The 55,164-nt window shown below is 44.6% G+C and carries 46 protein-coding genes (1 of these 46 cut by a window edge); 17 read left to right on the plus strand and 29 right to left on the minus strand.

What is annotated here, in order from left to right:
• Positions 1–1,261 carry the start of a TonB-dependent receptor gene (locus F0261_RS08980; protein ID WP_171337777.1) on the minus strand. It extends 1,445 nt beyond the left edge of the window, so only the first 1,261 of its 2,706 coding nucleotides appear in the window; the start codon lies at positions 1,259–1,261; the stop codon falls past the left edge of the window.
• A 421-nt stretch (positions 1,262–1,682) separates the two neighbouring features.
• Between F0261_RS08980 and F0261_RS08985 the strand changes: the two genes are divergently transcribed.
• Positions 1,683–2,669 (plus strand): mechanosensitive ion channel family protein, encoded by a 987-nt coding sequence (locus F0261_RS08985; RefSeq protein WP_014979138.1) that lies wholly within the window; start codon positions 1,683–1,685, stop codon positions 2,667–2,669.
• 17 nt (positions 2,670–2,686) lie between these two features.
• The gene (locus F0261_RS08990) at positions 2,687–2,851 is read left to right on the plus strand and encodes an entericidin A/B family lipoprotein (RefSeq protein WP_171337778.1); all 165 of its coding nucleotides are present in this window, start codon (positions 2,687–2,689) and stop codon (positions 2,849–2,851) included.
• A gap of 274 nt (positions 2,852–3,125) precedes the next feature.
• Here F0261_RS08990 and F0261_RS08995 read toward each other — a convergent pair whose 3' ends face one another.
• Entirely contained in the window at positions 3,126–3,575 is a 450-nt protein-coding gene (locus F0261_RS08995; RefSeq protein ID WP_014979137.1) for a MaoC family dehydratase, read from the minus strand.
• Positions 3,576–3,806: 231 nt separating this feature from the next.
• On the opposite strand from F0261_RS08995, the gene F0261_RS09000 reads away from it, so the two are divergent.
• Positions 3,807–4,709, plus strand: a complete 903-nt coding sequence (locus F0261_RS09000) for a LysR family transcriptional regulator (protein ID WP_014949246.1) — start codon at positions 3,807–3,809, stop codon at positions 4,707–4,709.
• A gap of 60 nt (positions 4,710–4,769) precedes the next feature.
• Here F0261_RS09000 and F0261_RS09005 read toward each other — a convergent pair whose 3' ends face one another.
• Together F0261_RS09005 and F0261_RS09010 are read right to left on the minus strand one after the other, a co-directional pair.
• Positions 4,770–6,638: a CocE/NonD family hydrolase gene (locus tag F0261_RS09005; protein WP_171337779.1), complete on the minus strand. Its 1,869-nt coding sequence runs from the start codon at positions 6,636–6,638 to the stop codon at positions 4,770–4,772.
• Between the two features lie 16 nt (positions 6,639–6,654).
• Positions 6,655–9,699, minus strand: coding sequence for an FAD-linked oxidase C-terminal domain-containing protein (locus F0261_RS09010; protein ID WP_171337780.1), 3,045 nt, complete (start codon positions 9,697–9,699; stop codon positions 6,655–6,657).
• A 203-nt stretch (positions 9,700–9,902) separates the two neighbouring features.
• Here F0261_RS09010 and F0261_RS09015 point away from each other — a divergent pair, with 203 nt between their 5' ends.
• Positions 9,903–10,922 carry a GTP-binding protein gene (locus F0261_RS09015; protein WP_171337781.1) on the plus strand — a complete coding sequence of 340 codons (1,020 nt, stop codon included), beginning with the start codon at positions 9,903–9,905 and terminating at the stop codon, positions 10,920–10,922.
• Positions 10,923–11,051: 129 nt separating this feature from the next.
• On the opposite strand, the gene F0261_RS09020 is transcribed toward F0261_RS09015, so the two are convergent.
• Positions 11,052–12,365 carry a dihydroorotase gene (locus tag F0261_RS09020; RefSeq protein ID WP_171337782.1) on the minus strand — a complete coding sequence of 438 codons (1,314 nt, stop codon included), beginning with the start codon at positions 12,363–12,365 and terminating at the stop codon, positions 11,052–11,054.
• Between the two features lie 40 nt (positions 12,366–12,405).
• Positions 12,406–12,858: a Fur family transcriptional regulator gene (locus F0261_RS09025; RefSeq protein ID WP_075176444.1), complete on the minus strand. Its 453-nt coding sequence runs from the start codon at positions 12,856–12,858 to the stop codon at positions 12,406–12,408.
• A 337-nt stretch (positions 12,859–13,195) separates the two neighbouring features.
• Here F0261_RS09025 and F0261_RS09030 point away from each other — a divergent pair, with 337 nt between their 5' ends.
• The gene (locus F0261_RS09030; RefSeq protein ID WP_014949240.1) at positions 13,196–13,588 is read left to right on the plus strand and encodes a DUF3718 domain-containing protein; all 393 of its coding nucleotides are present in this window, start codon (positions 13,196–13,198) and stop codon (positions 13,586–13,588) included.
• A gap of 169 nt (positions 13,589–13,757) precedes the next feature.
• Here F0261_RS09030 and F0261_RS09035 read toward each other — a convergent pair whose 3' ends face one another.
• Both F0261_RS09035 and F0261_RS09040 read right to left on the minus strand, forming a co-directional pair.
• Positions 13,758–15,275 carry a mannitol dehydrogenase family protein gene (locus F0261_RS09035; protein WP_171337783.1) on the minus strand — a complete coding sequence of 506 codons (1,518 nt, stop codon included), beginning with the start codon at positions 15,273–15,275 and terminating at the stop codon, positions 13,758–13,760.
• Between the two features lie 10 nt (positions 15,276–15,285).
• Positions 15,286–17,001 (minus strand): cytosine permease, encoded by a 1,716-nt coding sequence (locus tag F0261_RS09040; protein WP_014979130.1) that lies wholly within the window; start codon positions 16,999–17,001, stop codon positions 15,286–15,288.
• A gap of 455 nt (positions 17,002–17,456) precedes the next feature.
• Between F0261_RS09040 and F0261_RS09045 the strand changes: the two genes are divergently transcribed.
• The 4 genes from F0261_RS09045 (at position 17,457) to F0261_RS09060 (ending at position 20,503) form a co-directional block, all read left to right on the plus strand.
• Positions 17,457–18,122: an HAD family phosphatase gene (locus tag F0261_RS09045; protein ID WP_014979129.1), complete on the plus strand. Its 666-nt coding sequence runs from the start codon at positions 17,457–17,459 to the stop codon at positions 18,120–18,122.
• A complete protein-coding gene (locus F0261_RS09050) occupies positions 18,119–19,075 on the plus strand; it encodes a sugar-binding transcriptional regulator (protein ID WP_014979128.1) in 957 nt (318 codons plus the stop codon). Before F0261_RS09045 ends, F0261_RS09050 begins: the two co-directional genes overlap by 4 nt.
• A 332-nt stretch (positions 19,076–19,407) precedes the next feature.
• Positions 19,408–19,806: a DUF3718 domain-containing protein gene (locus F0261_RS09055; protein WP_014949235.1), complete on the plus strand. Its 399-nt coding sequence runs from the start codon at positions 19,408–19,410 to the stop codon at positions 19,804–19,806.
• Between the two features lie 298 nt (positions 19,807–20,104).
• Positions 20,105–20,503, plus strand: coding sequence for a DUF3718 domain-containing protein (locus F0261_RS09060; RefSeq protein ID WP_014949234.1), 399 nt, complete (start codon positions 20,105–20,107; stop codon positions 20,501–20,503).
• A gap of 94 nt (positions 20,504–20,597) precedes the next feature.
• Here F0261_RS09060 and F0261_RS09065 read toward each other — a convergent pair whose 3' ends face one another.
• From F0261_RS09065 to F0261_RS09080, 4 genes are all read right to left on the minus strand, one after another.
• Positions 20,598–21,482 carry an alpha/beta fold hydrolase gene (locus tag F0261_RS09065; protein WP_014979127.1) on the minus strand — a complete coding sequence of 295 codons (885 nt, stop codon included), beginning with the start codon at positions 21,480–21,482 and terminating at the stop codon, positions 20,598–20,600.
• A 154-nt stretch (positions 21,483–21,636) separates the two neighbouring features.
• Positions 21,637–23,436, minus strand: coding sequence for an acyl-CoA dehydrogenase C-terminal domain-containing protein (locus F0261_RS09070; RefSeq protein ID WP_014949232.1), 1,800 nt, complete (start codon positions 23,434–23,436; stop codon positions 21,637–21,639).
• 9 nt (positions 23,437–23,445) lie between these two features.
• Positions 23,446–24,627 (minus strand): acetyl-CoA C-acyltransferase, encoded by a 1,182-nt coding sequence (locus tag F0261_RS09075; protein WP_014979126.1) that lies wholly within the window; start codon positions 24,625–24,627, stop codon positions 23,446–23,448.
• A gap of 160 nt (positions 24,628–24,787) precedes the next feature.
• The gene (locus tag F0261_RS09080) at positions 24,788–26,911 is read right to left on the minus strand and encodes a 3-hydroxyacyl-CoA dehydrogenase NAD-binding domain-containing protein (protein ID WP_014979125.1); all 2,124 of its coding nucleotides are present in this window, start codon (positions 26,909–26,911) and stop codon (positions 24,788–24,790) included.
• A 245-nt stretch (positions 26,912–27,156) separates the two neighbouring features.
• On the opposite strand from F0261_RS09080, the gene F0261_RS09085 reads away from it, so the two are divergent.
• The 3 genes from F0261_RS09085 (at position 27,157) to F0261_RS09095 (ending at position 29,375) form a co-directional block, all read left to right on the plus strand.
• Positions 27,157–28,071, plus strand: coding sequence for a haloalkane dehalogenase (locus F0261_RS09085; RefSeq protein ID WP_014979124.1), 915 nt, complete (start codon positions 27,157–27,159; stop codon positions 28,069–28,071).
• A 44-nt stretch (positions 28,072–28,115) separates the two neighbouring features.
• Positions 28,116–28,880 (plus strand): SDR family NAD(P)-dependent oxidoreductase, encoded by a 765-nt coding sequence (locus F0261_RS09090; RefSeq protein ID WP_014949228.1) that lies wholly within the window; start codon positions 28,116–28,118, stop codon positions 28,878–28,880.
• A 219-nt stretch (positions 28,881–29,099) separates the two neighbouring features.
• The gene (locus F0261_RS09095) at positions 29,100–29,375 is read left to right on the plus strand and encodes a hypothetical protein (RefSeq protein ID WP_014976331.1); all 276 of its coding nucleotides are present in this window, start codon (positions 29,100–29,102) and stop codon (positions 29,373–29,375) included.
• A gap of 440 nt (positions 29,376–29,815) precedes the next feature.
• Here the strand turns inward: F0261_RS09095 and F0261_RS09100 are convergent, their stop codons facing one another.
• Positions 29,816–30,181: a DUF4870 domain-containing protein gene (locus F0261_RS09100; protein ID WP_014949226.1), complete on the minus strand. Its 366-nt coding sequence runs from the start codon at positions 30,179–30,181 to the stop codon at positions 29,816–29,818.
• A 478-nt stretch (positions 30,182–30,659) separates the two neighbouring features.
• Here F0261_RS09100 and F0261_RS09105 point away from each other — a divergent pair, with 478 nt between their 5' ends.
• The 3 genes from F0261_RS09105 to F0261_RS09115 all read left to right on the plus strand — a co-directional run bounded on the left by F0261_RS09105 (position 30,660) and on the right by F0261_RS09115 (position 36,419).
• The gene (locus F0261_RS09105; RefSeq protein WP_014976329.1) at positions 30,660–32,480 is read left to right on the plus strand and encodes a M2 family metallopeptidase; all 1,821 of its coding nucleotides are present in this window, start codon (positions 30,660–30,662) and stop codon (positions 32,478–32,480) included.
• 264 nt (positions 32,481–32,744) lie between these two features.
• Positions 32,745–35,594, plus strand: a complete 2,850-nt coding sequence (locus tag F0261_RS09110) for a ligand-binding sensor domain-containing diguanylate cyclase (RefSeq protein WP_232306477.1) — start codon at positions 32,745–32,747, stop codon at positions 35,592–35,594.
• A 192-nt stretch (positions 35,595–35,786) separates the two neighbouring features.
• The gene (locus tag F0261_RS09115) at positions 35,787–36,419 is read left to right on the plus strand and encodes an SDR family oxidoreductase (protein ID WP_014979122.1); all 633 of its coding nucleotides are present in this window, start codon (positions 35,787–35,789) and stop codon (positions 36,417–36,419) included.
• Positions 36,420–36,587: 168 nt separating this feature from the next.
• Here the strand turns inward: F0261_RS09115 and F0261_RS09120 are convergent, their stop codons facing one another.
• The 14 genes from F0261_RS09120 to yceD form a co-directional block, all read right to left on the minus strand.
• The gene (locus F0261_RS09120; RefSeq protein ID WP_041449837.1) at positions 36,588–37,145 is read right to left on the minus strand and encodes a pyridoxamine 5'-phosphate oxidase family protein; all 558 of its coding nucleotides are present in this window, start codon (positions 37,143–37,145) and stop codon (positions 36,588–36,590) included.
• Between the two features lie 36 nt (positions 37,146–37,181).
• The gene (locus F0261_RS09125; protein ID WP_014979120.1) at positions 37,182–37,964 is read right to left on the minus strand and encodes a TatD family hydrolase; all 783 of its coding nucleotides are present in this window, start codon (positions 37,962–37,964) and stop codon (positions 37,182–37,184) included.
• Positions 37,965–38,027: 63 nt separating this feature from the next.
• Complete coding sequence (gene holB, locus F0261_RS09130) at positions 38,028–38,915, minus strand: DNA polymerase III subunit delta' (RefSeq protein ID WP_014979119.1); 888 nt, start codon at positions 38,913–38,915, stop codon at positions 38,028–38,030.
• Entirely contained in the window at positions 38,915–39,589 is a 675-nt protein-coding gene (tmk, locus tag F0261_RS09135) for a dTMP kinase (protein WP_014979118.1), read from the minus strand. The genes holB and tmk overlap by 1 nt, the downstream gene beginning before the upstream one ends.
• A 59-nt stretch (positions 39,590–39,648) precedes the next feature.
• The gene (gene mltG / locus F0261_RS09140) at positions 39,649–40,668 is read right to left on the minus strand and encodes an endolytic transglycosylase MltG (RefSeq protein WP_014979117.1); all 1,020 of its coding nucleotides are present in this window, start codon (positions 40,666–40,668) and stop codon (positions 39,649–39,651) included.
• Positions 40,669–40,781: 113 nt separating this feature from the next.
• Positions 40,782–41,633, minus strand: coding sequence for an aminodeoxychorismate lyase (gene pabC / locus F0261_RS09145; protein WP_014979116.1), 852 nt, complete (start codon positions 41,631–41,633; stop codon positions 40,782–40,784).
• 219 nt (positions 41,634–41,852) lie between these two features.
• On the minus strand, positions 41,853–43,091 hold the full coding sequence (gene fabF / locus F0261_RS09150) for a beta-ketoacyl-ACP synthase II (RefSeq protein WP_014949215.1): 1,239 nt from the start codon (positions 43,089–43,091) through the stop codon (positions 41,853–41,855).
• 80 nt (positions 43,092–43,171) lie between these two features.
• On the minus strand, positions 43,172–43,411 hold the full coding sequence (acpP, locus tag F0261_RS09155) for an acyl carrier protein (protein ID WP_012518211.1): 240 nt from the start codon (positions 43,409–43,411) through the stop codon (positions 43,172–43,174).
• Positions 43,412–43,610: 199 nt separating this feature from the next.
• On the minus strand, positions 43,611–44,351 hold the full coding sequence (gene fabG, locus F0261_RS09160) for a 3-oxoacyl-ACP reductase FabG (RefSeq protein WP_014976326.1): 741 nt from the start codon (positions 44,349–44,351) through the stop codon (positions 43,611–43,613).
• Positions 44,352–44,360: 9 nt separating this feature from the next.
• A complete protein-coding gene (gene fabD / locus F0261_RS09165) occupies positions 44,361–45,290 on the minus strand; it encodes an ACP S-malonyltransferase (RefSeq protein ID WP_014949213.1) in 930 nt (309 codons plus the stop codon).
• A 100-nt stretch (positions 45,291–45,390) separates the two neighbouring features.
• The gene (locus F0261_RS09170; RefSeq protein ID WP_014949212.1) at positions 45,391–46,356 is read right to left on the minus strand and encodes a beta-ketoacyl-ACP synthase III; all 966 of its coding nucleotides are present in this window, start codon (positions 46,354–46,356) and stop codon (positions 45,391–45,393) included.
• Positions 46,353–47,378, minus strand: a complete 1,026-nt coding sequence (plsX, locus tag F0261_RS09175; RefSeq protein ID WP_014979115.1) for a phosphate acyltransferase PlsX — start codon at positions 47,376–47,378, stop codon at positions 46,353–46,355. Before plsX ends, F0261_RS09170 begins: the two co-directional genes overlap by 4 nt.
• Before the next feature lie 15 nt (positions 47,379–47,393).
• The gene (gene rpmF, locus F0261_RS09180) at positions 47,394–47,564 is read right to left on the minus strand and encodes a 50S ribosomal protein L32 (protein WP_012518206.1); all 171 of its coding nucleotides are present in this window, start codon (positions 47,562–47,564) and stop codon (positions 47,394–47,396) included.
• A 3-nt stretch (positions 47,565–47,567) separates the two neighbouring features.
• Entirely contained in the window at positions 47,568–48,101 is a 534-nt protein-coding gene (gene yceD / locus F0261_RS09185; protein WP_014976324.1) for a 23S rRNA accumulation protein YceD, read from the minus strand.
• A 153-nt stretch (positions 48,102–48,254) separates the two neighbouring features.
• Here yceD and F0261_RS09190 point away from each other — a divergent pair, with 153 nt between their 5' ends.
• The gene (locus F0261_RS09190; RefSeq protein WP_171337784.1) at positions 48,255–48,875 is read left to right on the plus strand and encodes a Maf family nucleotide pyrophosphatase; all 621 of its coding nucleotides are present in this window, start codon (positions 48,255–48,257) and stop codon (positions 48,873–48,875) included.
• 51 nt (positions 48,876–48,926) lie between these two features.
• On the opposite strand, the gene F0261_RS09195 is transcribed toward F0261_RS09190, so the two are convergent.
• Together F0261_RS09195 and rluC are read right to left on the minus strand one after the other, a co-directional pair.
• Positions 48,927–49,634, minus strand: coding sequence for an HAD family hydrolase (locus F0261_RS09195; RefSeq protein WP_014979113.1), 708 nt, complete (start codon positions 49,632–49,634; stop codon positions 48,927–48,929).
• Between the two features lie 3 nt (positions 49,635–49,637).
• The gene (rluC, locus tag F0261_RS09200; protein WP_014979112.1) at positions 49,638–50,579 is read right to left on the minus strand and encodes a 23S rRNA pseudouridine(955/2504/2580) synthase RluC; all 942 of its coding nucleotides are present in this window, start codon (positions 50,577–50,579) and stop codon (positions 49,638–49,640) included.
• 842 nt (positions 50,580–51,421) lie between these two features.
• On the opposite strand from rluC, the gene rne reads away from it, so the two are divergent.
• The gene (gene rne, locus F0261_RS09205) at positions 51,422–54,835 is read left to right on the plus strand and encodes a ribonuclease E (RefSeq protein ID WP_171337785.1); all 3,414 of its coding nucleotides are present in this window, start codon (positions 51,422–51,424) and stop codon (positions 54,833–54,835) included.
• Positions 54,836–55,164: the final 329 nt, after the last annotated feature.

Here is a 55,164-nt window from a genome sequence, read left to right on the forward strand (position 1 = left end):
CAAAATCGTTAACCGCACGTGTATAGCTTACTTCCCAGAACCCAGTGTCTGTCACACCTTGTAAACTGGTGCTAAAGCGAAAGGTGTCTGATTCGGTATTAGCTGGGTCACCAGGGAAGCCGTTACCTTCAGCGCGGCCGAAGAAAGCGACAGGCTGACCAAATGGATTCTGTGGATGATAATCAGGAACAATTGGAGAGGTTAAAATTGGGAAGCTCGGTGCTCCACCACGTTCAGCACGGTTTCTCGCTAAACTGAATTCAGCCGACCATGTAATATCGTTATCGAACTCGTAGTCAGCACGTACATAAGCATTTGTTCGGCTCTCATCGGCAACATATGAATAGAATTTACCGAAATCAAAGCCACAAAAACCAATTTCTAAACCTGGCACTGTACCACTTGGCGCAAGTAAATTGGGTGCACCACCAAACTCCTCACACCCGTACGGGTCGATAATGGGCAGTGCCCCTGCACCTGGAATATTTAAGAAGAAAGAGCCTGGGTTACCCAGAGCACTTGTATCGTCTTGGGGACGACTTAGTCGTCTATCGCTGAGAAAAAGCGGCGAACGGTTGGTATAGCTTATCGCCGCTAGTACGCTTCCGTTATCTCCGGTTGCGCCCCATAAACCTTGTAAAATGTATTCTTTGTTGTCTCCATGCGCACCATCTTGATAGTCAAGGCTTACCATTGCTCCGTCATAATTGCGTTTGGTGATAAAGTTAACGACACCTGCAACGGCATCAGAACCATACAGAGCCGACGCACCATCTTTAACCACTTCCATACGATCAATGGCAATCATCGGCACGAGCGAACTGGTATCGACGAAGTTCAGGCCTTCGTTCGTTGGTTGCGCTGTAACGACCTGACGCTTGTTGTTAAGTAAAACCAGAGTAGACGCTACGCCTAAACCACGAAGGTTAATATTCGACGTACCCGCTGTTGCGTTTTGCGTAAATGCATCTGGGTTGTTTTCAGCCCCCGTGTTAATAGTGAGGGTTTGTGTTATATCCGCAATATTCTTTGCGCCAATCGCGTCGATAGCCACGCTATCTACCACGGCTAGTGGAGAAGGAGATTCAAAGTTTTCGCTACGGCGAACAAAACTACCGGTAACCAAAATGAGTTCTACGTCTTTCTTAGCTTCTTGCTCACTTTCAACGTCTGCTTCTTGGGCTGATGCGATATAAGGAGAGCAAAATAAAGCAGTACCGACCATTGCCGCCACTGCTGTCTTACGCGTTTTAAATTTCATAGTGTGATTCCAAATCTGGGCTTATCACTACCGGCATTACTACCCACACTTTCCGCTAGCAACAGGCTGTTCGATTTCGTGTTGTTATTGTCTGAGGCCATGAACAAATATTGACCTACGCAATTGATACTATGCTTGAATTTCACCTTTGTAAATTTATTGTGAATAATATGTTTACATTAATTTTACACATGGTCTGACCAGATATCCTTTGGGATAAATTGGAAGCTCTCCAACGAATTTAGCAACATCCCAATTGAGAATATGTTTCCCAATATGGGAAATTTGTTCATTACGCTTGATTGATCGCGCACCTCAATAATCAGGCATACCCTCGAATTTTCAACACGTTACATAATTATTTTGAAAGGAATGATTCTTGAAACATCAGGAACACTTTATATGAAGGTGTACGAGGTCTATGGAGTTTCCAAAAATAGATGAGGTTTATAAATTACTCAGCGAAAAACTAGAGTCTTGGGTAGAAGGTGGCATTACGCTTCTTCCTAACATTGTTGTCGCATTTTTTATTGCAATAGCCTTTGGCATTATCGCCAAAGTGATCGGCAACGTTGCTGGCAAGATTATGCGTAGAACGTTTGAGTCTCGACAAATTGCAAGCCTCCTCACCTCCATAATCAAATCTATCGTTTTAATAGCGGGAATTTTCATTGCGCTAGACTTTGTTGGCCTCAAAGGTACTGTTACCTCTTTACTTGCAGGCGCAGGTATCGTCGGGTTGGCCATTGGTTTTGCGTTTCAGGACATGACGGAAAACTTCATTGCCGGTGTGGCCATGGGAATTCGAAAACCTTTTGAAATTGGTGACGTCATTGAGGCAGAAGGTGTATTTGGTAACGTAAAGGAAATAAACCTTAGAAACACCTTAGTTGAAACCTTTTATGGTCAACTTGAAGTTATACCCAACAAGATTCTTTTCCGAAATATATTGACCAATTATTCATATCTTGGTTATCGAAGAATAGAGATCCCTGTCGGCATTTCTTATGCTGATGATATAGAAGAAGCCGCTAAAGTTATTACGGATGCTATGAATGAAAAAGATTATGTCATCAAAAAAGAAGAGACCGCGGTTTACGCAGAGTCTTTTGGCGATTCAAGTATCAACCTATTACTGTGGTTTTGGATTCGATATCCAGGAGAGCCTGGATTTATGGTCGTACGCCACGACGCGATCAGTACAGTAAAAACGGTATTAGAAGAAAACGATATTCTTATTCCTTTCCCTATCAGAACATTGGATTTCAATGCCAAAGGGGGAGATAAGCTTAATAGCATGCTTAAAAAGCAGGATGAGAGAAGTTCAAGTAAAGGTAATACAAATTCATCAACTGAGCAGTCTGATGTGAAAGCGGGTGATAACCCTGAGCTACCCGCAGAAGAATGAAACTAACGGAGATGCAAATGGAAATGTTAAATTCAAAAACACTTAAACATGCTTTTTTAGTACTTATACTCGCAGCCGGTTTTGGGAGTTTAGGCGGTTGTGCAACAGTTGAAGGGGCCGGTAAAGATATTCAAAGTGCTGGAGAAGCCATTGAAGAAGGTGCCGAGGAAGCGTCTAACTAACTCGTTTCTGTCGACATAGGTCTTGCCGATAAAGTTTGACTGTGTAGGTAAAAGCCTGACGATTGCTAAACAAGGCTCTGTTGATCTTTGCTATATATCAAAGGTCAACAAACGCCAGCATCTCAGGCTTTTTAATTTTGTGGCACGATGTTTTTGCAATACACGGTGCGACATATCAACTAGACAACGACGTAGCACACGCATCGTAATACGCATTCGGCAATATGCCGTAATAGTCTGTACGGCCACTTTTACTGCGTAAAACAGCAATCTATCAAGGCTTAAGCACCGCGAGCATGAGAAAGCCACCTATTAGCGCAGGGTTCCCATTCGATTTAAGCAGGCAACTTGCCTCTACTTTATAAAGCTTCCCTTGCGCCTTTTCAGTGATTTCGACAAGTTTGAATTGGTATTTAACGGCGTCATTACTTTTTACTGGTTCAAGAAAACGTAACTTATCAATGCCATAATTAATCATAGACGCGATACGTTCGCTTGGCTCGATCACTTCAGCGAATGCTTTAGGCATGAGACTGGCAGTCAAGAAGCCGTGAGCAATTGTTGTTTTAAAGGGGCTTTCTTTTTCACAGCGCGCAGCATCTAAATGTATCCATTGGTGATCGCCGGTGGCGTCTGCAAACTGATTGATCATGTCCTGCGTAACCGTCAGCCATTCAGGTTGTTCAAGGGTATCTCCCACTGCTAAGTCTAAAAGTGTTCTCATTTTTCAGTCCAATCTCCATTTATTGACGATAAAACTACTATTATTACCTTGAATGTTTCAATTAACTTTTAATAATAGGTATTTATAAATATTCTTGTTACACTAACGTAAATTATTCGTAGATGCTATGTAGCATTGGATCACAGTTTTCTATTAAACGTACCGTGATACAAACTAGCGCCTCTTCATCTATTGGCTTTTTTCAGGGCACTCGCTCTTAAAGGATTAGTTATGAATCTCAATAGAATCGATTTGAACCTTTTTGCAGTATTCGACGCCATTTACACGGCAGGAAGCTTAACCAAGGCAGCAGATGTCTTATGCATTACTCAACCAGCGGTAAGTAACTCTTTAGCAAGGCTAAGAGAAATGCTTAACGACCCGCTGTTCGTTCGTACTGGCCACAGTATGACGCCTACCCCCGTAGCGCAAAATATTATTGTTCCAGCTCGACAAGCCTTAGCCTTACTACGTAGAAGTGTGCAAGAAAGTCATACATTCGACCCTCTCACAGCCGAGAAATCCTTTAATTTTGCCAGTCGTGATTTGCTTGAAGTAAGCATTATGCCTCGACTCATTTCACGTTTGCAGAATCTGGCGCCAAATATCGGGTTAACCAACTACGAGATTCCTAGAAGCCAAGTTGTTTCGGCGATGGCATCGGGCACGTTGGACTTTTACTCAGATGCATCGACATTTACAGACCCTCATTTGTGTAAAGAAAAAATCGCCCAAGACAGACTTGTTGTGTTAGCGCGTAAAAATCACCCCGCGCTCAAAAACGGGCTTAACTTAGATACCTTTCTACGATTAGGTCATATTAATGTGTCACAGCGAAAATCTGGTGTGGGTCCAATAGATATTGCGTTAGATAAAATGGGCAAAAGACGCAAGGAAGTTATGCGAGGTCAACATTTTTTAACCGTACCAAGTACGATAGTAAAGACAGACCTAATCGCGTGCCTGCCGTATCACCTTGCTAAACATTACGATCTTGCGTTGTACGAGGTTCCTTTTGATTTACCGCCTGTAGAGTATTTCCTTTATTGGCATGTAAGCGCCGACCATGATCACGCTCATATGTGGATGCGTGAACAAATAATGGAAGTAGCGAGCAACTATAAACCTCACTAACATAGACAAAGCAAAAGCCCTGTTTAAACAGGGCTTTTTTTACTTTTGAGTAAATTAAACTTACAGCACGTTGAAGCTTATCGAACTCTGATGCTCATCATTGTGATAAATCGTGTGGAATGCTCTGGTGAAATCGCTCTCTTTAGCGTTGAAAATGTTTTCAACATAATTCTGCGGGTTTAAATCAAGGAACGGAAACATGCTACTTTGTATTTGAATTTGTAACTTATGTCCTCGTTTAAATGTATGTAATACATCGTAAAGTTCAAAGCCAATTTCCGTTGGCTGATTAGGAACAAACGCTTTGGGTTTACTCATATTTTCTCTAAAACGACCGCGTAACACGCCCCAACGCACCAACTCATGGCGATTACCTTTCTCCATATCCGCCTTATTGACATTGTCATCAACAGACGGAAAAACATCGACCAGTTTTACGACTACATCGGCAGCAGATTTGTTTGTTGAAAACCACAAATTTAGGTCTATGGCGCCAGCGATAGCGAGGTCGTTTTCTAGTATTTCTGTTTCGAATACCAGCACATCAGGTCTTCTCGCTGCAAACCTCTGATCTTCGACCATATAGGGTCTATCCCACCCGCGGCTAATTTTTGCAGAGTGTGGAACGGGTTTGTTCGGATCGCTCACATATTCGCTGCTTCCGGTGTTATTTGCATTTTCAACCAGCTTTTCCTTTCCTGCTAAGAACAACGTTTTTTGAGATGTATCTTTGGGTGGCCAGACATCAAAGTGACGCCAACGATTACTCCCCGTTTCAAACATAGTTGCAGTTGCAATGTTTGCATCATTGGCCCCTTTCAAGTGTTGCTTGAAGAACGGCAATAACACGTCTTTTTGAAACCAAGCGCTGGTGTCAAATCCGAAATGCGCTTCGCCGAGTTCGGTTCCACCTTTTTCACTCTGCCATTGACCGTGATACCAAGGACCCATCACCAGCTTTACGTGATCCTTTTTGTTGTTATGTGACATGGTTTGGTAGGTGTAAAGCGGGCCGTATAAATCTTCGGTGTCGTACCAACCGCCAACAACCAGCGTCGCAGGCTTGGTTTTAGATAAATGTTGCAATACATCTCGTGACTTCCAATAGTCGTCATAATTAGGGTGTTGAATAACTTCATTCCAAAATGGTCGTTCACCGTGAAAGTACTTGTCGTTAACATTGGAAAGCGGCCCTAAATTTTTAAAGAATTGGTAACCATCTGGCGTTTCTGATTGCATGCCCTCTGGCCAATATGTAAACGTGCCATCACGCTGCTTATCAAACGTGTCGAAAAATATAAACGCCATTGGGGTCACGAACGCCCCATTTCGATGGAAATCGTCAAAGAACCAATCTGCAATTGGAGCTTGTGGAGAAATAGCCTTTAGCGCAGGGTGACTATTTATAGAGGCGACTGAAGTGTAATAGCCAGGATACGATGTGCCCCACATCCCCACTTTACCGTTATTGCCTTCAACATTTTTTACAAGCCACTCAATAGTGTCATAGGTATCAGTAGCATCATCCGTAGCATCTTTACCGCGCTTATAAGCGTCTTGAGGACGCATATTGACAAACTCTCCTTCAGACATGAATTTGCCACGCACATCTTGGAAAACAAAAATAAAACCTTCCTTTTCGAAAGCTTCGCTCGGCCCCAAACGCTTTTTGTACTTACTTACACCATAAGGAGCAACGCGATAAGGCGTACGCTGCATCATAAAAGGGTAAGCGTTTTTTCTATCGTTTGGCACGTAGACCGATGTAAACAGTTTTACGCCATCACGCATTGGAATTTGGTATTCGTATTTCGTGTAGTTTGCCCTTATATAGGCTTCCCTAGCATCGGTTTCACTTTGTTCACTGAATGCATACGTTGTTGTTAACAAAAGTACCACCAGCATTATGCTGCGCATTACCACCTTCATTTTCTGTCCTTTTTTGTTATTGGATTAATTCATTTACCACCGCGATAGGGTGACGTGGCTTTTTACCTTCAAACCTTGCAACTTGGCTTCGGCATGAAAAGCCGCTTACAAGCACTTCATGCTGTGTGCTACATTGCTTGAACACACCTGACCAACTTAATTCGTAAAGCGCTTTTGAATTTTTATAATGTGAAGCTTCGTGACCATAGGTACCAGCCATACCGCAACATCCTGAAGGCTGCACTATTACGTTAGCACCAAGTTTCTCAAAAATGCTTTGCCAGCGGGTTGTCAGCGCCGGCATAGCCGTTTTTTCACTACAGTGTGCAAGCAAACTGAATCGCTTTTTAATCATCGCCTTTACTATGTGCTTTTCAGTTAAAACCAAATCTAGCCATTCATCGATGGTATGCACAAAGAAGTTACCTCTTTTCTCACGCAAATACTTCTTGTATTCATCTCTATAACACAACACTAGCGACGCATCAGTGCCTACCATAGTTATGTCTAGCGAATGGAGTTGATTGAGTAGGTTAGCGGTCTTTAACGCTTGTTTTTCGAACTTATCCAGAAAGCCTTTTACGTGAGCAGGTTTTCCATTGGGCGTATACGGCACTACCATGGGTTTAAAGCCAAGCTTATAGATCACACTTATCAGCTTCTCGACGCTAGCCGCATCGTAATAACTGGTAAAGGGATCTTGAACGACAGCGATATAATGTTTTCGCTCTTCTGTATTCATTTGGGAAAGGCGTTGTAAGTCAAATGGCACTGTTAGTGCTTTTACTCGGCTTGTTAACGTTGGATAAGAAAGCTGAGGAGCATCTTTATACCCTACTTGCTTCTCCAAGAAATGCTTCACCCATTTTAGTTCTATGATGGCATTATGAAGTTTGGGCGCTCGCGCGCTCAGTGGAGCAATCGTTTCTATATTGGCAACCAGTATATCTTTTAAAGGTCGCAAATACCGCCGATAGTAAATAGACAAAAATATTGACCTGAAGTGCGGCACGTCAATATTCACCGGGCATTGATGTGTACATGATTTGCACGCCAAACACCCATCCATGACCTCTTTGACTTCGTGTGAAAAGTCTGGCTTGTTACTTAAAATGGAGTTCTTAAACCGAGATAGAAAGTTGCTTTTGAACTGCTTATACGACAACCCTTCACTTTCTAATGTAGTGCCGAGTTTGGTACTAAGCGATAGTAGCCGCGTCCATTCCCTCAGCATACTTGCGCGCCCTTTCGGCGTGTGCCGCCTGTCTTGGGTAACTTTGCTAGACGGGCACATAGGCGATGTAGGCTCATAGTTGAAACACAATCCATTGCCGTTACATTCAAAAGCAGGAAACATATCTTGTTTTATGCTGATGGGAATAACCCGCTCACCCCCTGCTCTTTTGATATCTCTCACCGAGACTAATTTATCATCACTCTCTATAGGTGTGCAGATTTTGCCGGGGTTCATCTGATTATGGGGGTCAAATACGGATTTTATCTTGCGCATTTCATTAAACAGTGTTTCGCCGAAAAATGCGGGGCCGTATTCACTTCGAAATCCCTTGCCATGCTCTCCCCACATCAATCCACCGTGCTTAGCAACAAGTGCCACTACCTCATCTGAAAGCGTATGCATCAGTGCTTCTTGATGTGGATCTGATAAATCAAGCGCCGGCCTCACGTGCAAAACACCAGCATCAACGTGACCGAACATGCCATATTTTAAATTATGGCTGTCTAATAATGCTCGAAACTCGTGAATGAAGTCGGCTAAGTTTTCCGGCGGGACAGCGGTATCTTCGGCAAATGCAATGGGCTTTTGATTGCCCTTTACCTTACCAAGCAGCCCAACGGCTTTTTTCCGCATGGCATAGATGCGCTGAATATCGGGCTTGTCATAGGTGACGCTATAGCCTGTTATACTGCTGCCATCTCGTCCTATCTCTTGTGTAATTGCCACTTCTAACTGTTCAATATGAACTTTCATTTCTTCTGCAGAATCGGCGTTGAACTCTACAAGATTTAAACCCAACAACTCGTTATCTGGAACATCTGCTATTAAATGATGAATGGAATGCCACACAATGTCGGTTTTCGCAAAGTTAAGTACTGTGCTATCGATGGTTTCAACACTGGTTGCTTTGGCTTTTACCAACAGTGGCGCATGTCGAAGCGCCGCGTCAAATGAACGGTAGGATATGTTAACAAGCGCTTTCAGTGGCGCTATTTTATCAAGTGTTAACGTCGCTTCCGTAACAAACGCAAGTGAACCCTCTGCACCTGTGATTAGCCTACCAATGTCAATGTTATCACCGTCAACTACGTGTTCTAAATCGTACCCCGTCAAAAAGCGGTTTAAGCGGGGAAATGTTTTTAAAATGCCCTCTCGATGTTGAATACAGGTACGCATTGCTTGTTGATAAATTGCGGCTTCTGACGTACAGCCACTTGCTTTAAGTAAAGCTTCATCCCGCGAAATTTTTGCGGTTTCAATTATCTCGCCATTCGCAAGCACTGCTTTGAGTCCGATGACGTGGTCGCTGGTTTTACCATACACTAATGACCCCTGCCCCGACGCATCAGTGCTTATCATACCGCCAAGCGTAGCGCGATTGCTGGTTGATAGATCAGGGGAAAAGAACAGGCCGTGCGGGCGCAATGCGTCGTTGAGTGAATCTTTGACTATACCCGCTTGAACCCTAACCCACCCTTCTTCCAGGTTCAGTTCAATGATCTCATTTAGATAACGACGGATATCGACAACGATACCATCGGTTAAACTCTGCCCATTGGTACCAGTACCACCACCACGGGCAGAAAATACGACATCTGGGAAATGGATGGCTAATTTACCTATACACTGACAATCTTCAGTAGATTTTGGGTAGATAATGGCCTGCGGGACTTTGTAATAGACTGAGTTGTCAGTAGCATGCGCGATGCGAGCACTATAGGCCGTTTCGATATCACCGGTAAAGGCACTCATCTTTAGGCGCTCTACAAATGCTTTATATTGTGCGGCCAGATTGGATTCGACCGTCAACGCGGGAAGAGTCACTTGTTGGTTTTCCTATGTTAAAAATGAGGGAGATTTTGTTACTGCGAAATTTTCTTACCTTAAGCGCATATCGCGGTGAACACTCCGCCCAAATGTTATAATATAACATATCATGATTAATTCATAGGGATGTACTCCCTGCTATGATAGCCTTGCGTGAGAGTTTTGATATTTTCATATGACTTTCAACGAAGACATTCACAATGATAAAAGCTGTACCTACTAACATCATTACTGGCTTTTTGGGTGTGGGTAAAACATCCTCGCTATTACATTTATTAAAACAAAAACCTGCAAATGAACGCTGGGCAATACTAATCAATGAGTTTGGTGAGATTGGTATCGATGGTTCATTGGTAAACGGCTCGCGAAATAAAGCACCTAACAATAATGCTAGCAATGAAAAGCGAGTATTTATTAGAGAAGTGCCGGGTGGGTGTATGTGCTGTGCCGCGGGGCTGCCAATGCAGATTGCTCTTAATCAGCTGTTGGCCGAATCTAAACCAAACCGTTTGCTTATTGAGCCAACTGGTTTGGGGCATCCTATAGAAGTACTACAAACACTAGCTGCCGAGCATTATCAAGACGTTCTCGACATACAAAAAACGGTAACTTTGGTTGACGCAAGAAAGCTCGCTGATCCTCGCTATACCTCTCATGATACCTTCAATCAGCAAATCGCCATTGCTGACGTGGTTGTGGGGAACAAACAAGACCTTTACACTCATTCAGATGCCGAAGCATTGGAGACCTATGTTGTCCAACGCACCAAGCCAAACACACCTGTCCTGCTGTGCGAAAAGGGAGAGTTCCCAATTAGCGTATTAAAGGGAAGCTCAAGTGCACTTACTCATATCAAAGCACAAAAATTGCACGACCACAAAGCTACCAATACGCCTTCAATCAATGAACAGCCTTTTCCTGACTCAGGTGTATTGAGAGTAGAGAATAAAGGCGAAGGTTTTAAAGCTGTCGGTTGGCGTTTCTCACCTTCCAAGGAGTTTGACCGCATTGCACTACTAAAATGGATGCACAACCTTAACGTTGAAAGGCTTAAAGCAGTTGTCATAACAAGTGACGGTGTCTTTAGCTATAACGTTGTTGACAACGAGATTACCGAAGCCGAATTAAGTGAGTGTAGTGAAACTAAAATTGAAATTATCGCTATTGAACTTGACCCTATATGGGATGAAGAGCTCACAAAGTGTCTTTCGGTTTACTAGTACAGTAATTTTTAGCATCAAGGCAGTCTTTTTGTAACATTTGACGCAGTAACAGCGCGAGGCTATCACGCGGCACCAAAGAGAGAAGCGCCGCCGTAGTGTTATTGAAATTAGAGGTGGTGTATTTGTCTAAATACTACCCCGTGAATACACAATGTTGCCTGCAACTATGGTTGTATGCGTTTCTCCATACAGCGTTTCTCCTATAAATGGCGAGTTCTGAGACTTAGAGGCGAAAAAGGATGGCGTTACCGTAAACGCGTTATTTAAGTCGAACAGCACCAGATCTGCCACTTCTCCTTGTTCAATTCTTCCACAGCGTATGCCGAAAATGGCGCCAGCATTTTTACTCATTAAATCGATGGCACTACCAAGCGTTAGCTTTTCGGTTTTTACAAAATGGGTGAAGATCAGAGGAAATGCAGTTTCAAGACCAATAATCCCAAACGGTGCCTGTTCAATAGGTTGCTTTTTTTCCTCAGGCGAGTGAGGTGCATGATCCGTTGCTATAGCATCTATTACACCCTCAACGAGGGCATTTTGACACGCCAGCATATCTTCTCTAGAGCGAAGTGGTGGATTCATTTTCCAATTCGCATCTAAAGTCCCATCAGATTTTATGGCGATATCTTCGTCACATAACAACAAGTGATGAGGAGAAACTTCTACAGTAACGTTGGCGCCACGTTCTTTTGCTTGCTTTACCGCTTCAATAGAAGCCGATGTGGAAACATGCAATACGTGATAATGACCACCGGTTTCCAAACTATAGTCACAACCACGTTCGACGTGCACAGATTCAGAGGCTGACTCTATACCCTTCACATTGAATTTTTTTGAAATTTCGCCTTCATGTATTGCTCCCCCATTTGATAAAGTCTCGTCTTCACTGTGATCGAGAACTGGAACCCCTAGGTGCTTAGCACTAACGAGAGCTTGCTTAAATAACGCATTGTTTTGAACGCCTTTACCGTCGTCGGTAATTGCCACTGCACCAGCGCTTATTAAGGCGCTGAAGTCAGTCATGGCCTTTCCTTCTAATCCCTTTGAAAGCGCGCCCGTTGGGTAGACTTTACACAAGCCTTTTTTAGCTGCTGTTTCTACCATGAAACGTACAGTATCTGCATTATCAGCAGTAGGCGTTGTATTAGGCATTGAAACTACTGCTGTAAACCCACCCTTAACCGCGGCTTTACTACCCGATTCTATGTCTTCTTTGTATTCCATTCCCGGTTCCCTGAAATGTACTTGGGGATCAAGAAGGCCAGGCGATAAAAACAAGCCTTTCGCATCTATGGTCTTTACCGACTTTATAGTGATGGGGGTTTCCGAAAGAGCAGCTATTTTTCCGCCATCAATTAATAGTGAAACAGACGTTATTTCATCTTCATTTTTGCCTAATAACCGTGACGAGGTAGAGGCATTATTTATAATTAGTTTCATGACACTAAAGATTTGAGTAAATTAAAAAAGTAGCGCTGCATTACTTGCAGTGCTTGCAGATACACGCCACTTCAAGGTGTGGCGTTACAATATCGCACCCTAGATTTTTAGCTTGCTTAACAAGATTTTCAGATATGGTTGGGTCTATCGCAACTTCTTCAACAGAGCCACATTGAACACAAATTAAAAACTGTGAGTACCCGTGATGCTCGCAACATTTTGCTTGAGAACACGCGACAAACTTGTTGTTCAAATTCAGTTTGTGTACTAAATCAGTCTCAGTGAGAAACTCTAGTGCGCGATATATCGTCATAGGCTTTACATCTTCAGAATACCTCGTAGTGAACATATCCTTTATCTCGTAAGCGGAAAGCGGAGCTTGGGCATCTATTAATAAGTTCAATACTCTTTTGCGTTTTTCTGTTAAGCGCAAACCGTCCGAGTCGCATTTATCCTTTGCTACCGCAAGTAAATTTACAAACCGTCGATTCATATAACCCTAGCGTCAAAATGACGATTTCCTGTGACATTAAATGGCATGGCGTTCACAACCCAAAACGATTAATCATGCGGCTTAAGTGTTACATTATAACATATCACTTTCAAGTGATTATTGTCAGCCCTGCACCACAAAAAGGCACTAAAGAATTGTTTTTGTAAAAGAGTGGTTCAAGCCTCGATGCGAACGACAGAAGCTTAATTCAATTACCTTTCTATACTTATGAAACCACATACCTAAGTATCGCTTAGAACGTTTTCAAGATTTCATTTTTGTCGTTTAATCCTCTCGAACAAACAAACAATCTATAGAAGTACTTGAGGAATTAACCATGTTGAAAATTGTTAAAACTTCTCTTGTTATCGCAGCGACATTAGGTGTGTCGGGCGTAGCACAGGCTGATGTTAACGAAGCTCTAGCGAATATCTGCACTATCGTTCAAGCGGACGATAAAGGCGAACTACGTAAGAAAATGCGTTCAGTCGAATCAGACTACCGCATGAAACTTAAAGACTACTACTCAGCAATTAGCTGTGGCGGTAACAGCCTAATTCGTACAGCACTACTAAACAATGCTTTAGAAGCTGGCGAGTTACTTGTTAAGAAAATGCCAAAAAGTGATTTAGAAGCACCTGAAGCTGACGGAAAAACGCTTCAAGCTTGGGTTGCGGAAAACGGTCTGCAAGACAACCCAATTGCTGCGGTTATCAACGACCGCCTATAAAACAGTTTCACACCATGTGAACCAGTTCAACATGGTTGCAGAGAAATCTGCACTTTAGAAAGCGACCCTCGGGTCGCTTTTTTCTTTTGTATCAGTCGATAAAATTCAATGCATAAAAAAGAGAGTATCCCCTACTCCCCTTCGTACTAATGCGGATTACCAATACAATCTAACAAGCTCTGGCAAGCTCGAGTTTATTGTTTACTACCTTTTCGCTAATCAGCAACACCGGCTCTTGTTGATACAAGCGCTCTACAAAGTCCTGGAAACTAGCGGTAAAACGCGCTTCACCAACCAGCTTGCCAAATACTTCTTCTAGCATTAAAAAACTAAGGCTGTCTATTTGGTTATTACTAGCCGCATTGTGTAACTTATCAGCTAACACATCGTTGATTTCAAGTGACTTCCCGTCTTGAGAGGCATGCTTGTCTGAATAGAAGGCCCAGCAAGCAACAACTAAAGCACTTATATCGGTGTCTCTGTTGGCCGCCAAATTATCTCGTACGGTGGGAAATAAAAACACCGGAAGCTTAGCCGAACTTTCAAGGCAAATTCGCGCTAGCGTATCTTTAATGAAAGGGTTGGAGAAACGAGATAGCAGCGTATCTCTGTATTCATACACGTCAATCCCCTCTACTGGGTCGAGTGTTGGCATAACCTCTTGTTCCATAAAGATTGATAGAAGACGCTTTAACTGTTTCGCTTCAACACTTTCATGGATAGTTTCAAGCCCTGCTACAGAACCAACCAACCCAAGTACTGAATGGCCCGCATTAAGCATACGAAGCTTAAGCTTTTCGTACGGTGCCACATGGCTTACAAACTGCGCGCCTACTAAATCTAAACACGGCTTGGTATTGCAAAAGTCATCTTCAATAACCCACTGGTCAAAAGGCTCACACACTACAGGCCAAGCATCTTCTACGCCCTGAGCCCTTAACGTTGCGATGTCTTCATTTGTGGTTGCAGGCGTTATTCTGTCTACCATTGAATTAGGGAAACTCACGTTTTCGTCAACCCAAGTAGCAAACGCTTGGTCAAACAGTTCAACATACGCAAGCAGCATTTTCTTTAACACATGGCCATTGTGCTGAATATTGTCACATGACATAACGGTAAAAGGCCTAACGTTGTTTTCTTTGCGTTTTTTAAGCGCTGCAACTAAATAGCCGAAAACCAGTTTAGGCGTTTTGGGGTTTTCGATATCGTGAATGACATCAGGGTTAGTGGTAATAAATTCCCCTGAGGAAGCATCAAAATTATAGCCACCTTCGGTAATGGTTAACGATACGATGCGTACTTCGGGCTCAGCCATTTTATCAATGACTGCTTGAGGATCGTCCGGCGCCATCAAAAACCCCGTCATTGCACCGATAACTGATGCACTGCGGGAACCTTCATTGTGCTTTTCAACCAAGGTATATAAGTTATCTTGTTCGTCGAACACTTTTTTCATTGCACGGTCGTTCTCGCGAAGACCCACACCACAAATGCCCCACGATAGATCGCCGGTTTTTGCCATTAATCTGTCTACATACATTGCTTCATGTGCCCGATGAAAACCACCCACACCAATGTGAACAATACCCGTTTGAACGTTCTCCACATCATAAGCTGGACGCCTTATGTCATTTGGCAACGACGATAAGTTCGCTCTGTTCAATAAAATAGACGTTTGAGATTGCATAAGAACCCTATTAGCTTTGTAACGCTTTGTGGCGACGCGTCGCCCAATACGCAGTAACGAAATAGATAACGGTGCACGCGAACCCAACATTAAAGAATAGGTCTCGGTTCAATTCGTAAGCGGCAACCGTGTCACTAAGAGAAAAAGTTTTGATTGCCAATGCTATGGACACCAACAAACTCGCTAGCGAGGTAAGACGCAGTAATTTAGATACGGCAGTAACGTCTTCAACGTGTTCGTTTTCTAACGCCGCTTCTTGCTGCTGATGAGCTTCAACACGTGCATTGAAAGCATCTACTTGTGCTTCTTGCTCAGGATAAGCTTGTTTTGCGCCATACTTTGCGGCCAGTGCTGTATAGACAGCTATGGTGAAGAACCACGTGGGTATGAATAGATAGTAGAAAGACATGACGTCTAAGACATTTAAACCAAAGCCAAACACAAGCCCCAACCCCCAACTCGCTACCGCTGGCGTGCTGTGAGTAAGACTTTGATAATGTGCCCAATAACGTGTGAATCCAATACGCGGAAAAATCATGTGCTCCGCGAACACAATTGCTCCTACAGGAACAACAAGTAATCCAGCATACGTTAACAGTGGCAGTAATTTAGTAAACACGAACGGGAAACACGCAATTGCAACGGTGACCATACCGACGACCGCGGTCGTCGTAGTACGTGATTTATCTTTAAAAATAGCTTGCGCGGCAAGTCCAGCGCGATAGAGATTCGCGTTTGCTGTAGTCCAGCCTGCAACGATAACAATAACGAGTCCAGAAAGACCTAATGCATGGAAAGCCACATCGCCCGGGTCTAATTCACCAATCGACTTTTGAACAATAACCGCGGTTCCTGCGCCCATAATACCGGCTGAAATCCATGCTATATAATGACCAAATAACATACCCGCCGACGTACATAAACCGTAACGTTTACGCTTGGCAAAACGCAGTAACGCCATATCAATAAGGCCGAAATGCGTTATCGTGTTCGCTGCCCACGAAAAGCCAATCACTTCTAATAAACCAATACCAGGCTCACCACTTTGGGTGAAGCCCGTCCACACCGATGTACTACCGATATGAATAAAGTCATTCCACGATGTAAGAAACGTTTGCCCAATTACAGACTCAGCGAGTGCAGGCATTAGAATAAGTGGACCGCAAATGAACATGGTGAACAACCAAGGCGCACAAATACGAGAAAAATTGGAAACGGCGTTAAAGCCATACATAGCGACAAAGACAACTATCACACCGACTGCAAGCACGACGGCAACAAAAGCTAAATTAGTCGGATACCAATTTAACTGCGCCGGAATATTCAATGCAAAACGCACGGCGGTTGCCGACACCGTAATCATAGCGGCCGATATCACTGTAAATATGATTACATTCGCCCAGTTATAGAGCTTGGTCATAGAGTCGCCAGCTATTTTCTGAAGATACGAGTACAAGCTCAAACGGGTATCTACAGCGATAGGCGTAGTGATAAGTGTCCAGCTTAGGACAGCAAGCAGATTACCAATTAATAAACCCAACAGAATGTCGGTCATGGTGGCGCCTAGCGCAACAAAGGTTGCACCAAATACGAATTCAGTTGCCGCCACATGTTCACCGGCATACAAGCCCATGAAATGCTTCCAGCCTTTCAGTTTATGTTTAGCGACGGGGAGTTGCTCGTCACTAACTTGTGAAATATCAATATCACTAGACGTCGACTTCATCTTCAAATCTCGTGTTGTAGGTGTATTTCCCACTGGTTTCAAAATACATCATGAGCATTTGCCCAGACATTGAGATTTATCTCAATTTTTGTAAATATTTGCATATACCCTCTACTTTGTAAACAGCCATTAACAAAATAAACGGAGGCTTGTTTATTTAATTAACACAATAAAAATGCACAATTAACCAATCAAAATAAACGCGATTTAATCTATCCACTTGATACTATGAAGAAATTTTAGAGTCGAAATTTGAGGCCGAAAGCCGCGTATGTAGTCATAGGACTCAAGAACTGTTTGTTAAGGTAGAACAAACGCCATCAATTACCTTACACTTAGGCAAATGTTCATATAATTGGGGCCTGTTGACCTTTGGTGTACGAATACGGAATTGGCAAGGGGACGTTGGTTAAATGTTAATAGTTAAAGGAAGGTGACTCCTGCAGGCACACAACGTGGAACTGGTGATTTTTGATTGTGATGGCGTACTGATTGACAGTGAAGTGCTATCGATGCAGGCGTGGCAAGCACTTCTGTCTAGTTTCGATATTGCATTATCGAAACAATATTTTATAGAGCATTTTCTTGGAAAGAGCATGGAGCACGTTCAGGGTAAGTTAAAAGATGACTTTGCGCTCACACTTACCACGTCCATGAAAAACAAATTCCATGGATTACTGTTCGACAGCTTCGAGTGCCATTTACAAAAGACTACCGGTATCACCTCTGTACTTTCTGCACTTAACTCACTAGGTATTCCATTTTGTGTTGCCACAAGCAGTTCACCTGAAAGAACAACAAAGGCGTTAACCAGCACAGGGCTTCTTTCCTATTTTGAAGACCGTATTTTCACGCGAGCACTCGTTAATAAAGGCAAGCCAGCACCAGATTTATTTTTATATGCGGCAAATGCTCTCAACGTTGCTCCTACAAACTGCCTAGTTATTGAAGACTCTCAGCCTGGGATTGCTGCCGCTAAAGCCGCAGACATGCGCTACTTCCACTATACAGGTGGCGCACATCTACAGAATTGTATTGTGACATCGGACAACACCATTAATTCATGGGACGAGTTTTACTCTCGAATCCCTGACATTTTTGACATGAGAAAAATTAAATGAGTAAGAAAGCACAAAACGAACTCAATAAACTCGACGAGGCCGCCAGAGCAGGATGGATGTACTATGTTGGTGGAAAGACGCAAGATGAGATAGCTAAAACGCTCAAAACATCACGCCAAAGCGCACAACGCTTAGTGGCGTTATCCATGTCGGAAGGTCTTGTGAAAGTGCGCTTAGAACACCCGATTGCTAGATGTATGGAATTAGCGCAAGGCATAAAGAAAAAATTCGGATTAACTTTCTGTGAAGTCGTGCCCAGTGTTGATGACGATCCCAATTCAACGCTTGGCCTTGGTCAAGCGGGTGCAGCAGCAATAGAAAGAGCTTTAAAATTCGACGCTCCACAAACCATCGCGTTTGGTACTGGCCGTGTACTGCGTGCCTGTGCTGATGAATTGTCAATACTTCACTGCCCTCAGCATAAAATTGTTTCCCTTGTTGGTAATATTGCTGATAACGGAGAGGCGACGCGTTATGACGTGGCTGTTCACGTAGCCGACAGAGTTAAAGCACAGCATTATCCTATGCCTATCCCTGTAATAGCATCTAGTAAACTAGAACGGGAAATTTGGCAACAGCAACAACATATATCTAGAATTCACACGCTTGCCGAACAAGCGGATATTAGCTTCGTAGGCATTGGTAACTTAGGCAGCGTGTCTCCATTGTATAAAGACGGATTTGTCGACGATGATCAATTAGCAACCCTCGCTGAATCTGGTGCAAGTGGCGAAATCATAAGCTGGATCTTTAATGAAGAAGGTGCGCTGATTAGTTGCGATATTAACGAGAGAGTAACGAGCTTTAAGTTGAAAGCAACGCCAGAAAAGCCTGTAGTGGGTGTTGCAGCGGGCGACAACAAACTGCACGCTATAAGAGGCGCTCTGCGATCGAAATTGCTCAATGGGCTCATCACGACAGAACGTACTGCCTCAGCACTGCTTACTTCTTAATTTCGTTCTTTTCTTATTAAAACAATGCCTATTGCGTACATTTTTAATACGCATTAACTTCAACAAAAAGCAAAAAAACAGCATTAACGTTGTTTTTTTGCACTTTATTTGACTATTTATTGACCTACAATTGCAATTCAACTTATTTTGCCTACGCCCTTTAATACTAAAGGCTACAGCGCATTTCATACCTCTTACATCTTTAGTCTAACGTATTATTCGATATACCTTGTTATTTGAATGAATGTTTTTCATTCGACCTGATTGTTTTTTAATTAACCCCGAACAGACAAACCGATTAATTAAACAAATACAACGAAGGAAATTTAACCATGTTGAAAATCGTTAAAACTTCTCTAGTCATCGCAGCATCAACATTAGCTTTTTCAAACGCAGCACAAGCAAATGATGTAAACGAGGCACTAGCAAACATCTGTACTATTGTTCAGGCTGACGACAAAGGCGAATTGCGTAAGAAGATGCGTCGCGTACAATCTGACTTCAAATTAAAGTTACGTGATTATTACTCAGGTGTTTCATGCGGTGGTCAAAGCCTTATCCGCACGGCCTTAACGAACAACGCAGTTGAGGTAGGTACACTGCTTGTTAAGAAAATGCCAAGCAAAGACCTTTCTGAGCCAGAATCAGACGGCAAAACACTTCAAGCGTGGATAGCAGAGCAAGGCTTACAAAGCTCGCCAATTTCTGCTGAGCTTAACGATAGAATCTAAGCACTAATTCACATAGCCATGTGAGTCGATTCAACATGGTTGCAGCGTCAGCTGCAATGAAAGGCCCCGCTACGGGGCCTTTTTACTTTCTGTCTCTTTAAATTTTCACGTTCTTCAACCCAGTGACTTAGGTAATCAAGCTACGGTATGCGTGAGCTCGTAACACAAGCTCACCCTTTAGGTATGGTTTGACATACCATGTTATTTTACAACATGTTTTTCAAATAGTTAGATTCGGGTTTAATGCATCTCAACGAACGAACACAATCTTAATAACAACAACCGAAGGAATTTAACCATGTTGAAAATCGTTAAAACTTCTCTAGTAATTGCAGCATCAACTTTAGCTTTTTCTAACGCAGCTCAGGCTAATGACATCAACGAAGCACTTGCAAACATTTGCACAATTGTTCAAGCAGATGACAAGGGCGAACTACGTAAGAAAATGCGTAGCGTTCAATCAGACTACAAACTTAAGCTTCGCGATTACTACTCTGGCATTTCTTGTAACGGCCAAAGCCTAATTCGCACTGCTCTTACTAGCAATGCGGTTGAAGTAGGTACTCTACTGGTTAAGAAAATGCCAAGCAAAGACTTAGCAGAGCCTGAGTCAGACGGCAAGACACTTCAAGCGTGGATTGCTGAACAAGGTCTTCAAAGCTCTCCTATTTCAACAGAGCTTAACGGTAGAATCTAATATAACTAATTAATCACACCATGTGATGTAACGATTCAACATGGTAGCGGCAGGACGCCGCACTGGAGGCCCCTTTTAGGGGCCTCACCCCTTTCTAGAACCCTATAAAATTTATCACTTCTTTTTGTACCCATTCAGGTTTTTCCCTGTGTAACCAGTGCGACGCGTGCGGATTAAACCGCTTAATTATCAATGGAACATAGTGTTCGATTTTATCCAGTACACTTAGATCAAACGCATCATCCTGCTCCCCCCACAATAACAGGGTTGGGCAGTGAATGAATATTTCAGGTATACGAATATCATTCAACACTTTCTCAGATACATTCTTTTGTGGCACTTGTTGAGGCATTTGCCGATAGTAATTGAGCATCGCGCTGAGGGTTTCAGGTTTACCCCAATCGTTAAGTAGAGTCCTTGAATAGCTGGTTTCTTTCTCAAAAAAGCCGTTGCCTAACATATTTTTCAATAACATAAAGCTTGTATTTGTAAGGGTCTGCTCTGCCCCCTTATCAATAAGCGCAGAGATATACTGGCTTTTTGCTCTTTGCGTAGAAGAGGCCTTTATTGCCCGTGTAAAACAAGAAGGATGAGCAGCATTAACAATAATAAGTTTGCTAATTAATGTTTGGTGAAAGGCTGCTAGGGGCCACGCTATTGCCCCACCCCAATCGTGTCCCAACAAAATAACCTTTCGGCCTTTTTGAACTTTCTCGATGAAGGCGGCCATTCGACTTATCAATGATGGAACTTGGTAGTCCGTTTCATTGGGTAGTGGACTCGATAAATGATAACCGGGCAAATCTGGGGCAATGATGTCAAGTGATGTGGGGAGTATCGCCATTAACGCTTCCCATGTGTGCGCATTTTCTGGAAAGCCATGAAACATGATAAGCAGAGGGTTCTCTGCGCTCTCTTCTTCTCGGGATAAATAATGAAGGCTGGCTCCCTCAACATTCACGTACTTTGAAACAACCACTGTGCTCACTTCCTCTATGTTGTTTTTAAGAAACAAAAAGGCCGAGCAAAATAACGTATCTAATAATGACTAGGTTAAATCATTATCTCGGCTACATTATTTGCTCGGCCTTTCGTACGTCTTTTAATTACGCACGTGTATTGCTTTCATGTCGTTACTCGATAGCGAACATACTCTCTGGCATAGACATTAAGTTGTCTGCACCTGATTGCATAGCAGAAACCAGTGAGCGAGTACGGGTTAACAAACGGTCAAAGTAGAAGCCCGTTGTTAAGATTTTACTCTTATAAAACTCGGTTTCGGTGCTACCTGCATCAAGCTGTTCTTGTGCTTTCACAGCCATTTTTAGCCAGAAGTAAGCAACGGTAACGTAACCTGAATACATTAAGTAATCGACAGACGCTGCACCAATTTCATCTGGGTTCGATGCTGCTGCCTTACCGATGTCCATAGTAATCTGCTGCCACTCGTCAAGGTGAGAGTTTAGCGCGTTGGTCCAAGCACTAAACTGAGCGTTGTCACGCAATGAATTACAGTAGTCGCGCACTTCTTGAACAAATACATTAAGCAATTCGCCATTAGAGCCCATTACTTTACGCCCTAATAGGTCAACGGCTTGAATACCTGTAGTACCTTCATACATGGTGCAGATACGAGTATCACGAGCTAGCTGCTCCATGCCCCATTCTTTGATAAAGCCGTGGCCGCCATAAACCTGCATACCGTAACTCGTGGCTTCTTGCGCGGTTTCAGTTAAAAAGGCTTTTACGATAGGCGTTAAGAATGCAAGTTTTGCATCCGCAAGTTGCTTCTCAGCCTCGTCGCTACCATACAAAGTAACGTCAACTAACTGCATACAGTAAGCGGCAAGCGCTCGGTTGCCTTCCGCGAACGCTTTCTGCGTTAACAACATACGGCGTACATCAGGGTGCACAATAATAGGATCAGCTGGGCCATCAGGATTTTTACGCCCTGTTAGTGAGCGAAACTGAATGCGGTCTTTTGCATAGCGAAGCGCACCTTGGAATGCTGCTTCAGATGATGCCAAGCCTTCAAGACCAGTGCCAATACGTGCGGTATTCATGAACGTAAACATGCAGTTTAGGCCGCGGTTTGGTGGCCCAATCAAATAACCTTTTGCACCATCAAAGTTGATCACACAGGTTGCGCTGGCTTTGATACCCATTTTATGTTCAATGCTACCGCAGCCTACTGCGTTTCTATCTTGCTTTTCGCCATCTTCAGACACGTTAAACTTAGGCACAACAAATAGTGAAATACCTTTGGTACCCTCAGGCGCATCTGGCAATCGAGCTAACACAATGTGTACGATATTTTCAGACAAGTCGTGTTCACCTGCCGAAATAAAAATCTTTGTTCCTGTTAAGCTGTAGGTACCATCTTCTTGAGGTTCCGCGCGACATTTCAACATGCCAAGGTCTGAACCGCAGTGTGCTTCGGTCAAACACATAGTACCTGTCCACTCACCGCTAACTAGCTTTTCAAGGAACATTTTTTGTAGCAATTCAGAGCCATGGGCTTTTATTGTTGCCATACAGCCTTGGCTTAGACCTGGGTACATCGCCCAAGAATGGTTTGCGCCTGAAAACCACTCAGCAATGATAGATGACAACGAATATGGTAATGCCTGACCGCCAAATTCCTCAGGGTGAGACATTCCTGGCCATCCGCCCTCAACATACGTTTGATAAGCTTCTTTAAAACCTTTAGGCGTTGTTACTTCACCATCAACCCACTTACACCCTTCTTCATCGCCTGATGCATTGATGGGTGCCAGTACGTTCTCTGAAAACTTTGCAGCCTCAGCGAAAATCGCCGACACCAGATCTTCAGATGCTTCGTCGAAACCTAGCTTTTGATAGTGATTTTGATAATTTAGTAGCTCATGTGTTACAAACATGGCGTCACGTTGTGGAGCTTTATAACCTTCCATACCCAATACCTATATTACTTCAAATAGACCAGCAGCGCCCATGCCGCCACCGATACACATAGTGCAAACAACATATTTCGCACCGCGTCGTTTACCTTCGATGAGTGCATGACCCACCATGCGAGCACCGCTCATGCCGTATGGGTGACCAATAGAAATGGCACCGCCGTTTACGTTTAATAATTCGTCTGGAATGCCTAACTTATCGCGGCAATACAGTACCTGTACCGCAAACGCTTCGTTAAGCTCCCATAGACCGATATCGTCCATGGTTAATCCATGCTGCTTTAATAGCTTAGGAATGGCGAACACTGGGCCAATTCCCATTTCATCTGGCTCACAGCCTGCCACTGCAATACCGCGATAAATACCAAGAGGTTGAGCTTTGCCTTTTGCCGCTGAGTGCTCATCCATAATCACTGTCGCGCTGGCTCCATCAGAAAGCTGGCTTGCATTACCTGCGGTAATACAACCACCTTCTATCACTGGGTTAAGCGCTTTAAGCCCCTCTAGCGTTGTTTCTGGGCGATTTCCTTCGTCTTTCGACAAGGTCACTTCACGCTCAGAGGTTTCACCTGTTTCTTTATTAAATAAGGCTTGCGTTGCTGTGATAGGTACAATCTCATCATCAAACTTGCCCGCTTCTTGAGCCGCTGCTGTGCGCATTTGGCTTTGGTAACCGTATTCGTCTTGTACGTCACGGCTAATGTTGTAGCGCTTACCTACCACTTCCGCAGTTTGAAGCATTGGCATATAAATATCTTTGTGCTTAGCAACCAGTGCAGGGTCTACTGCACGAAACATATTCATATTTTTGTTTTGCACTAAAGAGATAGAATCTAAGCCACCCGCAACCATAATGTTGGTATCGCCTGTACGAATTGAATTCGCTGCGGTAGCAATGGCATACATGCCAGAACTGCATTGGCGGTCGAGTGTCATACCCGCTACGGTGACCGGTAAACCACCCGCTAGGCCAGCCAAGCGGCCAATATTCATGCCGCCACTGCCTTGGGTTAGCGCTGCGCCCATTACCACGTCGTCCACACTGGCAGGGTCGATCCCTGCGCGTGCTACTGCGTTTTGAATAGCATGGCCACCTAATGAAGGGGCGGGTAAATTGTTCAGTGCACCTTTATAAGCGCGCCCGATTGGCGTACGTGCTGTACTTACGATAACTGCATCGCGCATTTTCATGTTCCTTTCAGTTGGGCTGAAAGTTCAGCCAAAGTTTATCTAGGCCTATGTGCTTCTTCTCGAAGTTACCTAGCTTTACCAAATTCGGATGTCGGGTAACGAGAGCTATCGCTAGCTCTCACCGTCGGTTAATTCTCGCTAACGAGAGCTATGTCTACTTCGCTTTATAGCTTTTAAACGTGCCGCCGCTTTGGGCCAATTTCACCAGCAAATCACTTGGTTCAAGCCACATCTTTCCGTAATCACCCAATTGATCACGATAGGTAGTCAGCTTATCTAAAATAGTGCCTAGCCCTACTTCGTCGGCATATTGCATAGGGCCGCCGCGATACACAGGGAAGCCATAACCGTAAACATAAATCACATCGATATCGCTAGATTTAGCTGCAATGCCTTCTTCTAAGATGGCAGCACCTTCGTTAATCAATGAGTACATGACGCGAACTAGAATTTCCTCATCGCTAATGTCTGAACGCTGAACCACGCCTAAACGTTCTGCTTCTTGCTTAGCAATTTCTAGTACTTCTGGATCTGGGACAGGAACTCGACTGCCAGGTTCGTAGTTGTAAGCTCCGCGTCCGGTTTTGAGTCCGTTGCGCCCCTTTTCTACCAAGCGATCTGCCACTGCACCGTAAGCGGGGTCATGTGCAATGTGCTCTTGTCGAGACTGTCGTACATAGTAACCAATATCTAATCCAGCCATATCACCCATAGTGAACGGCCCCATTGGCATGCCAAACTCGGTTAAGACACGATCAACCTGCTCAGGTGTTGCTCCTTCTAGCAGTAAGCGGTTAGCTTCACGGCCGTAAGGCTCAATCATGCGGTTACCAACGAATCCGAAGCAAACGCCTACCAACACCGCTACTTTCTTGATGCGTTTAGCCATCTTCATGCAGGTTTTAATGACTTCAGCAGATGTCTTCTCTGCTTTAACCACTTCTAGCAGTCTCATCACATTCGCTGGCGAGAAGAAGTGAAGACCAATCACATCTTCAGGACGGGATGTGGCTGTCGCTATTTCGTCAATATCCAGTGTTGACGTATTTGAAGCCAAAATGGCGCCTGGCTTACACACTTTATCCAGCGTCGAGAATACCGTTTTCTTTACTTCCATCTTCTCGAAAACGGCTTCGATGACGAGATCAACATCAGCTAAGTCGTCGTACGACGTAGTACCTGAAAGCAGTGCCATGCGGCTCTCTACCTGCTCTTGGGTTAACTTGCCTTTTTTCGCTGAGTTTTCGTAGTTCTTTCTAATAAGCGCTAATCCCTTCTCTAGCGCTTCTTCTTTGAGCTCAAGCATTGTGACTGGAATGCCGGCATTGGCGAAGTTCATAGCGATACCACCGCCCATTGTTCCGGCGCCGATAATCGCAACTTTATCAATGTTGCGCTCAGGAGTATTTTTGTCGAAATCGCTCACATGACCTGCTGCGCGTTCAGCAAAAAAGAAATGCTGCTGGGCACGCGCCTGTGGCGTATTCATACACTCCATGAAAAGCTTGCCTTCATTTTTAAGGCCATCTTCAAAAGCGAGCGTGTAAGCGCCGCGTACCGCTTCGATACATTTTAATGGAGCAAAGAAACCACGAGTCGCTTTTTTAGTTTGTGCAGTTACTGCATCAAACACCGCCTGCGTTTCGTCAGACATGGACAGCGTGATATCACTGGTGCGTTTAATCGCTTTATCTGGCATTAATGCTTGTAAATACGCTTTTGTATCTTCAAGTAAATGCTCAGGCTTATCAGAAATTTTGTCGAAGACACCTGGAAGTTTGACCACCGACGTAGGCTTGCCTGTTACGATCATTTCTAACGATGTTTGTGCGTCGGCTAAACGAGGAAGGCGCTGAGTACCGCCTGCGCCCGGTAATATGCCTAGATTTACCTCTGGAAGACCCACCTTGTTGTCGGCAAAGGTGATGCGATGATGGCAAGCTAACGCCACTTCTAAGCCACCGCCGAATGCTGGTCCAGGGAGAACAGCAACAACCGGCTTAGACGCATTTTCAATCTTGTCTAGTACCTCAGGCAGCATGGGAGACAAATCGCCACCAGAGAATTCGCTGATGTCAGCTCCACCCGAAAAAATAGGTAGTGAAGAAGTAATAACAATGGCACTTACGCTATCGTCATCTAGTGCATTGTTTATGCCTTCTATCAACCCTACTCTGATAGCGCGTGACAGCGCATTAACGGGCGCACTTTGCATTGTCAGCGTGGCAACACCCTGTTGTACTGCATACTCTACGGCTTTATTTTCCATCTCAGTCATAACCATGTCCTGTTTATCACGTTAACTGGATGTTATTGCAGTGTTGTCAATCATCCAAGTTTATTGGTGTTATAGACATTTATCATAATATTTAATATTGACCGCCAGCCCCTTTGTGAATTCATTTCTCTGCGCAGAGCCTGTCCTACCTTGCCTAAGGTTTATTTGACAGAAAATAAAACCGGTGTTTTTGTTAATCGAGCAACACTTGTAATTACATTTTATTTACAAAAGGATGATTGGCTATGCAAGTGCTTAAAACACCGGAAAGTGCCTTCGACACGATCACTGACTTTCCCTACTCCCCCTGTTTCACTGAAGTAACAGACACAGTAAGCAGTGAAATAACAATGGCCCATTATCAATGTGGACCGAAAGATGGACATACCGTGCTATTAATACACGGCGAACCGACGTGGGCTTATTTGTACCGCAAGATGATGCCCATATTGGCTGATGCGGGATTCAATGTCATCGCGCCGGATCTCATTGGTTTTGGACGCTCAGATAAACCAGTAAGAAAGGAGGACTACTCCTACGCTCGTCATGTGATATGGCTAAAAGACTGGTTTTCACAGGCTACTAAGGGCCCTGTTACACTCTTTTGTCAAGACTGGGGAGGTTTACTAGGCCTTCGACTTGTCGCCGATATGCCTGAGCGTTTTTCGGGTGTAATGGTGTCTAATACCGGATTGCCCACTGGCGACCACCCGCCAAGCGATGCTTTCATCAAATGGCGCCGATTCTCACAGGATGTCGCCGTATTTCCCACATCTACGATCATTCAAAACGCCACAACCACTGTTCTAGATGAGGCGACTCTTGCAGCTTACGACGCCCCTTTTCCAGAGGAAAGCTTTAAAGCAGGTGCACGTATGTTCCCTATTCTTGTTCCTACAAGCCCAGACAATGCTGAGGCGCAGGCGAATAGACACGCATGGGAAAAGCTAAAGCAATATAACAAACCTTTTGTTACGGCTTTCGGTGATAGCGACCCTGTCACTAAAGGTGGCGATAAGGTATTTCAAAAGCTCGTTCCTGGTAGCAGCGGTATGGGTCATACCCTTGTAGAAAACGGTGGTCACTTTATCCAGGAAGACCAAGGGGAAATGCTTGCCAAATTACTCATTCAATTTATAAACCAAACGCAGCTGAAATAGCCACGTTGCAAAAAACATTAAACAGTTACTAATAGGAGATTACCATGGATGCTCTACTCGACTTTTCAGGGCAAGTTGTATTAATTACCGGCGCAGGCAGTGGTTTTGGCCGCTTGTTATCGCTAGGTCTTGCCAACCGAGGAGCAAAACTCGTTCTTTCAGACATTAACGAAACCGCCCTTGAGGAAACGAAAAAGGATGTAAAAGCACTCACTGATGTCGTGGTGCTAGCGGGTAATATTGCTAGCGAGTCGCTAAATAAGGCGCTGGTTGAAACAGCCATTGAAACCTTTGGCAAACTGGATATAGCCGTAAATAATGCAGGCATAGCGCATAACCCTGCACCAATTCATCAAATGACAGAGGAAATCATGGACTCGCAGTTCGCTGTGAATGTAAAAGGCGTTATGTTTGGAATGAAGTACCAAATACCCGTTATGCTTGCACAAAAGCAAGGGCACGTTTTAAATGTAAGCTCACTTGCGGGACTAGGTGGAGCCCCCAAAGGCGGTGCTTATGCTGCAGCAAAACACGCGGTTTCGGGGATAACCCGCACAGCCGCGGTGGAATACGGCCGAAAGAATGTTCGCGTTAATGCAATTTGCCCATTCTATAGTCCTACCAATATTTTGAACGTAGACGGGTACAACACCCCTGAAGCGCGCGAGCAACTAGGCATGGGAAGTCCTATGAAACGTCTAGGCGAACCGCAAGAAATCGTAAACACCATGATGCTGATGCTTTCCCCTGGCAACTCTTACATGAACGGGCAAACGATAGCAGTAGATGGTGGTGTTACAGCATGGTAGTTTTTATCTCGCAGTTTCGAAATACATGCAAAGGTATTTTTTGACATACCTTTGTATGACTCATCATGTTTCTCTTTCGTTCTACTTTAGGTGTAATGAAGAGGAACAAACAGAATCGATGAATGAGGCGAGTGCAACCGCCTCTGCAATCGAACCCCTACCAAGCAAAACTCAATAATTTTATTTAGCGATTAAGTTGAACAAAAAGAGAAAAATGTGATGAAAAAGCCAAGTAAAAACATTTTCTTAGCTACTACACTTTGTATAACCTATTCGTTAATTAACGTTAGTATTGCGCAAGAAGCCCAATCTACGCTTGTAAATATGAAGGAAGTGCCTTCTTCGCAACTATTAAAGAAGCAACGTCAAAATAAACCGCTAGCACTAAGCACAGTGAAGCGCGGTACTGATGTTTCGCTTCAAGCCACCAAACAATCCAAAAGCCAGTACCTTATTCATAGCGCACTGCCAAGTCACCGCTTCAGCGCAAAGTAATTTTTAGGCGAGTACTCGTCTATCAGGTTAATCCTTTATATAACGTCATTCTTTGCGTTTATTATTCTTTTTTACTCTATCGCACACGCAGCAATAGTATTCTACGAATCAAATATTTACCAAGTGCTAACCGACGACATAGCACTTTTGAAAAAGCAGCGCCCTCGTAACGACATTAGCGACATATGAGCTAATTATACTAATTGTGAATAGCGCGACACCCATTCGAAAACTATCTTCAAGATTACCACAGGTAGAAGAAGTCACAGGAAAGAGGTGAACATGCTTTTAAAACCAAAACACATCGCGTTATTGTTCACGCTGGCAATTGCAGTATCTGCAATGGGATAAGCACAAAGGCGTTTCAACATGGAAACGCCCTTCGAAAGCGATCTTAGGTCGCAGTTTTTCTTGCTAGACGTGACGTAGGATTCTTTAGGTTAACGTTTAAAAAACTCAAAGCTTAGCGGGTACACCCACAACTCCCCTTTGTTCGCTTTGACTGCTGCCACGATAGCAAAGACGATGTTCATTAATCCGAGAGCGATGAAGCCTAGGGCTCCTATTATAATCAGCGTCAAAACAAAACAAATAACAGAGTATATGAGCAAGCTTATTAACCAATTCGCTGTCACCCTGCCGTGCTGATTGATGTCTTCGTTTTGATCTTTGTGAGCAATCCATAGCACGATAGGCAATATGATACCTAAGCCAGGTATAATGAAACTGGATAACTGAGAAACATGAATGAGTGTACAGTAGCTTCGAGCGTTCAAGCCCCAGTAGAGTGGTTCTTCCGTTGACATTACTATTCCTTAAAATCTACACAGGTTTAATTTAATAGATGTAAGCATCTATCGCCGTACCGGATCCTAATGTACCAGAAACATTAACATGTTCGTATTGTTCGCCCCAAATTTCATCTGGCTTTAATTAAATTTCTCAAACCCTCGAATATCCAGACCACACCTCAACTTTCGTGTTATCAAAAACGTAGTACCAGTCCGCATAGTTCATTACCCACTCAGTGAGATTTAAAATGTTCCTAATCGCGGCGTGTTACCCTAGGTATAGCGGTTCTAAATCAAGACAAGACAAGACAAGACAAGACAAGACAACACAGATTACGAACATTTTATAAGGCGAGAGGTGAAATTATCGCTGATTAAAATGGAGGGACTTTCAAATTTGTTTTACAAAAGCAACACAGCGTTACACAATACTAGGACATGTCTATGTGAACGTCGATTCACGTAAAAAAACACAATAATTAAAGGACAAAGTATGCTCAATCACAAACGTACTCTGATAGCAGCATTGGTAAGCGTTTCGCTTATGGGATGTGGCGAAAGTACAACACAGACAGAAACTAAACCACAACTCACTGCACAAGACGCCAAGCAGTTTTTAACACAGGCGCAAAATGATATTGCAAAAATGCAAGTTCCTGCCGCGCACGCCGAGTGGAGTTACGCCACGAATATCAATTTCGATACAGCAGCAGTCAGTGCTTACTTTAATGAAGTGCTTTCTACCAAGGTTGCAAAGTTAGCTAAAGAAGCGGCGAAATTTAACGATGTAGACGTAGATGCCGACACCCGCAGACAGCTTGATCTACTTAAAAACAGTTTAACAATGCCGCCGCCGGCAGATGCCGAAAAAGCAGAGCGGCTTGCAAAAATTGGCTCTGACTTAAGTGCCATGTATGGCTCTGGTGAGTATTGCAGCGAAGATGGTACGTGCAAAAGCTTGGTTGAAATGAGCTCTGAAATGGCCACCCTACGCGATGCTGACAAGCTACTAGAATATTGGACAGGCTGGCGTGAAGTATCTAAACCAATGGCAGGACTCTATGCAGAACAAGTATCGCTTGCCAATGAAGGCGCTGCAGAGCTAGGTTTTGAAAACGTCAGCGCCTTGTGGCGTGGAAAGTACGATATGCCTGCAGATGAATTTCCCAAAGAGTTGGATCGCTTATGGACGCAAGTAGAGCCTTTCTACGAGTCACTACATTGCCATGTGCGCGCTAAGCTAGGTGAACACTATGGCGAAGACGTAGTACCTCAAGACAAACCAATCCCAGCCCATTTATTAGGTAACATGTGGGCACAGTCGTGGGGGAATATTTACGATATCGTTAAACCTCAGCAAGAAATGAAAGTTCCTGATGTTACAGGCGCATTAGCTGAACAGGGGTATGACGAAATCGCCATGGTTAAACAAGCAGAGTCATTTTTCTCATCGCTTGGCTTTGAAGAACTTCCAGATACCTTTTGGGAACGCTCTATGTTTCAAAAGCCTGAAGGCCGTGACGTTCAGTGTCATGCCTCTGCGTGGGATTTAGATGACAAAGACGATCTTCGTATAAAGATGTGTATTCAAAAGACTGGCGAAGAATTTAACGTTATTCACCACGAATTAGGTCACAACTACTATCAACGCGCTTATAAAGACCAACCTCTTCTTTACCGTGGTTCGGCAAACGACGGCTTCCACGAGGCTATTGGCGACACCATCGCTTTATCAATAACACCTAAGTACCTTAAGCAAATCGAGTTAATTGATGAGATCCCAGACGCATCAAACGATATCGGTATGTTAATGCAAGTTGCGTTAGACAAGATTGCTTTCATTCCCTTTGGTCTGATGGTTGACCAATGGCGCTGGAAAGTGATGTCAGGTGAAGTAACACCTGAACAATACAATCAACTATGGTGGGAATTGAGAGAAAAGTATCAGGGTGTGATGGCGCCTGTTGAGCGCAGCGCCGACGCATTTGATCCGGGTGCAAAATATCACGTGCCTGCGAACGTACCTTATACACGCTATTTCCTAGCGCATATCCTTCAATTCCAGTTCCATAAAGCACTGTGTGACATTGCAGGTGATGAGGGCCCGCTTAACCGCTGTTCTATCTACGGCAGTGAAGAAGCAGGTAAAGCACTTAACGAAATGCTAGAGATGGGTATGAGCCAACCTTGGCAAAATGCGTTAGAAACACTGACAGGCTCACCGCAAATGGATGCCAGTACTATCGCTGACTACTTTGCGCCACTAAAAACGTGGTTAGATGAGCAAAATGCTACACGCCAGTGTGGCTGGTAACTATATCCGTTATGATTAGCCACTGGCTAACATAATTAATGCAGTCCAAAAAGCCTCGAATTTCGAGGCTTTTTTTGTTGAATTTAAACTTTTGTACCATTGTAAGAGCGGTAGATTAGCGTAACGTTAGTGTATAAATTTTATGTAATTTTTGATTATATTATGCGCATCCTGTTGGTACTTTCGCTTCTCATAGTTTTTGCTGCAACTTGCAGCCTACCTTCACGCGCGCAACCTATTGCCCCAGCGTTTCATTCCTACAATATGGATAGTGGTATCGCCCACGTATCCATTTCAGATATTGCGGAAGATAAGTATGGTTTTCTGTGGTTGGCATCACAGTCTGGTGTTGATAAATTTGACGGCTATACATTTCGAAACTTCGGCTTGTGGGGTGAAGACAAGTCAACAGGCCTCCAAACCCTGTTTGCCCTTCAGATAGAGGCAAGCTTAGACGGTCAATACCTGTGGGTGGGGACATACAGCGGGCTGAGCCGTATAGATGTTGATACTGAGTCGTTCAAGCACTACACGTTACCTGCGTCAGAGCCTTTCAACAAACAGGTAATTAATAGGATCAAGACCACCCACAATGGCCAGCTTTGGATAGTCTCTGAGCGAAACCTTTACACATACTCTCCAGAATCAGACAGTGTAGAACTGGTCAGCTACCTTCCCAGTACCACGAGTACGCTGACAGACATAGAACTTATCGGTAACACGCTTTATGTCACTTCCACCTCGGGCCTGTATAAACTTGATCCGTTTAAGAAGTCTCTTGAGTTAGTGGCTTTTGAAAACATGAACTTTACTCGACTGGTGGCAGCAGAGAAATCTCAATTCTGGTTAGGTACCGCTACCCACGGCGCATGTTTGTTCAATCCCGACGAGCAAAGCACTACCATCGACAAAAGCTGTACCTCTGAAACTCACGGATTATCTGATAACTACATTACAGACATCTTATTAAAGGACAACGGTGATATATGGGTTTCTACTCAGCGTGGGCTGAATATTTTAACGTCACATAACCCTAACTCTGTGCTGCGTGCACCGATTAACGAGAAAGATGCGGCCAAAGAGAGAATTTCAAGCCTTTATCAAACGAAAGCTGGGCTGGTTGTCGTTGGCACCAGAGACGATGGGTTTGCGATCAGTAACCCTCAGCTTAGCAACTTCTACTCTCAGGAAATAGGCGAAGGACGAATCATCTCCTCTATATCGAATTACAAAGATAACCAAGTATGGGTAGCGAACGAAAAGGGCCTTTGGCTTTACGACACGATAAGTAAAACTCAACAAGGCCCATTTACTTCCAATGGTGCATTTGCGAGTAGCGAAGACACTAACGATAAGCTGTTGAGCGTGTTTTATCATACGAAAAGCGATGCATTATGGGTAACCACACGCACGGGCCTCGCCAAACTGAACCCTGAGACCGGAAACCTAGAATTTGTTGCGCTGAATGGTAAGTCGGGTTACAGCATTAATATCGATGATGACGGAGACATTTGGTATGGCGGCTACAGCGATGGGCTGTATGTATATCGCCCGTCAGAAGATAGGGTAATAAAGCAATGGCCATTGTCGCTGACAACGAGAATTGTTTTGGACGACAATGAAAACGCATGGTTAAGTACGGTATCCGGTTTATTTGTTGCGAATAAACTGACTGGAGACTTAACCAGCATCAGTAAGTTTACGGACAAGATTTCAGATCAAACTGTAGTGACGTGGATTTCACAGTCGAAACGCGGTGGTTATTGGATTGGAACGCAAGCAGCTGGACTCTTCTTTATGTCTAAAGAAGGCAGTGATTTGTCAACGATTAAAGTGACACAAATTAAGCCTGAAAGTCGATTGAGCAATGTATCCATCGGGGCAATTGTTGAAGATGATGAATATGGGCTTTGGATCTCTACAATTGAAGGGATTGCGTATTTAGCACCTGACTTGTCTACCCTTTCTTATTTCGGTGCAGAAAACGGCGCACTGTCTACGGGTTACTATATTGGCTCTGTCACCGTAACTGAAAATAACACAATAATGTTTGGTGGAGCGGAAGGCGTAACACAATTTACCCCTTCACAAGTAGCAAATGTAAAGTGGTCACCTGGAGTGCACCTCACAAACGTTGAAACGGTGAGTAGGAACGAGCAAAACGGAACAACCTATCAGCAAAGACAGCGCCTAGACGAGGTAATCGAACTTAAACATAACGATATTGCGCTCACGATTGAATTTGCCGCCACTGATTATATGAATGCAAACGAACTTAGGTATGCCTATAAACTCGCTGACTTTGAGAACAGCTGGCGCTTTACTGACTATAAGACAAGAACGGCCACCTACACCAACTTGGACCCAGGACGCTACCGCTTCACTGTTAAAGCTATAAATCAAGAGAATGAATGGAGCACCAATGCAGCGCAACTTGAAATAGTTGTAGTTCCACCGTGGTGGGATAAGCCTATATGGCGTGTGGCGATTACCCTGCTAGGCATGCTGTTGATTTCGTCGATGGTGTGGCTGAGGATAGCATCGTTGAAAAAGCGCTCTGCTGAACTTGCACTAAAAGTTGAGGAAAAAACCCGAGACTTAGAAGCGGTCGTAGAAAAGTTAACGCAGCTTTCAACTCAGGACGCATTGACGGGCCTCAAAAATCGTCGCTACTTTACACAAAGAGCCAAGGCAGCATGGCAAAATTATAAACGCCATAATCATACTTTCTCCTTGCTAATTGTTGATATTGATTTCTTTAAGCGTATTAACGATGAATACGGTCATCATGTGGGTGACACAGTACTGGTCAAAATAGCTAGGATCCTAGAAGATAGTTTAAGAGAAAGTGACGTTATTGCGCGATGGGGCGGTGAAGAGTTTCTTATATTGCTGCCTTCATTAAAGGTTCAAGAAGCATTTTGGGTAGCAGAAAAGCTACGTAAAACTGTCGCTGATTACGAAATCGATGCTCCCCCCTACTCGGTATCGGCTACCATAACCTGTGGTGTAGCGGATATACGAGATTACGATAGCGTCGAGGCTTGCATTCACGCTATCGATAAAAAGCTATATGCCGGAAAAGAATCAGGCCGAAATGCGGTGATAAAATAGCCGCCAGCCGATCATCATACCTATTAGTTTCTCCCCCCATTGCATTACCGTTTAAACGGCAATGCATGCAGGCAAACGTTTTGTCATGCATTTTATCGCAGTAATTGATCGCTTTCCTTTTTACCCGCCTATGTATTGTGAATTCTTAAGTAGATTAAGATGAGCGAAATCACCCACAAGGAGGATGAAAATATGGCAAATGTATTAGTAATCGGCGCATCAGGCCAAATTGGTAAGCAAGCAACAGTGAAATTGTTGGATGCTGGTCACAAAGTCGTAGCGCCAGTAAGAAGCCCTGACAAACTGTCAGATATCCAAAATGCCAACCTCACAGTGGTTGAGCAGGATTTAGAAAAAGATTTTTCAGCACACTTTGAAGGTGTGGACGTTGCGGTATTCACAGCGGGTTCAGGCGGTAGCACCGGCGCAGATAAAACACTTATGATTGATCTTTGGGCGGCCCGCAACGCGGTTAACTATGCAAAAGCGGCGGGGACACCCAAATTTGTTATGGTTAGTTCTATTGGTGCAGACGATCCTGACGCCGTGGAGTCAGCAATAAAACCATATTTGGTTGCCAAACACATGGCCGACGAGCATTTAATTAATAGCGGCTTACATCACGTAATTCTTCGACCTGGCACTTTATTAAATGAACCGGGCACGCATTTAGTACGAACCGATATGCCAAGCAATAGGGACGATGCTGTTATACCAAGAGAAGATGTAGCGACAGCTATTGTCGAAAGCATTGCAAGAGAAAGTAATGCTGACTTGATCACCTATTTATTTAAAGGTGATACACCAATTTCCCATATTTTCTAGGTGATCGACGCCCTCTCATTTGCCAATGCGTTATCGCGTCTATCCAAGCTAGAGAGGGCTTACTTTTTGCTTCGGTCGCCGGTTTGTATACTACTGACTTAGGTGGTGCCCAGAATAGGCAGTATCACGCACTCAATATATGCCTACTTAGAGACTAGAGATAGTCACCTACGGTATCAATGACTGGCTAACCCAGTTGCTATTCCCGTCTTTTTGATGCCACTCTCGACTTTGAGGGTTACCTCTCAAATTCAGGTAATCTACGCTATCGATAGCCAGCATGATCACGCAAAAGTGAGGTGGAACTACACCAAAATCCCCTTCAACCTGTAGTGCCGAACCATCGTTTCTTGGCGTGCCTGGCTCGCCCCATAAGAACTGCTTTTTGCCCGCATCTGACAATTTATTCCAGTGCTGAGTAACTAAGTCAGCATCTTGATGTAACGTTATTATTGTTGCAGTACAAGAGAAGCGATATTGCTCCCTGGTTTTAGAAAAATACCAACACACCTGCGAGTGAGGATTCTGGCCAAGCTGGTCATATTTATCTGAGCGGGTGTCAGAAATAACCACCAGTTGGTTGTCGTCGGTGATCCCTCTAAAAACCACGGTACGGCAGTACGGTACACCACTACCGTCCACAGTAGCTAACTGAAAGTAACGACTTTCTGGCATACTGCGAGTTTGGTGAAGACTCTTTGTCAACCCTTGTCGCCACTGGGGCATAACCACCTCCGAGAGTAAAATCGCCTATACTTACCGCTACGCGGCTTTCTTCTTCGCAGCTAAAGAAAACAGCGTGTAGAAGTTTTGCGTGGTAATTTCCGCTAGTTCTTTTACCGTCACGCCTTTAAGCTCAGCAATAAATTCTGCCACTTCTACCACGTATCCTGGCTGGTTTTGTTTACCTCGATGAGGAACTGGCGCAAGCCATGGTGAGTCAGTTTCAATAAGTAGTCGCTCTAAAGGGATCGCTTTTACCACTTCACGCAATTCATCTGCTGAATTAAAGGTTACAATGCCTGAAATAGAGATATAGAAGTCCATCTCTATTGCTGCCAGCGCCATGTCTAATGACTCAGTAAAGCAATGCAAAACACCTTTAGTGTGCGCAGCTTTGTGTTGGCGGAGTAAGTTAATGGTGTCTTCCCTTGCATCCCGCGTATGAATAATTAACGGCTTTTTAGTTTCGTTAGCTACTTTGATGTGGTCGACGAAAGACGTTAGCTGGACTTCTTTACTTTCCGGACTATAAAAATAGTCCAGCCCAGTTTCGCCAATGGCTACAACTTCTTCACGCTGCGCCTTCTCTAACAGTTCTTCATAGCTACACGCTTCATCTTGATGTAGTGGGTGCACACCACAAGATACTGATACATCTTCAAACTGACTTACAGCTGCTAACATGCTGTCGTAATCACCAACAGATACGCACACACAAAGGAAGTGTTCAACACCTCGGGTTCTTGCGAAATTTAAGGTTTCAGCCAGCTCTTCTGGCCCTTGCTTAAGTCGGTCTAAGTGACAATGAGAATCTACGAACAAACTACACCTGTTTTAAAAAATTGCTGTCAGACAAAAGGGCTTCGACAAGCCAGCATTTGCCTATTAACGTTGAAATTGCTTTAGTAACCCAAAAAGTACCATTGATTTGTTAACACCTGCGTGCTGAAGCGTTCTTACCGCATCAACACACGCTTCATAGCGTTTAAAATCAACAGCCTGTTGACGTTTTATGTATTCGTCGTGGGCCATCTGTTGACACCACAATGCGATTTGAGGCGCATTGTCCTGCCACTTATTCGCAAGCGTTTGTACTTGCAAATTTGCATCGCCTGCTAAGAGCGCTTGCATACCATCGCTAAAATTGCGATAGCTAATGTCTTCTTCACCACTGAGAGCCTCTTCTACGCGAAGAGGGGCATAGCCATAAGCTGCCAGTAACGCTTCGCTTGCATCTTCTACGCCCTTAGCGTTTAAGTAGTTCAAACTGTCTGACACTGACGGGAGTGAGAGTATCTGCCGTTCACATCGACTTAATATGGTCGGCATAATTTTATTGATACTGTCAGTGATCAGCAGCAAGAAGGTATTATTTGTGGGTTCTTCTAGGGTTTTCAACAGTGCATTAGCTGCCGCTTCCGTCATGGTATCGGCACGAGGGATCAACAACACCTTATTGCCCCCCATTTGCGCAGTACCTGATAGCTTGCCAATACCCTCGCGAATTTTATCCACACCTAACTGCTTTTCACTTTCTAAAACATGAAAGTCTGGGTGGTTTCCAGCTTGCCTCAAATGGCAACTTTGACACTGTTCACATGGCCCATTTATGCTTGGCTGCTTACACAATAACGCATTGCTTAACCCTAACGCGAGTTGGTATTTTCCAATTCCCTTTGGCCCTGTCAGCAATAAACCGTGGTGTAGTTTCTTTGCCATATATCGCGACAGTAACGTCGAGAACGTTGTAGCAAACCAAGGCATTACTTGCATTAGCCTTTCCCCTGCTGGCTTTCGTTTCGAGCAATGTTACTGCTTTCGCTACTTGTGTTCGTCACATAGTCATTGATAATCGCAATCACGTCTTGATGAACCTTTTCCATAGGCTGCATTGCACTGACCACGACGATAGATTCATCTTGCTTAGCAAGAGACAAGTATTTTGCACGAGTTCGTTCGAAAAAGGCGAGCCCCGCTTGCTCAATGCGGTCAAGCTCCCCTCGCCCACGGGCGCGCTCTAGTCCAACCGCAGGCTCGACATCCAGATATAAAGTTAAATCTGGCTTAAACCCTTTAAGGGCGATATCGCTGATGGCCGACATTGTTTTTCCACTGACGCCCCGACCACCGCCTTGATAGGCTTGAGAAGACAGGTCGTGTCTGTCACCTACCACCCACGCACCAGCATCAAGTGAAGGTAAGATTTTATTAGTAAGTAATTGCACACGCGCCGCATACATAAGAAGTAGTTCAGTCTCCTCACTCACGGTCTCATCCCAGTCGTGTTTTACACATTCTCGAATGGCTTCTGCCATCGGTGTGCCTCCTGGCTCACGAGTTTGCTCAACGCGCTTTCCTGCACCTTTTAATGCTTGAACAATCAGCCCAATCACTGAGCTTTTTCCTGCCCCTTCAAGGCCTTCAACTACAATAAACTTTCCGCGCATTACTTTTTAAACTCTGTTTTTATTTAGCTATAACGTATCGGTTGTCTGCATCAATACGGCTATCGTTTTAACTGGTATTTTCGCACAGCTGCATTGTGTTCAGCTAGTGTCGTAGAAAATTGATGGCTGCCATCGCCCTTCGCCACGAAATATAATGCATCCGTTGTCAGTGGGTGCAACGCAGCGTGAATGGCGGCCTTGCCTGCCATCGCGATAGGCGTAGGTGGGAGCCCTTTAATAACATAGGTATTGTAAGGCGTTGCTGTTCGCAAGTGCTTACGGGTAATGTTGCCGTCAAACGTAGGACCGATACCATAAATCACGGTGGGATCAGTTTGAAGACGCATATTTCTGTTTAGCCTATTGACGAAAACGCCTGAAATCATGTCACGTTCCGCAGGCACAGCCGTTTCTTTTTCAATGATACTCGCCAAGATAAGAGCCTCGTAAGGTGTGGCTAACGGCAGTTCGGCATCCCGTAACTCCCATTCACTAGAGACAAAGTCAATTAGCGCGCGGTGTGCTCTTTTCAATACCTCGCTTGCGGTTGTGCCTTTGGTAAAGAAATACGTATCAGCCAAATATACGCCCTCTGTCTGCGAAACGTTTTCGCAACACCAATCTACGCCGTTATCCTGAGTGAGCTGGTTTAATTTCCCTTCGTTTAAATCAAACACCAAATCTGTGTTTTGTTTAAGCGACTCAAGCCACTGTGCAAGAGTTAGCCCTTCAACTAGACTCACTGCGAAGAGATGCTCATCGCCCTCAGTAAACAAGGTAAACACATCTACTAGTGACTGTCCTGGGCGCAGCATGTAGGTGCCAGACTTAACAGACGTACTGCCTGCAAAGAATTTGAGCCACACCTTCGCAACAAAGGGCGACACATCGGTCATGCCTATTTTACGCAAGTGTTTCACGGTACGATAAGCGTTACTGCCGCTCTCTATCGTAAATAAGGTTTCACTTTTTAATGCTAGTTCACCGGTAACCTTGCTCGACACATACATTACGCCAGAGGCTGCCCCAACAACGGCAAGCATGACAAGAGATAATAGAATAACAATTACCCGCTTCATGCTTGAACTTCCCCTTTCTTCATTGCTCTACATTCCATTTTGTTTCTTTTTACTACTGATCTGGTGAAGCTCGTAAAACGTTGACGAACCCTGTTGTAAGAAGTGCGTTTTAATTAATTTTTAAGCGCAGTCTGAAGCCGTGTCTTTAGCGCTACAATCGCATCGCTTTTTATATCAAAATCGACATAAGAGAAATCCGGCATTCGTATTTGCTGTACCGGCATAACGCCCATTAGTGCATTGGTAATTACCACTGCACTCGCTTTTCGCAAATAAGAAAGATCATATTCCCCCACGTGAAGCGAACAATTGTCGTTTAACAGCGAATCAATAAGACACTGCCTGACTACGCCATTGACACCGCTTCCTTTCAAAGACGGGGTATACCATTGTTCATTGAGGTAGAAAAATACATTGCCAGCACTCGCTTCAATAATGTTATCTTGGGTATCGCAAACAATAGCATCGTGTGCGCCAGCGTCGTCTACTTCGTGCTTAATTAAGACTTGTTCTAGCCTGTTCATATGCTTTACACCCGCAAGCAATGGTTGAATGGCTAACCGTGTTTGAGCGCAAATTACCGTTGCACCTTCATTCGCAAGACTATCGTAATGGACAGGGAAAGGGTGCTGGCTAAATCTGACTAATGCTTCACTGTCTTCGCTTCGCGCATACCCCCTTCCGGCTTGACCTCCCGACACGTGAACTTTTAGCACATATTTTAAAGAAGCGTTATCACCCGAGCCGTTCTTTATCGCCTTAACTTGTTCAGCAATTGCGGCTTCAAGCGCGCGGATATCAATATTGAGCTTGATGGCTGCCGCATCGTGCTCTAAACGTGAAATATGATAAGGCAATAATTCTACTTGATGTTCACTTACCAATAATGTGGTAAACACACCGTCGCCATAATTAAACGCCCTGTCACTTGATGAAATAGGCGTAGCGCTAGGAATAATTCTCACTGCCTACTCTTGTTCGCCGTTATTGTGGTTGTTGGAAGTATACCAACTTGCGTTGGTCAGACAACGTCTAGCTGAATTGATTTGGCTGTAGCGGTGCTCAATGAGACCTGAGTTTTATGATATTCACTGTGAGATTTAACTGTATAAACAACAAAAGGCAGCCGAAGCTGCCTTTTAAATATACGTGAATTACACTTTAACAGCGTTAGTCACGCCGTATTAGATACGCTTGAAAATCAATGAGCCGTTCGTACCGCCAAACCCGAATGAGTTACACAGTGCGTAGTCTTCATTGAATGCTTTTGCTTTGTGTGCAACAAAGTCTAAGTCACAGCCTTCACCTGGTTCGTCCAAGTTAATGGTTGGCGGCGCCATTTTGTCACGCAGTGCCAAAATAGTGAAAATTGCCTCAACTGAACCGGCGGCCCCTAGCAAATGGCCTGTCATTGACTTGGTAGAGCTAACAAGTAGCTTGTGAGCATGGTCATTGAACACGCGTTTTACTGCTGCCACTTCCGCAATGTCACCTGCAGGCGTAGACGTACCATGTGCGTTAACATAGCCGATTTCGCTTGCATCCAACTTCGCATCATTTATCGCGTTTTGCATAGACGCAGCCGCACCTTCTCCATCTTCAGGTGGAGAAGTCATGTGGTATGCGTCGCCGCTCATGCCAAAACCAACCAGTTCTGCATAAATGGTCGCACCACGCGCTTTTGCTGCTTCGTATTCTTCTAGCATTACCACGCCAGCGCCCTCACCCATGACAAAACCATCGCGGTCTTTATCCCATGGGCGGCTTGCGGCTTGTGGGTTGTCGTTGCGAGATGACAACGCACGTGCTGCGGCAAAACCAGCCATGCCTAGCGGAGTAATAGACGCTTCTGCGCCTCCGGCCAACATGGCATCAGCATCGCCATAAGCAATGGTTCTTGCGGCAATACCAATGTTATGAACGCCTGTTGTACAAGCAGTCACAACGTTTAAATTCGGTCCTTTCAACCCTTCCATGATAGACAAAAAGCCTGAAATCATGTTGGTAATGGTTGAAGGTACAAAAAATGGCGATACGCGCTTAGGACCGCTATTTGTCAGTTTTAAATGGTTTTGTTCAATTTGTTCTAAACCACCAATACCTGAACCAATAGCTACACCTACACGATGCGCATTATCTTGTGAAATAGTTAAACCAGAATCGACCAAGGCTTGCTTGCCTGCTGCTATACCCAACTGGATAAAGCGGTCCATTTTCTTGGTTTCTTTCTTTTCAATGTATTCCTGCGGATCAAAATCATTAATTTGACCTGCGAAACGGGTTGAATAGTTACTACAATCGAAATGGGTGATTTCACCGATGCCGCTTTCGCCCGCGAGCAATTTGCGCCATGTGTCTTCGCTATTAAGACCTAATGGTGAAAGCATTCCAAGACCAGTAACCACTACGCGACGTTTTGTCACAAAAAGCCCTCGCTTTGGAACTAAGGTAGGAGATACAAAAACGGCTCTGTTAGAAGAGCCGTTTTGTCGCTACTTAAGACTTAAGCGTCTTTGTTAGCGTTGATGTAATCAATTGCTGATTGAACAGTAGTAATTTTTTCTGCTTCTTCGTCAGGAATTTCAGTATCGAATTCTTCTTCCAAAGCCATTACTAGCTCGACAGTGTCAAGTGAATCAGCGCCTAAATCGTCAACGAATGAAGCTTCTGCTTTTACTTCTTCTTCTTTCACGCCAAGTTGTTCAACGATGATTTTCTTAACGCGTTCTTCAATGTTACTCATAATTCTAGGTTTCCCTTAAACGTCACTAGATAATAAAAGTGCCGCTAGTTTATTTTGCAAGGTGCATCCTTGCAAGCACCAGTTTAAACAAATTTTCTGGTCAAACCAGCGACATTCGAAATTCGTAAAATACTATTTTTACATCCAAGTTCGGGTAAATACCACCCCAAACTAAGGAAAATTCGCAATTTTTGCGAATTTACCCCATATACATACCACCATTTACATGGATAGTTTCGCCTGTAATATAGGCTGCACCATCGCTTACTAAAAAGGCAACAGTGGCTGCAATTTCATCAGGCTCGCCTAATCGGTTAGCCGGAATATCTTTGAAAATGGCTTCTTTTTGGTCATCGGTCAGCGCTTTTGTCATATCGGTATCGATAAAACCAGGCGCTACAACGTTGATGGTAATACCACGAGAAGCCACTTCACGCGCCATTGATTTAGAAAAACCAATGACCCCTGCTTTCGCTGCAGCATAGTTTGCCTGTCCGGCGTTACCTGCACTGCCCACCACTGAACCAATATTCACGATGCGACCAAAACGCTTCTTCATCATACCGCGAAGTACCGCTTTTGACAGTGTGAAAATTGAGGTTAAGTTGGTGTCGATAATGTCCTGCCACTCGTCATCTTTCATGCGCATTAGCAGATTATCACGTGTGATACCTGCATTATTGACCAAGATATCGATACCACCATGTGCTTCATTAATCGCTTTAATCGTAGTATCTACGCTTTCTTTGTCGGTGACATTTAGTGCAAAGCCTTTGCCGCCGAATTCAGAAAGATAATCGCTGATCGCTTGCGCACCGTTTTCACTGGTTGCGGTTCCGATAACCGTAGCGCCTTGCTGAGCAAGCTGCGTGGCAATCGCTTTGCCTATACCTCGGCTTGCGCCGGTAACAAGCGCAATTTTACCGTCTAATTGACTCATTGCGTTTCCTTATTGTTTTAATGCTTCAACACCATCAGGTGTATTAACTGCAAGAGATTCTAGGCTCTTGTCGATACGTTTGTTCAATCCAGTAAGTACTTTACCAGGACCTACTTCAATAACGCGCTCAACGCCCGCTGCCGCCAAATATTCAACAGTACGTGTCCATTGAACGGGGCAATATAGTTGTCTCACTAATGCGTTCTTAATTGCATCACCTTGGGTTTCAATAGTGACATCAACATTATTCACGATATTGATTGCAGGCTCATTAACGTTCAATGACGATAACGCGTCTTCTAACTTGTCTGCTGCAGGACGCATTAACTCACAGTGTGAAGGAACACTTACCGCAAGAGGAAGTGCGCGCTTTGCGCCCGCTTCTTTACACGCATTAGCAGCTTGCTCGGCGGCGTTCTTTTCCCCTGCAATAACCACTTGGCCTGGAGAGTTAAAGTTAACTGGTGCTACCACATCGCCTGTAGCAATAGCGGTTTGCTGACAAATATCAGCAATGGCAGCGTCGTCTAATCCGATAATGGCATACATGGCACCCGCACCTGCTGGTACAGCTTCTTGCATATATTTACCACGAGCTTCTACAAGCTTAATAGCGTCAGCAAAATCCATGGCGCCGCCACATACTAATGCTGAGTACTCACCAAGGCTGTGACCCGCTAGGTAATCTACATCGATGCCCTGCTCGCGAATAACACGCCAAATTGCTACGCTAGCAGCAAGCAACGCTGGTTGAGTGATATGGGTTTCGTTAAGTTTACCGTCTGTATCATTTTGGACTAAATCCCACAGATCGTAGCCGAGCGCGTCAGAGGCTTCTTTAAACGTTGCTTCGATAATAGGAGAAGTCTCAGCAAGTTCCTTTAGCATACCTACGCTTTGAGAACCTTGTCCTGGAAATACACAGGCTGTCTTTGTCATGTCGATTCCTTATTATTTTTAATTTACTAGAAGCGAGAAAACGTCGGAGTTGGAGTGCCCCCTAACAAGGCAAATATCACCAAGGAAAATATCTGCAAGGCTAATAGCGTACAAGCGCCGATGCCCAAGCAAATCCGCCCCCGAATGCTTCTAGTAATAAATGCTGTCCGCGTTGAATGCGCCCGTCTCTGATAGCCGTATCAAGCGCTGTAGGCACAGTAGCAGCAGAGGTATTACCATACTGCTCTAACGTAAGCACTACTTGATCAAGAGACATATTCAGCTTTTTAGCTGTCGCTTTAATAATTCTAAAGTTTGCTTGGTGAGGTACTAACCAGTCAAGATCAGATTTTTGCATACCATTGGCAGCAAGAGTTTGTTCTACCACTTCTGAAAGCTTAGTTACCGCAACCTTAAAGACTTCATTACCACGCATCACACCCCAGTTCTCGTGAACCGACTGCTCGTCACCACGGGTTGGATTACCCACGTACAGCAAATCGCCATGAGAGCCTGATGCGTTGATATGTGTGGAAAGAATCCCAGGTTCATCACTGGCTTCAATAATCGTCGCGCCTGCCGCATCGCCAAATAAGATAACCATGGTTCTGTCTTCAGGGTTTATCAAGCGGCTTAAACAGTCGGTACCGACTACAAGAATACGTTTCGCCATGCCAGACTTAATGTATTGATCGGCAACACTTAATGCGTAGCAATAGCCTGCACACGCAGCAGCTACGTCAAATGCAGGGATACCGTCAATATCAAGAATGCGTTGAATTTCACATGCTGTGCTTGGAAGCGCATAGCGACCACTCGTGGTAGCGCACACAATCATGTCGATAGATTTCGGGTCAATGCCAGCCATTTCAATGGCTTTCTTACTGGCTTCTGCCCCCATGGTAGCAGCGGTTTCATCTGCTCCAATAATACGTCGCTCTTTTATCCCGGTACGGTCAGTGATCCATTCGTCACTGGTGTCCACCATTTGCTCTAAATCTGCGTTTGTACGCACGTCGCTGGGATAATAGCTACCTGTTCCTATAAAGCGTGAATATTTGCTCAAAGCTGCTCCAACAATACCGTTTCTATCTTTGTCTTTATCTTTTCAGGTAAATGCATCTTTGCTTCTTTCATTGCTTGCACGATGGCGTAATAAAAGGCGTCTTTTTGTGCATTTCCGTGACTCTTGATAACAATGCCGCGCAATCCTATCAGACTCGCACCGTTATACTGGTCGGGGTTCACGCTGTTATAGATAGATTTCAGTAATGGGAAGGCAATTTTTGCCAATAATCGGGTATAAAAGTTCTTTTGTGACTGGCGTTTTACTTCGTTTATCACTAACTTAGCCAGCCCTTCGCTCGATTTAAGCGCTACATTTCCGGTAAAACCGTCTGTTACCACTACATCGGCATGATCGGTGAAAATGTCGTCGCCTTCTACATAACCAATATAGTTTATGCCTGGCGCGTCTTTAAAAAGCTGGTCGGCAGATTTTACCTGTGCGTTACCTTTAATATCTTCTTCGCCTACGTTCAATAAGGCAACCCTTGGCGATGCTATGCCCGCCACCTCTTGCGCAAGCACTGAGCCCATAACACCGTATTGGAAAAGTATTTCAGGCGTGCAGTTTACGTTAGCGCCTAAATCAAGGAGAAAAACGTTATGGAGCCCTGTTGTAGGCATCATATTAATGAGTGCGGGCCTATCAATACCTGATAAGGTTTTAAGCAAATAGAACGATAAGGTAAGCAATGCACCGGTATTACCTGCGCTTACACAAGCGTTAGCCTCGCCACTTTCGACAAGCTCAATAACGCGACGCATAGAAGAATCTTTCTTATTTCGTAGCGCTGACGTAGGCACTTCGCCCATCTCAACCACTTGTGAGCAATGCACAATAGTAACGCGGTTGCGCTCAGAATCAGTAAGGGGCTGTATACCTGCTTTGATGGTATCTTCATCACCGCATAGCGTGAAGTGCACGTCTGGATGAAGTTGAATAGCCTTTACGGCTGCGGGAAGGATAACAGGGGGACCATGATCGCCCCCCATGATATCTAACGCGATGGTTAGTTTAGACAAAATGTAGTCGCCGTATTACGCGCCGATTACTTTCTTGCCTTTGTAATAACCGTCAGCGGTCACGTGGTGACGACGGTGAGTTTCGCCCGACGTTGAATCGACAGACAAAGTCGCGCCTGTCAATGCATCGTGTGAGCGACGCATACCGCGCTTAGAACGCGTTTTACGATTTTGTTGTACTGCCATAACTTACTCCTGGTCTCGCTTAAGTTCTTTCAAAACCGCGAAAGGGTTTTGTCGCTCTTGTTCCGGTTCAATCTTTCCAAACGACATATCGTCCTGCTTCACTGTACACTCCGACTCTGCATGAAGGGGCACAATTGGCAAAGATAACAGTAGCTCGTCTTCAAAAATTTGAAGCAGATTAACTTCTCCGTGGTCGTTGACCTCTACCGGTTCGTAAGCCTCGGGAATGATGTCATCGCTTTCCTGTTCTTCTCCCTGCACTGGAGTAAAACAGAATTCCGCTTCCACGGGATAATCGAGTTCACCATTACACCTTTGACAGATAAGTGTTACCTGCGTGGCTAGATGGCCGTGAAAGACAGTAAGACCCTGCGCGTCTTTTTCGAACTGTACTTCTGCGTCCACATAGTCATTGCATCGGACAACTGCTTCACTCAATCGTTCCATATCTTTAGACGCAATCACGCCCCGGTAATCGGAACGTTTCATGGCACTTTTAGTCGGTTCAACCGAATGAGGGAGTTTCACTTTCTGCATAGGGCGCGCATGATATAGGGTCAACCCCTTCCTGTCAAAGCAAAATTGCGTTTTAACCTACAATAAAACGCTGTATGTGGTACGCAGTGATAATGTAACATTGTACTACTAACTGAAAGTACGCAACATATTGATTTTATAAAAGGAGTAATTGTGGCCTCCCTTGTTCTCGCCTCATCATCGCAATACCGAAAAATGTTGCTCGCCAACATTGGTATTCAGGTGGACACCCACGCACCAGATATTGACGAAACGCCCTTTGCGAACGAAAGCCCTACTGCATTGAGTTTACGTTTAGCCGAACAAAAGGCGCACAAGGTTGCCGCTGAATTAGAAAAGGTAAATAACGACACCATTATTATAGGTAGTGATCAAGTAGCTTTGGTCCAAACCGATGCGGGCCCGCAGCTACTTGGCAAGCCTGGCACGTTTGAAAATGCAGTAAACCAGCTAATGGCATGCCAAGGTAAGCAAGTGTCATTTTATACTGCACTTTGCCTTCACCAACCTAGCGCTAATAAAACGATAACAAAGGTAGATGAAACACGCGTTTTCTTTCGCCATAACAGTGAAGCTGCCATTCGCGCCTATGTAGATAAAGAGCAACCACTTGACTGCGCTGGCAGTTTTAAAAGCGAAGGTTTGGGTGTATTACTGTTCGATAAAATAGAAAGCCGCGACCCTAACAGTTTAATCGGTCTTCCGATAATGCTGCTAAATGAATTACTGGGCGCACACTTCGATGTCGATTTATTAGCAATGGCTGCACAGTAAGCCACTAATTCTGTCAGAGCAGTTGTATCAAAGCAGTGCTACAAACCAGCGCTATTTGAATAGCGCTGTTTCTAGTTCACTTATAGAGTGTACAAGTGCTACAGGTAACAACGCTTCTAAATGAACCTGCGCGTGAACGCCATATGACACACCTATTCTATCCATACCAATCGTTTTCGCCATTTGCATGTCGTAGGTTGTGTCACCAATCATCACGGCGTCTTCTATTTTTACACTAAGTTCATCAAGTAACTGTAGGAGCATGTCGGGCGAAGGCTTTGATTCTGCCTCATCGGCGGTACGTGACGCACTAAAGAAAGGTCCCGTCCCTGTTTGTGCCCACGCTCGATCAAGACCGCGGCGCGCTTTACCTGTCGCAACGGCCAATGTGCATCCCGCTTCTTTCAAATTGCTAAGTAACTGTTCAACGCCATCAAACAAAGGGCACGGCGTTGTATCGCGAGTGACAAATGCCTCTTTATAGGCGGCGACTAAACGCTCGGCTAACTCATCGTCTTTGATATTAAAAAGCTGTTTAATGGCAGGCTTTAAACTTATACCAATAATGTGACCTACTTCATCGTAGGTAGGAACAGGCATATCACACTGCTTAGCAGCAAGCTGCATGCAGCTAACAATTTTTGCCGCCGAATCCATGAGCGTGCCATCCCAATCGAAGATAACAAGTTTGTACTTAGGCAGTGTTTTATCTAACGAAATGAAAGGCTGTGTTTCCACAGCCTGTTTTTTTGAATGCATAACTTACAGCGCTTTAAGTGTATTTGAGAGTGTGTCGTCTAATGGCGCGGTAAATGTTACGCGCTCTTCAGTCGCTGGGTGCAGCAGTGAAATACTGCGAGCGTGAAGGAACAGTCTGTTCAGCCCTTTTTGGCGCATTGCCGCGTCGAAATCCGCATCGCCGTATTTTGGGTCACAAGCAATAGGATGACCCGCATGCAAACAGTGAACGCGAATTTGGTGGGTTCTACCTGTAATAGGCGACGCTTCAACCAAGGTTGCACCTGCGTATTCCTCTAATATGCGGTAGCGAGTTTCTGACGGTTTACCATCGTCGCTTACACTTACCATGCGTTCACCCGATTGCAGCACATTTTTACGAAGCGGCGCTTTGACTTTAAATCGGGTTTTAGGCCACTCACCTGCAACTAGCGCATTATATCGCTTGTCCATTTTACCGGTGCGAAGCTGCTCATGCATGTGGCGAAGGGCAGAACGCTTCTTGGCTATCAAAATACAGCCCGACGTATCACGGTCTAGTCGATGTACCAATTCCATAAATTTGGCATCGGGACGCAAGGCTCTTAAGCCTTCGATTAGACCAAAGCTTAAGCCGCTTCCCCCGTGAACTGCCATTCCCGATGGCTTATTGATAACAAGTATACGGTCGTCCTCGAAAAGGATATGCGATTCTAATGATGCAATTTTATCGAGCTTTGGCGATGGCGCAGGCGCACCTTCCGACACGCGAACCGGTGGAATTCTGATTAAATCGTCGGCTTGTAACTTATATTCAGGCTTAACACGACCTTTATTCACCCGCACTTCACCTTTGCGTAAAATGCGATAAATCATGCTTTTCGGCACACCTTTTAGCTGGGTGCGCAAAAAATTATCGATACGTTGACCAGCCAAGTCGGCTTCAACCGTTACAAAACGTACTTTCTGGGGAGCTTCTTCTTTCATAGGGGCATTATACCCTATTGCAAAGTGCCCAACATACTGAAAGTTACGTTTTACTAAATAATTATTATATCAGCGCTTAGCTAGGACTTAGAAAACCCCACCTTTACGCATACTTTTTATCCAAAGCGCATGTTTTCTGTATTTAACATCTCAATTTATGGGATTTATTCATTCGCTTTCCTTGCTAAAATTTGACTTTTAGTGCGATAATTATCGATGTTTTTAACACGATTAAATTCACGTAAAAAGAAAGGTGTGGAACAGGCATCTCGTTGCCGCACTTTAACAATGTGAAACACAGCGTTATAAAAACAACAACAAGACCGAAAATCAGCACGCATTAGAGTGTGTTGTTTTAACTTGTAAACGATAAAAGCATGGTTTGAGCGTCGGTGACATCAGCAATGATAAGTGTTCGATGAAATAACACATTCATACCGACCCCGCGAGAGAGGCAACGACTACACTGCCGTAAAAAGCGAGGCCATGCTTGCGAACATAAAATAAGTTTGCCGTTTAGCTAACAGAATTAAATGACAATTGAGTGGCGAAAATGATGCCGCTTGAAAAAATGAAATGAGTAATAAGGGCTAGTCGCTCCCGACATCCTTAAAGCAGTGTGAACATGAATGCATCTGTACGATTATACGTGTCAATTCACGGTCGTATGGGTTTGCGCTTAAGATAAAGGCGCTTGTTTATTCGCGTGAGTGTTTACCCACCAGGGATAATGCGACGTTACAACAAGGTCCCCGTCCAGCCGTGAGGTTGCGCGGTGAGGGTTTGCACATGTCACTTTAATTTTGTGTCTTAACGGCTGTACGAAAACAGAGTTAGATACAATGAAAAGAATGTTAATTAATGCAACTCAGCAAGAAGAGTTGCGCGTTGCTCTTGTCGATGGGCAACGGTTATATGATTTAGATATAGAAAGTCCAGGACACGAGCAGAAAAAAGCGAATATCTACAAAGGTAAAATTACCCGCGTTGAACCCAGCTTAGAAGCTGCTTTTGTTGACTACGGTGCAGAGCGCCATGGTTTCCTACCCCTCAAAGAAATTGCCCGCACTTACTTCCCTAAAGGTTACAAATTCGAAGGCCGCCCTAACATCAAAGATGTGATTAAAGAAGGCCAAGAAGTCATTGTTCAAATTGATAAAGAAGAACGCGGCCAGAAAGGCGCTGCATTAACTACATTCTTATCGCTTGCAGGCAGTTACCTAGTACTTATGCCAAACAATCCTCGCGCTGGCGGTATTTCACGCCGAATAGAGGGCGATGAGCGTACAGAGCTTAAAGAGTCACTAAGCAAATTGGACCTTCCTGAAGGTATGGGTTTGATTGTCCGCACTGCGGGCGTTGGCAAATCTTACGAAGAGCTAGAATGGGATTTAAAAGTCTTGCTTACCCATTGGGAAGCTATCTCTAGCGTTGCTGAAGAACGTGAAGCGCCTTTCTTAATTCACCAGGAAAGTAACGTAATTGTTCGAGCTATCCGCGACTACCTACGTCGCGATATTGGCGAAATCCTTATCGATAAAACCAGTATTTATGAGCAAGCTTTACAGCACATTCAATTAGTGCGCCCTGACTTTGCAAATCGCGTAAAGCTCTATCGTGGTGAAGTGCCGTTATTTAGCCACTACCAAATCGAAAGCCAAATTGAGTCTGCATTCCAACGCGAAGTGCGTTTGCCTTCTGGCGGCTCAATTGTTATCGACCCAACAGAAGCACTAACCTCTATAGATATTAACTCTGCCCGTGCAACAAAAGGTGGTGATATTGAAGAGACAGCGCTTAACACAAACCTAGAAGCGGCAGACGAGATTGCCCGTCAACTGCGTCTTCGTGACCTAGGTGGATTGGTTGTAATCGACTTCATTGATATGACGCCAGTACGTCACCAACGTGAAGTTGAAAACCGCATGAAAGACGCGGTGAGAAGCGACAGAGCACGAGTACAATTGGGTCGTATTTCTCGCTTTGGCCTTTTGGAAATGTCTCGCCAGCGTTTACGCCCTTCTTTAGGCGAATCAGCGCATCACGTTTGTCCTCGCTGTTCTGGTCACGGTACCATTCGTGGCACTGAGTCTTTGGCACTGTCTATTCTTCGTATTTTGGAAGAAGAGAGCATTAAAGAAAACACGGGGCAAATTGAAGCGCAGTTACCCGTTCCAGTAGCGACGTATTTACTTAACGAAAAGCGTAAGTCTATTCAGCTTCTAGAAAAGCGCCACGGTGTTGACTTGCTACTTATTCCTAATGCGAACCTAGATACACCGCATTACCAGGTATTACGCAGACGTCCAGATGATGTTATATCTGAAGCGAGTTACGACGTAGAGTTAATGCCTGCGGTAGAAGCTGAGACGGAAACAACGACTTCAGCACCAGTTAAGCGCGAAGAGCCAGCACTGAAGGGCCTTGTTGCACCAACGGCTGCACCTGTAGTTGCGCCAAAAGAAGAAACAGCAAAGAAAGCCGACGATGTGCCTTCACTGTTTGCCCGATTTGGCAAGTGGATTAGTGATTTATTCGGTAGCGAAAGCGAAGAAGAAACCAATAAAGACAAGAAGCCACAGTCTGGCAATAAAAATAGAAACAACCGCAGCCGCAATAATGACGACCGTCGCCGCAAGCCGCGCAATAAGAACAATCGTCGTGGCAATCAGTCTCAAGGTAAAGACCAGAACCGCGATGGTGAGCAGCAGGATAATCGCAAACCGCGCGGCGAACAACAACGAGACCAGAGACAAGACCAGCGTCAAGATCAAGATGATAAGCGCAATAACAAAGGTCGTAAGCCTCGTAAGGCACAGCAACCACGCGATGAGCAACAAAAGCCTAAGCACGAAAAGCAAGATGGCGAGCAGCAAGAAAACCAAGCGCAGAAGAAGCGTGAAGTTGCTGAACGTAGAAAACGCCGTGATAAACGCCGCAGCGTTCGAGTGAAGAAAGATGACAACGCGGTGAATACTGCTGAACAGAGCGAAGCGCAGACCACACCAGTAGCCAAAGAAGCGCCAGTGCAGCACAAAGCTAAAGCTGACACCAAGCCTAAAGCGTCGAAAGCAGAGTCACCGGTTGAAAACACTGCTGAACAGAAGAAGGATGAGCAAAAGCCAGCAGTCAAAGCCGCGCAAAAACCAGCGGATAAACCTGCTGAAGCGAAGCCAGTATCGGATGCTGTTAAGGGTGAAGATGACTCATCAGCGGTAACTAATGATGCCGTTGACGGCACTGATGCGAATACCGACGCTAACAGTGAAGAGCATGGTCAAAAACGTGAAGGCCGTGGCCGTTCACGCCGCTCTCCACGTCACGTTCGTGCGGCTGGTCAACGTCGTAAGAAAGAGTCGCAGCAAGTTGACGATTCAGACACGCAAGCTAAACAGCCTGGTGAGTTGTCACCGCAGCAGCCAGAAGCAGAAGTTGAAGCGACAGCTAAAACAGATGCACCTGTTATCGAAGAAACACAAGCAAAAGAGCCTGGGCAACTAGCGCCAGCTGAAGATCAACCTGTTGCTAAGCAAGAGAAAGCAAAGCTTGACGTTGAAGCCGTTCAGGACGAACTTCAGTTTGATGCAGAGCCTTTAGCGGGTAAAGAGCCTTCAGCGGGAAATAAACCTTCAGCGGATGCAGAGCCGTCAGCGGATGCAGAGCCGTCAGCGAACGATAAACCTTCGGAAGCTGTAGACTCAACTGATGAAGTAACGTCAGCAGACGATAACACGATAACTGAAGCTAAACCGGCCAAGGAAGCTCAAACTTCAGTGCAAGAAAGCAACGTTGAAGAAACGGCTCCGGCAGCACAAGCGGAACCGGCAGTTGAAGCTAAAACAACGCAAGCTGATACGGCGCCAGAAGCTAAAGATGAAGCAGCATCGCCTGAGCAAGTTGAAATAAACTTGGCTGACGCGCCTGTAGTTGCAGAACCAGAAGCACAGGTACAAGAGGCGAAAGCAGATACGCCAGCGGCTAAAGAAGAAGCTGAAACAACAGCAGCGCCTTCTTCGAGCCTAGCAGCGAGTGGCAAAGGAAAGCGTGGTGCATCGCACCCTATGGCATTGCCTGCAGCAGTAAACGACGCATTTGTTGATGTAGCGCTTACCGCTAAAGCTGACGACACACGACCTGCACTCGCAGTATCGGGTAAAACTGCAGCGATGTCGCACGTAACGTCACGTGCATCAGCAGTAACAACGCTTCCTCAGTCGGTAGATGACGTTGCCGAAGTAGCAGCAGTGGCTGAATAATTTTCAGTCGCTAGTGCGCTACTAGCTAATTGATGTAAAAGCCGCTTTCGAGCGGCTTTTTTGTTTGTTAGTGTACGTTTAACATCGAGTCCGAGTTGAGAATAATACCAGTCCGCATAGATCATTACCCACTCAGCGAGAGTTAAAATGTTCGTAATCGCGGCGTGTTACCGCAGGTATAGTGGTTCTACATCAAGGTGACACAACAAAGAGTTCGGACATTTTAAACTCGCCCTTCGGGAAGGTCTGGCAAGCTTCCTAGCTTCATTCTGGGAATTTGAAAGGGAACAACCATTCCTGCATTCCCACGCTTTGCTAGGAAACTTGCC

This window comes from Alteromonas sp. 07-89-2, from assembly GCF_013113925.1.
In the GTDB taxonomy this organism is placed as follows: Bacteria; Pseudomonadota; Gammaproteobacteria; order Enterobacterales; family Alteromonadaceae; genus Alteromonas; species Alteromonas macleodii.

What these genes read in the sequence shown, in the direction of transcription:
- F0261_RS08985 (WP_014979138.1), top strand. Translation starts at nt 1,683, where the DNA reads ATGGAGTTTCCAAAAATAGATGAGGTTTATAAATTACTCAGCGAAAAA.
- F0261_RS08990 (WP_171337778.1), top strand. Translation starts at nt 2,687, where the DNA reads ATGGAAATGTTAAATTCAAAAACACTTAAACATGCTTTTTTAGTACTT.
- F0261_RS08995 (WP_014979137.1), bottom strand. Translation starts at nt 3,575, where the DNA reads ATGAGAACACTTTTAGACTTAGCAGTGGGAGATACCCTTGAACAACCT.
- F0261_RS09000 (WP_014949246.1), top strand. Translation starts at nt 3,807, where the DNA reads ATGAATCTCAATAGAATCGATTTGAACCTTTTTGCAGTATTCGACGCC.
- F0261_RS09005 (WP_171337779.1), bottom strand. Translation starts at nt 6,638, where the DNA reads ATGAAGGTGGTAATGCGCAGCATAATGCTGGTGGTACTTTTGTTAACA.
- F0261_RS09015 (WP_171337781.1), top strand. Translation starts at nt 9,903, where the DNA reads ATGATAAAAGCTGTACCTACTAACATCATTACTGGCTTTTTGGGTGTG.
- F0261_RS09020 (WP_171337782.1), bottom strand. Translation starts at nt 12,365, where the DNA reads ATGAAACTAATTATAAATAATGCCTCTACCTCGTCACGGTTATTAGGC.
- F0261_RS09025 (WP_075176444.1), bottom strand. Translation starts at nt 12,858, where the DNA reads ATGAATCGACGGTTTGTAAATTTACTTGCGGTAGCAAAGGATAAATGC.
- F0261_RS09030 (WP_014949240.1), top strand. Translation starts at nt 13,196, where the DNA reads ATGTTGAAAATTGTTAAAACTTCTCTTGTTATCGCAGCGACATTAGGT.
- F0261_RS09035 (WP_171337783.1), bottom strand. Translation starts at nt 15,275, where the DNA reads ATGCAATCTCAAACGTCTATTTTATTGAACAGAGCGAACTTATCGTCG.
- F0261_RS09040 (WP_014979130.1), bottom strand. Translation starts at nt 17,001, where the DNA reads ATGAAGTCGACGTCTAGTGATATTGATATTTCACAAGTTAGTGACGAG.
- F0261_RS09050 (WP_014979128.1), top strand. Translation starts at nt 18,119, where the DNA reads ATGAGTAAGAAAGCACAAAACGAACTCAATAAACTCGACGAGGCCGCC.
- F0261_RS09055 (WP_014949235.1), top strand. Translation starts at nt 19,408, where the DNA reads ATGTTGAAAATCGTTAAAACTTCTCTAGTCATCGCAGCATCAACATTA.
- F0261_RS09060 (WP_014949234.1), top strand. Translation starts at nt 20,105, where the DNA reads ATGTTGAAAATCGTTAAAACTTCTCTAGTAATTGCAGCATCAACTTTA.
- F0261_RS09070 (WP_014949232.1), bottom strand. Translation starts at nt 23,436, where the DNA reads ATGGAAGGTTATAAAGCTCCACAACGTGACGCCATGTTTGTAACACAT.
- F0261_RS09075 (WP_014979126.1), bottom strand. Translation starts at nt 24,627, where the DNA reads ATGCGCGATGCAGTTATCGTAAGTACAGCACGTACGCCAATCGGGCGC.
- F0261_RS09080 (WP_014979125.1), bottom strand. Translation starts at nt 26,911, where the DNA reads ATGACTGAGATGGAAAATAAAGCCGTAGAGTATGCAGTACAACAGGGT.
- F0261_RS09085 (WP_014979124.1), top strand. Translation starts at nt 27,157, where the DNA reads ATGCAAGTGCTTAAAACACCGGAAAGTGCCTTCGACACGATCACTGAC.
- F0261_RS09090 (WP_014949228.1), top strand. Translation starts at nt 28,116, where the DNA reads ATGGATGCTCTACTCGACTTTTCAGGGCAAGTTGTATTAATTACCGGC.
- F0261_RS09095 (WP_014976331.1), top strand. Translation starts at nt 29,100, where the DNA reads ATGAAAAAGCCAAGTAAAAACATTTTCTTAGCTACTACACTTTGTATA.
- F0261_RS09100 (WP_014949226.1), bottom strand. Translation starts at nt 30,181, where the DNA reads ATGTCAACGGAAGAACCACTCTACTGGGGCTTGAACGCTCGAAGCTAC.
- F0261_RS09105 (WP_014976329.1), top strand. Translation starts at nt 30,660, where the DNA reads ATGCTCAATCACAAACGTACTCTGATAGCAGCATTGGTAAGCGTTTCG.
- F0261_RS09110 (WP_232306477.1), top strand. Translation starts at nt 32,745, where the DNA reads ATGGATAGTGGTATCGCCCACGTATCCATTTCAGATATTGCGGAAGAT.
- F0261_RS09115 (WP_014979122.1), top strand. Translation starts at nt 35,787, where the DNA reads ATGGCAAATGTATTAGTAATCGGCGCATCAGGCCAAATTGGTAAGCAA.
- F0261_RS09120 (WP_041449837.1), bottom strand. Translation starts at nt 37,145, where the DNA reads ATGCCCCAGTGGCGACAAGGGTTGACAAAGAGTCTTCACCAAACTCGC.
- holB (WP_014979119.1), bottom strand. Translation starts at nt 38,915, where the DNA reads ATGCAAGTAATGCCTTGGTTTGCTACAACGTTCTCGACGTTACTGTCG.
- tmk (WP_014979118.1), bottom strand. Translation starts at nt 39,589, where the DNA reads ATGCGCGGAAAGTTTATTGTAGTTGAAGGCCTTGAAGGGGCAGGAAAA.
- mltG (WP_014979117.1), bottom strand. Translation starts at nt 40,668, where the DNA reads ATGAAGCGGGTAATTGTTATTCTATTATCTCTTGTCATGCTTGCCGTT.
- acpP (WP_012518211.1), bottom strand. Translation starts at nt 43,411, where the DNA reads ATGAGTAACATTGAAGAACGCGTTAAGAAAATCATCGTTGAACAACTT.
- fabG (WP_014976326.1), bottom strand. Translation starts at nt 44,351, where the DNA reads ATGAGTCAATTAGACGGTAAAATTGCGCTTGTTACCGGCGCAAGCCGA.
- fabD (WP_014949213.1), bottom strand. Translation starts at nt 45,290, where the DNA reads ATGACAAAGACAGCCTGTGTATTTCCAGGACAAGGTTCTCAAAGCGTA.
- rpmF (WP_012518206.1), bottom strand. Translation starts at nt 47,564, where the DNA reads ATGGCAGTACAACAAAATCGTAAAACGCGTTCTAAGCGCGGTATGCGT.
- yceD (WP_014976324.1), bottom strand. Translation starts at nt 48,101, where the DNA reads ATGCAGAAAGTGAAACTCCCTCATTCGGTTGAACCGACTAAAAGTGCC.
- F0261_RS09195 (WP_014979113.1), bottom strand. Translation starts at nt 49,634, where the DNA reads ATGCATTCAAAAAAACAGGCTGTGGAAACACAGCCTTTCATTTCGTTA.
- rluC (WP_014979112.1), bottom strand. Translation starts at nt 50,579, where the DNA reads ATGAAAGAAGAAGCTCCCCAGAAAGTACGTTTTGTAACGGTTGAAGCC.
- rne (WP_171337785.1), top strand. Translation starts at nt 51,422, where the DNA reads ATGAAAAGAATGTTAATTAATGCAACTCAGCAAGAAGAGTTGCGCGTT.